The sequence below is a fragment of the Vibrio cincinnatiensis genome, from assembly GCF_022113815.1.
Taxonomy (GTDB): domain Bacteria; phylum Pseudomonadota; class Gammaproteobacteria; order Enterobacterales; family Vibrionaceae; genus Vibrio; species Vibrio cincinnatiensis_A.
In genome coordinates this window covers 115,343-173,013 of sequence record NZ_SGOM01000007.1, presented here as the reverse complement: position 1 = coordinate 173,013, position 57,671 = coordinate 115,343, and the positions used below count along the sequence as shown (strand labels likewise).

The 57,671-nt window shown below is 43.7% G+C and carries 45 protein-coding genes and 2 tRNA genes (2 of these 47 running past the window's edge); 21 read left to right on the top strand and 26 right to left on the bottom strand.

What is annotated here, in order from left to right:
- The 5 genes from prfC to ubiT all read right to left on the bottom strand — a co-directional run.
- Positions 1-1,401 carry the 5' portion of a peptide chain release factor 3 gene (gene prfC, locus EXA13_RS10825; protein ID WP_238133191.1) on the bottom strand. 189 nt of this gene lie to the left of the window's left edge, so the window shows 1,401 of its 1,590 coding nt (coding positions 1-1,401); it begins with the start codon at positions 1,399-1,401; the stop codon falls past the left edge of the window.
- A gap of 162 nt (positions 1,402-1,563) precedes the next feature.
- The gene (gene rimI / locus EXA13_RS10820) at positions 1,564-2,013 is read right to left on the bottom strand and encodes a ribosomal protein S18-alanine N-acetyltransferase (RefSeq protein WP_238133190.1); all 450 of its coding nucleotides are present in this window, start codon (positions 2,011-2,013) and stop codon (positions 1,564-1,566) included.
- Positions 2,014-2,017: 4 nt separating this feature from the next.
- Entirely contained in the window at positions 2,018-2,419 is a 402-nt protein-coding gene (locus EXA13_RS10815; protein ID WP_238133189.1) for a DNA polymerase III subunit psi, read from the bottom strand.
- 70 nt (positions 2,420-2,489) lie between these two features.
- Positions 2,490-2,996, bottom strand: coding sequence for a GNAT family N-acetyltransferase (locus EXA13_RS10810; protein ID WP_238133188.1), 507 nt, complete (start codon positions 2,994-2,996; stop codon positions 2,490-2,492).
- Positions 2,980-3,507 (bottom strand): ubiquinone anaerobic biosynthesis accessory factor UbiT, encoded by a 528-nt coding sequence (gene ubiT, locus EXA13_RS10805; protein ID WP_238133187.1) that lies wholly within the window; start codon positions 3,505-3,507, stop codon positions 2,980-2,982. Before ubiT ends, EXA13_RS10810 begins: the two co-directional genes overlap by 17 nt.
- A 260-nt stretch (positions 3,508-3,767) precedes the next feature.
- Between ubiT and EXA13_RS10800 the strand changes: the two genes are divergently transcribed.
- From EXA13_RS10800 to EXA13_RS10790, 3 genes are all read left to right on the top strand, one after another.
- Entirely contained in the window at positions 3,768-5,816 is a 2,049-nt protein-coding gene (locus EXA13_RS10800; RefSeq protein ID WP_238133186.1) for a putative bifunctional diguanylate cyclase/phosphodiesterase, read from the top strand.
- A 163-nt stretch (positions 5,817-5,979) separates the two neighbouring features.
- Positions 5,980-6,993, top strand: coding sequence for a ubiquinone anaerobic biosynthesis protein UbiU (gene ubiU / locus EXA13_RS10795; protein ID WP_238133185.1), 1,014 nt, complete (start codon positions 5,980-5,982; stop codon positions 6,991-6,993).
- Between the two features lie 17 nt (positions 6,994-7,010).
- Positions 7,011-7,889 carry a U32 family peptidase gene (locus EXA13_RS10790; protein ID WP_238133184.1) on the top strand — a complete coding sequence of 293 codons (879 nt, stop codon included), beginning with the start codon at positions 7,011-7,013 and terminating at the stop codon, positions 7,887-7,889.
- A gap of 42 nt (positions 7,890-7,931) precedes the next feature.
- On the opposite strand, the gene nlpI is transcribed toward EXA13_RS10790, so the two are convergent.
- The 15 genes from nlpI to rlmE all read right to left on the bottom strand — a co-directional run bounded on the left by nlpI (position 7,932) and on the right by rlmE (position 23,920).
- Positions 7,932-8,837, bottom strand: a complete 906-nt coding sequence (gene nlpI / locus EXA13_RS10785) for a lipoprotein NlpI (protein ID WP_346346948.1) — start codon at positions 8,835-8,837, stop codon at positions 7,932-7,934.
- Between the two features lie 120 nt (positions 8,838-8,957).
- Positions 8,958-11,096, bottom strand: coding sequence for a polyribonucleotide nucleotidyltransferase (pnp, locus tag EXA13_RS10780; RefSeq protein WP_238133183.1), 2,139 nt, complete (start codon positions 11,094-11,096; stop codon positions 8,958-8,960).
- Positions 11,097-11,378: 282 nt separating this feature from the next.
- The gene (rpsO, locus tag EXA13_RS10775; protein ID WP_099610636.1) at positions 11,379-11,648 is read right to left on the bottom strand and encodes a 30S ribosomal protein S15; all 270 of its coding nucleotides are present in this window, start codon (positions 11,646-11,648) and stop codon (positions 11,379-11,381) included.
- A 115-nt stretch (positions 11,649-11,763) separates the two neighbouring features.
- Complete coding sequence (truB, locus tag EXA13_RS10770; RefSeq protein ID WP_238124165.1) at positions 11,764-12,714, bottom strand: tRNA pseudouridine(55) synthase TruB; 951 nt, start codon at positions 12,712-12,714, stop codon at positions 11,764-11,766.
- Positions 12,714-13,109 (bottom strand): 30S ribosome-binding factor RbfA, encoded by a 396-nt coding sequence (rbfA, locus tag EXA13_RS10765; protein WP_078926095.1) that lies wholly within the window; start codon positions 13,107-13,109, stop codon positions 12,714-12,716. Before rbfA ends, truB begins: the two co-directional genes overlap by 1 nt.
- Positions 13,110-13,204: 95 nt before the next feature.
- On the bottom strand, positions 13,205-15,904 hold the full coding sequence (gene infB / locus EXA13_RS10760; RefSeq protein ID WP_238133182.1) for a translation initiation factor IF-2: 2,700 nt from the start codon (positions 15,902-15,904) through the stop codon (positions 13,205-13,207).
- Positions 15,905-15,928: 24 nt separating this feature from the next.
- Positions 15,929-17,416, bottom strand: a complete 1,488-nt coding sequence (gene nusA, locus EXA13_RS10755; RefSeq protein ID WP_238133181.1) for a transcription termination factor NusA — start codon at positions 17,414-17,416, stop codon at positions 15,929-15,931.
- Positions 17,417-17,450: 34 nt separating this feature from the next.
- Positions 17,451-17,906, bottom strand: coding sequence for a ribosome maturation factor RimP (rimP, locus tag EXA13_RS10750; RefSeq protein ID WP_238133180.1), 456 nt, complete (start codon positions 17,904-17,906; stop codon positions 17,451-17,453).
- Between the two features lie 205 nt (positions 17,907-18,111).
- Positions 18,112-18,188 (bottom strand) — tRNA-Met (locus EXA13_RS10745).
- A 57-nt stretch (positions 18,189-18,245) separates the two neighbouring features.
- Positions 18,246-18,329 (bottom strand) — tRNA-Leu (locus tag EXA13_RS10740).
- A gap of 27 nt (positions 18,330-18,356) precedes the next feature.
- On the bottom strand, positions 18,357-18,692 hold the full coding sequence (gene secG / locus EXA13_RS10735) for a preprotein translocase subunit SecG (protein WP_238133179.1): 336 nt from the start codon (positions 18,690-18,692) through the stop codon (positions 18,357-18,359).
- Between the two features lie 237 nt (positions 18,693-18,929).
- On the bottom strand, positions 18,930-20,270 hold the full coding sequence (glmM, locus tag EXA13_RS10730; protein ID WP_238133178.1) for a phosphoglucosamine mutase: 1,341 nt from the start codon (positions 20,268-20,270) through the stop codon (positions 18,930-18,932).
- Positions 20,271-20,279: 9 nt separating this feature from the next.
- On the bottom strand, positions 20,280-21,122 hold the full coding sequence (folP, locus tag EXA13_RS10725; RefSeq protein WP_238133177.1) for a dihydropteroate synthase: 843 nt from the start codon (positions 21,120-21,122) through the stop codon (positions 20,280-20,282).
- A 105-nt stretch (positions 21,123-21,227) separates the two neighbouring features.
- The gene (ftsH, locus tag EXA13_RS10720) at positions 21,228-23,138 is read right to left on the bottom strand and encodes an ATP-dependent zinc metalloprotease FtsH (RefSeq protein WP_430794487.1); all 1,911 of its coding nucleotides are present in this window, start codon (positions 23,136-23,138) and stop codon (positions 21,228-21,230) included.
- A gap of 152 nt (positions 23,139-23,290) precedes the next feature.
- Positions 23,291-23,920, bottom strand: a complete 630-nt coding sequence (rlmE, locus tag EXA13_RS10715) for a 23S rRNA (uridine(2552)-2'-O)-methyltransferase RlmE (protein ID WP_238133175.1) — start codon at positions 23,918-23,920, stop codon at positions 23,291-23,293.
- 119 nt (positions 23,921-24,039) lie between these two features.
- Between rlmE and yhbY the strand changes: the two genes are divergently transcribed.
- Complete coding sequence (yhbY, locus tag EXA13_RS10710) at positions 24,040-24,336, top strand: ribosome assembly RNA-binding protein YhbY (protein ID WP_078926153.1); 297 nt, start codon at positions 24,040-24,042, stop codon at positions 24,334-24,336.
- Between the two features lie 76 nt (positions 24,337-24,412).
- Here yhbY and greA read toward each other — a convergent pair whose 3' ends face one another.
- Positions 24,413-24,886 (bottom strand): transcription elongation factor GreA, encoded by a 474-nt coding sequence (gene greA, locus EXA13_RS10705; protein WP_238133174.1) that lies wholly within the window; start codon positions 24,884-24,886, stop codon positions 24,413-24,415.
- A gap of 548 nt (positions 24,887-25,434) precedes the next feature.
- Here greA and EXA13_RS10700 point away from each other — a divergent pair.
- A complete protein-coding gene (locus tag EXA13_RS10700) occupies positions 25,435-26,451 on the top strand; it encodes a porin (protein WP_238133173.1) in 1,017 nt (338 codons plus the stop codon).
- 102 nt (positions 26,452-26,553) lie between these two features.
- Positions 26,554-27,972 (top strand): serine-type D-Ala-D-Ala carboxypeptidase, encoded by a 1,419-nt coding sequence (dacB, locus tag EXA13_RS10695; RefSeq protein WP_238133172.1) that lies wholly within the window; start codon positions 26,554-26,556, stop codon positions 27,970-27,972.
- A gap of 53 nt (positions 27,973-28,025) precedes the next feature.
- Here dacB and tyrS read toward each other — a convergent pair whose 3' ends face one another.
- Positions 28,026-29,213 (bottom strand): tyrosine--tRNA ligase, encoded by a 1,188-nt coding sequence (tyrS, locus tag EXA13_RS10690; RefSeq protein WP_238133171.1) that lies wholly within the window; start codon positions 29,211-29,213, stop codon positions 28,026-28,028.
- Between the two features lie 129 nt (positions 29,214-29,342).
- Here tyrS and EXA13_RS10685 point away from each other — a divergent pair, with 129 nt between their 5' ends.
- Positions 29,343-30,635 carry a peptidoglycan DD-metalloendopeptidase family protein gene (locus tag EXA13_RS10685; RefSeq protein WP_238133170.1) on the top strand — a complete coding sequence of 431 codons (1,293 nt, stop codon included), beginning with the start codon at positions 29,343-29,345 and terminating at the stop codon, positions 30,633-30,635.
- A gap of 73 nt (positions 30,636-30,708) precedes the next feature.
- Here EXA13_RS10685 and erpA read toward each other — a convergent pair whose 3' ends face one another.
- Complete coding sequence (gene erpA / locus EXA13_RS10680; protein WP_238133232.1) at positions 30,709-31,050, bottom strand: iron-sulfur cluster insertion protein ErpA; 342 nt, start codon at positions 31,048-31,050, stop codon at positions 30,709-30,711.
- Between the two features lie 359 nt (positions 31,051-31,409).
- Between erpA and hemL the strand changes: the two genes are divergently transcribed.
- The 14 genes from hemL (at position 31,410) to EXA13_RS10610 (ending at position 53,947) form a co-directional block, all read left to right on the top strand.
- Positions 31,410-32,702 carry a glutamate-1-semialdehyde 2,1-aminomutase gene (gene hemL, locus EXA13_RS10675; protein WP_238133169.1) on the top strand — a complete coding sequence of 431 codons (1,293 nt, stop codon included), beginning with the start codon at positions 31,410-31,412 and terminating at the stop codon, positions 32,700-32,702.
- Between the two features lie 310 nt (positions 32,703-33,012).
- Positions 33,013-34,098: an AI-2E family transporter gene (locus EXA13_RS10670; RefSeq protein WP_238133168.1), complete on the top strand. Its 1,086-nt coding sequence runs from the start codon at positions 33,013-33,015 to the stop codon at positions 34,096-34,098.
- A 65-nt stretch (positions 34,099-34,163) separates the two neighbouring features.
- Positions 34,164-35,189 (top strand): 16S rRNA (guanine(1207)-N(2))-methyltransferase RsmC, encoded by a 1,026-nt coding sequence (gene rsmC, locus EXA13_RS10665; RefSeq protein ID WP_238133167.1) that lies wholly within the window; start codon positions 34,164-34,166, stop codon positions 35,187-35,189.
- Positions 35,190-35,387: 198 nt separating this feature from the next.
- The gene (locus EXA13_RS10660; protein ID WP_275949663.1) at positions 35,388-38,777 is read left to right on the top strand and encodes a response regulator; all 3,390 of its coding nucleotides are present in this window, start codon (positions 35,388-35,390) and stop codon (positions 38,775-38,777) included.
- A 762-nt stretch (positions 38,778-39,539) separates the two neighbouring features.
- Positions 39,540-41,210, top strand: a complete 1,671-nt coding sequence (locus EXA13_RS10655; protein ID WP_238133166.1) for an ABC transporter substrate-binding protein — start codon at positions 39,540-39,542, stop codon at positions 41,208-41,210.
- Positions 41,211-41,370: 160 nt separating this feature from the next.
- Entirely contained in the window at positions 41,371-42,357 is a 987-nt protein-coding gene (locus EXA13_RS10650; RefSeq protein ID WP_238133165.1) for an ABC transporter permease, read from the top strand.
- Positions 42,358-42,359: 2 nt separating this feature from the next.
- Positions 42,360-43,385: an ABC transporter permease gene (locus EXA13_RS10645; protein ID WP_238133164.1), complete on the top strand. Its 1,026-nt coding sequence runs from the start codon at positions 42,360-42,362 to the stop codon at positions 43,383-43,385.
- 2 nt (positions 43,386-43,387) lie between these two features.
- Entirely contained in the window at positions 43,388-44,371 is a 984-nt protein-coding gene (locus tag EXA13_RS10640) for an ABC transporter ATP-binding protein (protein WP_238133163.1), read from the top strand.
- 39 nt (positions 44,372-44,410) lie between these two features.
- Positions 44,411-45,406 carry an ABC transporter ATP-binding protein gene (locus EXA13_RS10635; RefSeq protein ID WP_154115296.1) on the top strand — a complete coding sequence of 332 codons (996 nt, stop codon included), beginning with the start codon at positions 44,411-44,413 and terminating at the stop codon, positions 45,404-45,406.
- A 63-nt stretch (positions 45,407-45,469) separates the two neighbouring features.
- Positions 45,470-47,197 (top strand): glycoside hydrolase family 9 protein, encoded by a 1,728-nt coding sequence (locus EXA13_RS10630; RefSeq protein WP_238133162.1) that lies wholly within the window; start codon positions 45,470-45,472, stop codon positions 47,195-47,197.
- A complete protein-coding gene (locus tag EXA13_RS10625) occupies positions 47,194-48,075 on the top strand; it encodes an N-acetylglucosamine kinase (protein ID WP_238133161.1) in 882 nt (293 codons plus the stop codon). Before EXA13_RS10630 ends, EXA13_RS10625 begins: the two co-directional genes overlap by 4 nt.
- Before the next feature lie 3 nt (positions 48,076-48,078).
- Positions 48,079-49,995, top strand: a complete 1,917-nt coding sequence (locus EXA13_RS10620) for a beta-N-acetylhexosaminidase (RefSeq protein WP_238133160.1) — start codon at positions 48,079-48,081, stop codon at positions 49,993-49,995.
- Between the two features lie 86 nt (positions 49,996-50,081).
- A complete protein-coding gene (locus tag EXA13_RS10615) occupies positions 50,082-52,484 on the top strand; it encodes a GH36-type glycosyl hydrolase domain-containing protein (RefSeq protein ID WP_238133159.1) in 2,403 nt (800 codons plus the stop codon).
- A gap of 47 nt (positions 52,485-52,531) precedes the next feature.
- On the top strand, positions 52,532-53,947 hold the full coding sequence (locus EXA13_RS10610; protein WP_238133158.1) for a phosphoglucomutase/phosphomannomutase family protein: 1,416 nt from the start codon (positions 52,532-52,534) through the stop codon (positions 53,945-53,947).
- 62 nt (positions 53,948-54,009) lie between these two features.
- On the opposite strand, the gene EXA13_RS10605 is transcribed toward EXA13_RS10610, so the two are convergent.
- The 3 genes from EXA13_RS10605 to EXA13_RS10595 all read right to left on the bottom strand — a co-directional run.
- Positions 54,010-55,038, bottom strand: coding sequence for an ABC transporter ATP-binding protein (locus EXA13_RS10605; protein WP_238133157.1), 1,029 nt, complete (start codon positions 55,036-55,038; stop codon positions 54,010-54,012).
- Positions 55,038-56,663: an ABC transporter permease gene (locus tag EXA13_RS10600; protein ID WP_238133156.1), complete on the bottom strand. Its 1,626-nt coding sequence runs from the start codon at positions 56,661-56,663 to the stop codon at positions 55,038-55,040. Before EXA13_RS10600 ends, EXA13_RS10605 begins: the two co-directional genes overlap by 1 nt.
- A gap of 97 nt (positions 56,664-56,760) precedes the next feature.
- On the bottom strand, positions 56,761-57,671 hold the 3' portion of the coding sequence (locus EXA13_RS10595) for a Fe(3+) ABC transporter substrate-binding protein (RefSeq protein ID WP_238133155.1). 103 nt of this gene lie beyond the right edge of the window; only the last 911 of its 1,014 coding nucleotides appear in the window; the start codon falls outside the window, past its right edge; its stop codon occupies positions 56,761-56,763.

The following is a 57,671-nucleotide window of genomic DNA, read 5'->3' as shown; positions in this document are numbered from 1 at the left end:
ATTCACCCCTTCATAAATCGCTTCAACGTTATATTCCGATTTCAAACGAGCCACTACAACATCAAACTGTAAGACACCGACCGCGCCTACAATCAAATCATTATTTTGCAGTGGACGAAAAACCTGTACCGCTCCTTCTTCAGAAAGTTGTACCAAGCCTTTGAGCAGTTGTTTCTGCTTAAGTGGATCTTTTAAGCGAATACGACGGAATAACTCAGGAGCGAAATTAGGAATCCCCGAAAATTTCAAAGCCTCACCTTGAGTAAAGGTATCACCAATTTGAATAGTTCCGTGGTTATGTAACCCGATAATATCACCCGCAAAAGCTTCCTCTGCACGTGAACGGTCCCCCGCCATAAAGGTTACCGCATCAGAAATACTAACTTGTTTGCCTAAGCGAACGTGATTCATCTTCATGCCTTGCTTATATGTGCCAGACACCACTCGCATAAAGGCAATGCGGTCACGGTGTTTCGGGTCCATATTGGCCTGAATTTTAAACACAAAGCCTGAGAATTTATCTTCTGTCGCTTCCACAACACGCTCATTGGCTTGGCGAGGTAGAGGAGAAGGTGCCCACTCGGTTAAACCATCGAGCATATGATCCACACCAAAGTTCCCCAATGCCGTACCAAAGAAAACCGGTGTTAAGTCACCACTCAAAAAAAGCTCTCGATCAAACTCGTTCGATGCACCAACGACCAATTCCAATTCATCACGCAATTGTTGAGCTAATTCTTTACCCACTTGGCTATCTAGCTCTGGGTTATTAAGCCCAGCGACAATGCGTATTTCTTGAATGGTATGGCCTTGACCGGTGCTATAGAGGATCGTTTCATCTCGGTGAATATGATACACACCTTTAAACTCTTTACCGCAGCCGATTGGCCAAGTCACTGGAGCACAGGCGATATTTAGCTCATTCTCAACCTCGTCCAACAGTTCCATTGGATCACGAATATCGCGGTCAAGCTTGTTCATAAAGGTAATGATCGGCGTATCACGCAAGCGAGTCACTTCCATGAGTTTTCGTGTCCGATCCTCAACCCCTTTTGCCGCATCAATGACCATCAAACATGAGTCAACCGCCGTCAAAGTACGATAAGTATCTTCCGAGAAATCTTCGTGTCCAGGAGTATCAAGTAAGTTCACCAATGCATCACGGTAAGGAAACTGCATCACCGAGGTGGTCACGGAGATTCCCCGCTCTTTTTCCATTTCCATCCAGTCTGATTTTGCATGTTGCGCAGAACCACGGCCTTTCACCGTTCCCGCTTTTTGAATCGCATTTCCAAACAACAACACTTTTTCGGTAATGGTGGTTTTACCCGCATCTGGGTGCGAGATAATGGCAAAAGTTCGACGCTTAGACACTTCGCCAATAAAAGGAGTATTAGACATGCAAGAAATCTTCTTTTTTGGGGTAACTAGCATCGGGTCACCAATACTAGTCTTTTGGTTCAAATTACCGGATATTCTCGCTGATCTTAACGATGGGAGCAACTAAACACATCGAGTTTTAACGGCTGATTATCCAATAGATAAATGGATGGGAGGAATCCATTAAGCAAAGAAAAAGTAACTCATGATAATGGCATCTTCTTTTCCTTGCGCCGTCGGATAATAATTAAATCGTCGATCGATTTCATTAAACCCCAATTGCTGATACAGATGAAAGGCTCGCTGATTACTTTCTCTCACTTCTAGCCAAGCACTTTCAGCTTTCTCTTGCTCGCATTGCGCCAAAAAGTGTTGAGCCAGCTGCTTCCCGTATCCTTTCCCTTGTTCATTCGGCGAAATCGCAATATTAAGCAAGGTGACTTCTCCAACAATATTTTGCGCATAGTAATAGCCCACTAACCGGTCGTTAACCATCATGACCTGATGGCAAGCTCCTCGGCTAGTGACATCATCAATCATGTTTTTCGACCAAGGATGAGAATGCGCGTGTTGTTCAATATGCCAAACAGCTGGCAAATGCACCGCAGAAAGAGGGAAAAACTGGATAGTCATAGGATTATTGTGATCCATAAGAGCAAATTTGCTGCCAGAGATCTCGACGATAGTGTGTATCGTTTTTGATCGCGCTTAATAACGGAGTTTGAAGTAAGTTCGCTTGAGTATGGATAGACACCTCACAGCCCGCATACCAAATCCACGCCAAAGAGGAGAGATCCAACTGCGCGACTTGCTCAGGGGCAACGTGCTTGGCTTGATCTAAAGTCACATTAAAGGACTTTAGTACTTTCTCTAACCACGAAATCTCTTGCTCTGAAGGGAAAGTGGGGGTGATCAATAATAAACGGCACGCAGGATCAAGCGGTATTAATTGAGATTGATATCCCGCTAATCGCTGCGGATGAATCAACTGCCAACTTTGAATACCCATTGCTTGTAAATACTGCTGTTGATCAACCATGATGCTCTACTTCACTCAAGTGTGGGCGCATGCTAACAAATATTATCAAGTCAGCTCAAGAAACTTGTGCTTACATGATTTGAGAAAACTCATCGCAATACTCGATAAGCCCTTGGCGATCCTTAAATGCGTCATCCCATAGTGCGACGACCTGAAACGCGAACTCGGCTTCAGGCCATGGGCAGTGAAATCCATGTTGTTTGGCCACGCTAAAACCGAAGCGTTGATAGTAGTCAGGATCCCCCAGAACCACGCAAGCAGGATACCCCAGCTCTCCCAGAGAGGTTAATCCCTCATTGACCAATTGAGCCCCAATACCTTGACTCCGATATTTAGCTTCAACCGCTAAAGGGGCTAAACCTTGCCAATTAAGATCATCTCCCTCTAAAGTTACTGGACTAAATAAAGCGTAACCGACCACATCACCGTCATCATTACAAGCCACCAGCGACAGTGTTCGGCGGCCATTCTCTCGTAACGCCATCACTAAATGCGCTTCTTGCTCAGTATCAAATACCGATTTTAGTAAACGATCAACGGCCAAAATATCCGCAGGAGCCTCAGTTCGAATAAGCATTTTCGACCTCATTATGTGTGTTCGGCATTTGCATGCCTTTATGCACAAAATCAGCCAATTGTTGAAGTAAAATTTGTAAAGCTTGAGGTAATTGTTGTAAATCCACACTATCCATCAAATTTTTGACTTCTAACCCTAACTCCGTGTCACCTTCAATGGATAAACGGCGTTGGAAAAATAGTGTATCGGGATCTTCTTTACGTCCAGCAATTAAGATTAAATCATTAAGGTTGCCACTGAAGCTAACATCTTCTTGTTGCGGTACATCGGCAACCAACAAACGATCTTGCTGATAACTGATGTACCAATGTAAATCGAGATCGCGGATTTCCACTTTTAGCCATTTATCGTTCAAAAACTCAAAGTCACCGTCAACCAGAGCTTCATGGAATACCATTTTTAGCCCATCAAGTAAGACTTTTTTTTGTACAGACTTCGGCAATAAATGGATTGGAGATCGCAAAATTGATGCTGCATTTTGAACGAGTTGAGTTCGAATCTTGTTTATCACGCGTGTTATCCGTTACCTTAGAATCATAGCGCGTTATCATAATAGATCGGCCGCGTCGCGTACCTGTTATGCATCAAAGAAAGGGAATTTTCTAGATGTCTACCATGACACCTATCGCGATTAAGCTTGGCGAAGCATTATTAACCAGAGGTTTTTTATGACACTTTCCAACCTCTTGAATCAAAGTTATAGTTGATAAAAATTAGACGAGTTAATCACGTTGTGAATAATATAGATTTTATAGGGTTGGTCGCCTCTTAATGCCCACTCAACATTTACCCTATTGGTTTAGTAAAATAACGGCACATAGCCCTGTTTGGATCGCTATTTTTGATCGCCAATATCGATATGTATTAGTGAATGAACGCTATGCTGAACTCAGTGGTCTGACTACCTTTGAAATGGTAGGAATGGATGACAAACACATTTTTAGTGAAGAACTGTACCAGCAGCTTAAACCTTATTATGAACGCGCTTTTCAGGGGGAAATCGTAGAAGCCGAGCTCGAAGTTAACTGGCTTGGGCTGGCCACTCAACTGCATATTTCACTTTCACCCATTTTTCATGAAAAGCACCCCGACTACATTATTTTTCAAGCCGTTGATGAATCTGAAAAACATACACTGCAATCTGCGTTAGAAGAAGCAGAACAAAAATTTTGCGCCCTTAGCCAATTGCTCCCACACGGGGTACTGCTGGTTGAAGATGACTACATATTGTCGGCTAATTCATCAGCAGCCCAGTTATTAGGGTATAGCGGAAACCAAAACTTACTCGGTGAATCACTTTCTCAGCTCTTTATCGATGAACTGACTCAGCAACCCTTTGAATTCCCTGTTACCGATAGGTTAATCCAAGACTCCCTGTTTTGTTTAACGGGTCCACGTTGTGGCATAGCCCGCCGAATTCAACTCAGTGCCACCCCAACGACGCTGTTTCGCCTACCAGCACACATTGTACTGCTACAAGATGCTACGCAAACATTGAGCAGTCACTCGGCGAACACCCACAACCATACTCATATTGACCAACTGACCGGAGTTAATAACCGTTTAGGATTCACCCAACGTCTCGACCATTTTATTGATAACCAAATTCCACTGGTGATGCTCTATCTAGATATTGATAACTTTAAAAATATCAATGATTCATTAGGACACCACATTGGAGATAAGGTGATTAAAGAAGTCTCAACACGCCTGAAACGCTTACTGCCCCCTCAAGCCGTATTAGGCCATTTAGGCGGTGATGAATTTGGCCTAATCATTCCAGAGCCAGAACACGCCCAAATTGGAGAAAAGTTAGCCGATCGCATTATCACACTCATTAATCAGCCTTTTGATCTTCACCATTTTAGTAAACGTCTGGCTTGCTCCATCGGTTGTGTGCAATTTCCAGGAGATGGCAATAACGCAAGAGTCTTGTTGCAAAATGCAGATACGGCCATGTATGAAGCAAAAGATCGCGGTCGTAATCGCTGGATCACCTTCAATAATCAGATGAACAAAGAAGCACGAATGCGCTTATGGCTAGAAATTGAACTACAAAAAGCCCTGCAACAAAACGGCCTTGAAGTATGGTATCAACCAAAAGTTAATGCGCGTGATTTCAGTATCAATGGAGCAGAAGCTCTTGTTCGCTGGAAACACCCAATTGAAGGTTACATCAGCCCTGGTGCATTTATTCCTGTGGCTGAAAAAGCCGGATTAATTGAACATTTAGGACGGGTTGTCATACGGGAAGTTTTTGTCACCGTCAAACGCTGGCAGCAACAAAATATTTTACCCGGAAAAGTCGCGATTAATATTTCTCCAGAACAGTTTGGTAATGCACAATTAATCCAACATCTTGAGAAATTACTTCAAAAAACAGGAGTTGACCCAAGCTGCATTACGTTTGAACTCACCGAAAGTGCGGTAATGAGTGACAGTACACATACGCTGCAAATGTTAAATGCTATCAAAAAACTAGGCTTTTCCCTGTCTATTGATGACTTTGGCACCGGCTATTCATCATTGGCTTATTTAGCCCGTTTTCCCATTGATGAGTTAAAGATAGATCGCACCTTTATTACAGATATTGATACCCTCCCCAAACAAGTGACCGTGATTGAAAGCATCATAAAATTAGGTAAATCACTCAACCTCAGCGTGGTTGCTGAAGGGGTAGAAACTCAGCAACAAGCAACGCTGCTCTCTCATCTTCACTGCCATACCATTCAAGGATTTCATTTTTACCGCCCTCAACCTAAACATGAAGTTGAAGAACTTTTTGCTCAACATCGACGCACACCTCTGAGTATTGAATAGCGAGCAATCAAGGATAAAGTGACAGACTAAATTCGAGGCTTCGCACAATAAGCCTTTATAGGTAAATGGCCATTGAATGAGTGAAACCTGCCTTATATCAAGGAGATTACACACGACAATTTCTAAAATACAAAAACTTTTCCTTTAAAAACAGTAATGAGCAATGGAACTACTCTGCCCCGCAGGTAATTTACCTGCCCTGAAAACCGCCATCGATTGTGGCGCAGACGCGGTTTACATCGGTTTTAAAGATGACACCAATGCCCGTCACTTTGCGGGTTTAAACTTTACAGGTAAGAAACTAGAAAAAGCGATCGACTATGTGCATGATCGAAACAAAAAGCTGCATGTTGCATTAAACACATTTGCTCACCCTGATGGTTTCCAACGTTGGACACAAGCGGTGGATCAGGCAGCAGCTTTGGGGGTAGATGCTCTCATTATTGCCGATATTGCTATTCTTGATTATGCCGCAAAGCACTATCCAAACCTTGAATTACACCTCTCAGTACAAGCTTCAGCAACCAATGTTAAAGCCATTGAATTTTATCTGAAAAATTTTAACGTGAAGCGCGTTGTCTTGCCTCGTGTTCTGTCTATTCATCAAGTCAAACAGCTCTCACGCAATATTCCACAAGGCGTTGAATTAGAAGTCTTTGCTTTTGGTAGTTTATGCATTATGTCGGAAGGTCGCTGCTACCTCTCTTCCTATATGACAGGGGAATCGCCCAATACGGTCGGTGCTTGCTCTCCCGCTAAATATGTACGTTGGCAAGAGACAGAACAAGGGTTGGAATCTCGCCTAAATGATGTATTGATTGATCGCTATGCGTATGGTGAAAATGCAGGTTACCCCACACTATGTAAAGGCCGCTTTATCGCGGAACTTGAGGGTGAACAAAAACGCTACCATGCGTTGGAAGAACCAACGAGCTTAAATACGTTATCGATGCTGCCTGAGCTGTTTGCTGCCAATGTCGCATCAGTAAAAATAGAAGGACGCCAACGCAGCCCTGCCTATGTTGAGCAAGTAACCCGAACATGGCGAGCGGCGATCGATAACTACCTTGCCAATCCAGAACAATATCAAGTGAAACCCGCCTGGAATGCCAGCCTCGCTAATGTCTCTGAAGGTACTCAAACCACTCTCGGCGCTTACCATCGTAAATGGCAATAATAAACAGGGAGAAAACCATGAAATACGCGTTAGGCCCTCTACTGTACTTTTGGCCCAAAAACGAGGTAGAAGAATTTTATCAGCAAGCCTGTGAAAGCTCAGCTGACATTATTTATTTAGGGGAAACCGTCTGCTCTAAACGTCGAGAGCTCAAAGCCGCGGATTGGTTTGACTTAGCAAAACAGCTTACCGCACAAGGTAAGGAAGTTGTGCTTTCAACCATGGCTTTGTTAGAAGCTCCGAGCGAAATTAATGTAATGAAAAAGTACATTGATAATGGTGAGTTTACACTGGAAGCGAACGATGTTTCTGCGATTCAAATGGCGCATGAACAAAGGCTTCCTTTTGTCGTTGGGCCTGCCGTCAATTGTTACAATGCACAAACCCTCAAGCTTTTTCTCCAACAAGGAATGATACGCTGGTGTATGCCAGTTGAGCTTTCTCGCCAATGGCTCATCAACGTATTTGAACAGTGTGAGGCATTAAATATTAAAGAGAAATTTGCGATAGAAGTGTTTGCTCACGGCTATTTACCTCTGGCTTATTCTGCTCGCTGCTTTACGGCTCGCGCTGAAAACAAAGCCAAAGATGAATGCGAAACCTGCTGCATTCGTTACCCCACAGGAATCCAAGTACAGAGCCAAGAAGGGCAATCCGTCTTTAATTTGAATGGTATTCAGACCCAATCAGGCTACTGTTATAACTTAGTGAATGATTTACCCAGCATGGAAGGATTGGTTGACGTAGTTCGTTTAAGCCCTCTCGGCGTTGAAACCTTTGATCATCTTCAGCGTTTTAAAGCCAATGAACGAGGCAAACAGCCGCAGCCTCTTAGCAACCATCAATGCAACGGTTACTGGCATCAAATTGAGGGGTTAGCCTTAGTCAATGGTTAAAAACAAAGGCGGCATCTGTAACCTATGATACCGCCTTTATTTTTATAAGGTTTTGTTTTGCGCCTTTGCTAATTGAGCTTCACGCAAATTTTGATAAATACGCCCAAGCTCAAGGAAAGAATAACGATGCTCGACATACTCATAGACATTAAAAGAGAGCGCAAGTTTATAGAGTGAGATCGCATGCGCATAATTTCCCTGCAATTGATAACGCTTACCTAGATAAAAATAGGTTTCCGTCAACTGCTGAGCCAATACCGTATTATCTCGGGTATTATTGAGCAAGATTTTAAACAATTGTTCTTCTGATACTTGATCAAGCATCAATCCAACCATCACCCACCCCCACTGCTCATCATGCTGTTGGTAGCGCGCAACCAACTCTTCTTTTGCTTGTTCTGGGTTGAGTTCACTATGAATAATATAAAACCACAGCGCTCGAAATGGATCATCAGGATCTTGTTGATAATGTTTGCTAATTTCATCAAAGGCAAGTTCGGCACGCTCTCCATAATAAAGCGCAATAGCACGATTGCGTACCGCATATTCATTACTCGGATCCAATTCCAAAGTAGAGTCAAACGCCTCATAAGCGGCATCAAATTCTCCAGCTTCGGTATAGTACACCCCAAGTAAGTTAAAAATATCAGGTTGAGCGGGATTGAGCGATAGTGATTGAGTAAAGTCTAGACGAGCAAGATCACGTAATCCCACACTGTCATAGCTATTACCTCGTTCAAAAAACATTTTTGCCCGAACCTCATCACTCAAATCCGTACGCTGTAATAATTGAGTTAAACGAGCAATTTGTACTTCTTGTTGTACACTGGCCTGTAACGGAATCGCCATCGGTGGATAAACCCACTGAGCTTGTTGAGATCCAGTAGAGACACATCCAGCAAGTAGCAAGAATGCCGCACTGACGAGAGCGGTTTGAAACCATTTCACAAATCCATACTCCTGTTATTTCGCATGGTTAATTAAAAAAGGGAGCGAATCACGCTCCCTTTATATCATGCTTTATCACCAAAAAGCGAAAACTGTTCTTTGGTAACAATGACTCAGCAATTATTCCGCAGTAGGTGCTGCATTTTCTTGTTGAGCCGCTTCTTCCGCTGGTTTCTCTACCGCTTCTTTCATGCTCAGACGAACACGGCCTTGACGGTCGATTTCCAGTACTTTCACTTGTACTTCTTGGCCTTCAGAAAGAACATCAGATACTTTTTCGATGCGCTTATCGGCAATTTGTGAAATATGGACTAAACCATCTTTACCTGGAAGTACCGTCACGAAAGCACCGAAATCAGCAAGACGAGCGACTTTACCTGTGTAGATTTTACCCACTTCAACTTCTGCGGTAATTTGTTCAATACGGCGAATGGCTTCTTTCGCTTGATCACCATCAGTTGCTGCAATCTTAATGGTACCGTCGTCTTCGATTTCAATGGTTGTACCCGTTTCTTCGGTCAGCATGCGGATAACCGCACCGCCTTTACCGATCACGTCTTTGATCTTTTCAGCGCTGATCTTCATCGTGTGAATACGAGGTGCAAATTCAGAGATATCATCACGAGCACCAGCAATCGCTTGATCCATCACAGAAAGAATATGCAAACGAGCCCCTTTCGCTTGGTTAAGCGCAATTTGCATGATCTCTTTGGTGATACCTTCAATCTTGATATCCATTTGCAGTGCAGTCACACCATTAGAGGTACCTGCAACTTTAAAGTCCATATCACCCAGGTGATCTTCATCACCTAGAATGTCAGAAAGTACGACAAAATCTTGCTCTTCTTTCACTAAGCCCATGGCAATACCTGCAACAGAGGCTTTAATTGGCACACCCGCATCCATCAGCGCAAGTGATGAACCACAAACCGAAGCCATGGAAGAAGAACCGTTTGACTCTGTAATTTCAGATACAACACGCACTGTGTATGGGAATTCATCAACCGATGGCATTACCGCCGCAATGCCACGCTTCGCTAAACGACCATGGCCAATTTCACGACGCTTCGGAGAACCAACAAATCCAGTTTCACCGACACAGTATGGAGGGAAGTTATAATGCAATAAGAAATGATCTTTCTTCTCACCGGTGAGTTCATCAATGATTTGAGCATCACGCTGAGTACCTAGCGTTGCAGTAACCAATGCCTGTGTTTCACCACGAGTAAAGAGTGCGCTACCGTGGGTACGAGGTAAAACCCCAGTACGCACATCCAGTGCACGAATCATGTCTTTTTCACGGCCATCGATACGTTTTTCACCGGCAATAATACGGCCACGTACCACTTTTTTCTCAAGAGAGCTCAGCATCTTCTTGATGTCCATAACATCAAGCGTGTCATCTTCTGCTAATAACGTATCAATCACATCAGACTTGATCTGACCCACTTGCTCATAACGCGCCATTTTTTCAGTAATTTGGTAAGCCTCAGTGAAACGAGCCTCAGCCAATAGCGCAATTTTTTCTTTCAGTGCGGTATTTTCTTCCGGAGCTTGCCATTCCCACGCTGGCGTTGCTACTTCAGCTGCAAACTCATTAATGGCATTAATCACCACTTGTTGTTGATCATGACCATAAACAACGGCAGCAAGCATTTCTTCTTCAGTCAGAATATCCGCTTCTGATTCCACCATCAGAACCGCACCTTCAGTACCAGCAACAACAAGATCAAGACGAGATTTATCTAGTTCTTTTGGACTTGGGTTTAACACCAATTGACCATCGATATGACCCACACGAGCAGAACCGATAGGGCCATTAAATGGAATACCAGAAATAGCCAAAGCGGCCGAAGTACCAATCATCGTAATGATATCAGGCTGAACATTCGGGTTAACAGAAACAACCGTGGCAATCACTTGAACTTCATTAGTAAAAGCATCTGGGAATAGCGGGCGAATTGGGCGGTCAATCAGACGAGCAATTAAAGTTTCGCTTTCAGAAGGGCGGCCTTCACGCTTAAAGAACCCTCCAGGGATTTTACCTGCTGCGTAAGTCCGCTCTTGGTAGTTCACGGTTAGTGGGAAAAAGTCTTGACCTTGTACCGCTTCTTTTTTACCTACAACGGAAACAAACACCGCGGTGTCATCCATTGTCGCCATCACAGCGGCGGTGGCCTGGCGTGCCATTACGCCAGTTTCTAAAGTAACGGTATGATTTCCATATTGGAATGTTTTTACTACTGGTTTTTCGAACATTGAGTTTTCCTTTTCTAGGGGGAACCTAGATAAATTAATCCACACTCAAAGCATTACCAATCGCGACTAGTAAAAAGAGATTCTATAACCCAAATCACTTTTTAATAGCCGCGACCTGCTGGCCGACTGGGGTGACTGTAATGCAGTGAGAGATAACAAAGCCAACACTGAATGTTGGACGGCGTGTAGTATAAACTACTTGAGTGGGGATATGCCAAATTTAGATAACAAAAAAGGGGCTAATGCCCCTTTTTTAAACAAACTGTACTATGCAGCCACTGATTAGCGACGTAGGCCTAGACGTTTGATTAGGTCTTGGTAGCGTCCTAGATCTTTACCTTTTAGGTAATCTAGAAGTTTACGACGGCTTGAAACCATGCGTAGCAGACCACGGCGGCTATGGTGATCGCCTTTGTGTTCTTTAAAGTGATCTTGTAAATGGTTGATAGAAGCAGTCAGTAGTGCTACTTGTACTTCTGGTGAACCAGTATCGCCTTCGCTACGTGCATATTCAGCAACGATTGCTGCTTTAGTTTCTGCATTCAGAGACATAATTCTCTCCTAAAGAGTTAAGTTAATCGTTGTGTCAGCCAATCTCTGATTCAGCCGACACGAGAAGCGCGAATTATAGTGAATAAAACCTATTCATACAAGCGCAAATATTGGCTTAGTGATTTTCAGCCTGAGGATAAACCACCAAACGTTTTGGTGCGATTTTCCCATCCGCATCAATGTGAGCAACACCGAGAAAACGTTTTTCGTCTCCCCCCGTCATTCGTACCATTCCTTCGCTTGGAGCACCAAATACTTGAACGGCCTGACCATGTTGCACCATATCCACCAATTCAGGAATCAGGTTTACTTCCGGTAAACTTTGTACTGCGGTATCCATTGGCAACAACAGTGCATCAAGTGATAAGTAGGGATCCCTTCCTTCTTGTTGAGCTTGTTCAACCAGTTGGCTAAGCTGTTCTAGTGTCACCATACTCTGCGCAGGGTAGTTCGCCACACCGATACGACGTAGCATCGTCACGTGCGCACCACACTCGAGCATTTCACCCAAATCATCAACAATGGTTCGGATATAAGTCCCTTTAGAACAATGTACTTCCAATTCCACTTCATCGCCTTCAAAACGGTGCAAAATAATCTCATAAACCTGTATTTTACGCGCTTCGCGTGGAACTTCGATACCTTGACGCGCATATTCGTAAAGCGGTCGACCTTGATATTTAAGCGCTGAAAACATCGAAGGCACTTGCTCCGTTTCACCGCGAAAACACTCAACCTTAGCCAGTAAGGTTTCTCTATCAACTTGAACCGGACGCGTTTCAACGACGTCACCATCCGAGTCTGAAGTATTAGTCCGCTCTCCCAATTTAGCAATAACGCGATAACGTTTATCCGAATCAAGCAAAAACTGAGAAAACTTGGTCGCTTCACCAAGACAGATAGGCAACATCCCCGTTGCCAAAGGATCCAACGCGCCGGTATGACCCGCTTTTTCGGCAAAATAAAGTCGTTTCACCTTTTGCAAAATATCGTTTGAAGAAATGCCTGTCGCTTTATCCAGTAGTAATACGCCGTTTATTGGACGACCTTTACGACGACGTGCCATTACTCTTCGTCCTCTCGACCTGCATCTTGTTGGCGACGTTTATCTTGGTTGACCACTTCCGTCACTAAGTTAGACATCCGCATCCCTTCCACCAACGTATTATCGTAATGGAAACGAATCTCAGGAGTCAGACGTAAACGGATACGTTTGCCCAACATCATTCGAATGTGCACTTCATGTTCACGTAATGCTTTTAGACACGATTCAGGTGTCTGCTCACCCACACACAAAAAAGTGACGAACACTTTGGCATAGGCTAAATCACGAGAGACTTCAACATCCGAAATGGTAACCATACCTAACCGTGAGTCACGGACTTCACGCTGTAGGATCATGGCTAATTCTTTTTGTAACTGCTGAGCCACACGTTGAGTTCGGCTAAATTCTTTTGGCATATTTTTCTCACTAGTAGAAAGAATGGGGGGATGGTTTCCCAGCCCCCCATGGTGTATTCAACAACCTAACATTACCGTTAATGCAATTTTAGTTGCTAGTCGATGGTACGCTGGATTTCAACCGTTTCGAAGACTTCGATCTGGTCACCCACGCGTACGTCGTTATAATTCTTAACGCCGATACCACATTCGTAACCATTCTTCACTTCAGCAACGTCATCTTTAAATCGACGTAATGATTCAAGCTCACCTTCGTAAATAACAACGTTATCACGTAGTACGCGAATCGGGCTATGACGTTTAATCACGCCTTCTGTCACCATACAGCCAGCGATAGCGCCCAGTTTTGGCGATTTAAACACATCACGAACTTCAGCAAGACCAATGATTTCTTGTTTAAATTCAGGAGCAAGCATACCGCTCATCGCTTGTTTCACTTCATCAATCAATTGATAAATGATTGAGTAGTAACGTAAGTCGATGTTTTCAGCTTCGATCGTACGGCGAGCCGAAGCATCAGCACGAACGTTAAAGCCAACAACGATAGCATTGGAAGCTGCAGCCAGAACCACATCAGTTTCAGTAATCCCACCCACACCAGAACCAACGATGTTAACTTTCACTTCATCTGTTGACAGTTTTCTGAGTGAATCGGCAATCGCTTCCACTGAACCTTGTACGTCAGCTTTCAGTACTACGTTCAATTCAGCTACATCACCCGCAGCCATATTTGAGAACATGTTCTCAAGTTTAGATTTCTGCTGACGAGCCAGTTTCACTTCGCGGAATTTACCTTGACGATAGTTGGCCACTTCACGGGCTTTACGCTCATCACGAACAACTGTCGCTTCATCACCGGCAGAAGGTACGCCAGATAGACCAAGAATTTCAACAGGGATAGATGGTCCTGCATGGTCAACTTCATTACCGACTTCATCACGCATCGCACGAACACGGCCATACTCTTGACCGCACAGTACGATGTCACCTTTGTTTAAAGTACCAGACTGAACCAGTACCGTTGCCACAGGGCCACGGCCTTTATCTAGGCGAGACTCAATAACCACACCGGATGCCATGCCATCTTTAACCGCGGTCAGTTCTAGCACTTCAGCTTGTAGCAAGATTGCTTCTAATAAGCCATCAATATTCGTCCCTTGTTTCGCTGAAATGTGGACGAACATGTTCTCACCGCCCCACTCTTCAGGAATGATATCGTACTGAGCAAGCTCATTTTTCACGTTATCTGGGTTAGCCGCTTCTTTGTCAATCTTGTTCACAGCAACAATCAGAGGAACACCCGCCGCTTTCGCGTGTTGAATAGCTTCAACCGTTTGAGGCATAACCCCATCATCCGCAGCAACCACTAAGACAACGATATCTGTCGCTTGAGCACCACGAGCACGCATTGACGTAAATGCAGCGTGTCCAGGAGTATCCAAGAAGGTAATCATACCGCTTGGTGTTTCTACGTGGTAAGCACCAATGTGCTGAGTAATACCACCGGCTTCAGCATCAGCAACGTGAGTACGACGAATATAGTCCAGTGTTGACGTTTTACCGTGGTCAACGTGGCCCATGATAGTCACAACTGGAGCACGAGAGACTTCTTCAAACTTATTGTCACGATCAGACAGAATCGCTTCTTCTAGCTCGTTTTCTTTACGAAGAATGACTTTGTGACCCATCTCTTCCGCAACTAACTGAGCGGTTTCTTGGTCTATCACTTGGTTAATGGTCGCCATCGCGCCCATCTTCATCATCACTTTGATGACTTCCGTTGACTTCACAGACATCTTATTGGCTAATTCAGAAACCACGATCGTTTCACCAATAACAACATCGGATTTCGCAACAACTGCACTCTTATCAAAGCCATGTTGCATAGAGGTAGGTTTGTTGATGCGACCTTTACGGCCAGCTTTACCACCGCGAGGACGAGAATTACGCTCTTGTTTATCATCACGAGAAGACATTTTCGTCTTTTTCGCTTTCGCTGCACGACGAGCACCTTCTTCACGACGGTCTGCTTCATCTTCCGCTTCACGAGCATAATGTGAAGTGGTTAGATGGTAATCTGTATCTTCTTGCATAGCACCTGTTTTCTCTTCTTCAGCAGACCAACGCTCTTTATTTTTTTCGGCCAATTCGCGCGCTATTTCAAGCTGACGCTGACTTTCCTCTTCAGCCTTACGCTTCGCCTCTTCTTCCTGGCGACGTTTCAATTCCTCGGCCTCTTTTCGCGCTGCTTCTTGCTTTAATTTATCTTGTGCAGAACGCTCACGTTTCGCCTTCTGCTCTGGCGTATCACGTTTTGCATTTTCTTGTGCTTCACGTTTCGCCTTCTCTTGTGCTTCACGCTGGGCTTTTTCTTGCGCTTCGCGTGCTGCTTTCTCTTCAGCTTCACGTTTCAACGCTTCTTCTGCCTCACGTTTTGCATTTTCTTCCGCTTCACGCTTCGCTGCTTCTTCGGCTTCACGTTTCGCTTCATCTTCGATTGCACTGCGCTTAACATACGTCCGTTTTTTGCGCACTTCAACCTGAACATTCTTACTTTTACCGCCACCCGCATTTACACTCAGTGTACTACGGGTTTTACGCTGGAGTGTTAAGCGAGTCGGTTCAGAACCATCACCATGTTCTTTACGTAAATGAGCAAGAAGCTTTTGCTTCTCATCTTCAGTCACGCTATCTGAACTCGCTTTTGTCATACCAGCATCAGCAAGTTGTTCTAATAAGCGGTCAACTGGCGTACCAATTTCTTCACTCAGTGCTCTAACTGTAAGTTGTGTCATGCCGCTTCCTCCCCTTGCTGAAACTTATGCGTCTTCGCCAAACCAACAAATGTTGCGAGCCGCCATAATCAATTCGCCCGCACGTTCTTCGGTTAGGCCTTCAATACCTTCGAGATCGTCGATGCCTTGGTCTGCGAGATCTTCCAGTGTTGCCACTCCCTTCGCTGCCAATTTGAATGCCATTTCACGCTCTAAACCTTGCAGAGATAATAGATCATCTGCAGGCTCAAGCCCTTCAAATGATTCTTCTTGGGCTAGAGCGATGGTGGTTAAAGCATCTTTTGCACGAGTTCGTAATTCTTCGATGAGATCTTCATCTAATCCATCAATTTCCAGTAACTCGTTAACTGGGACGTAAGCTATCTCTTCTAACGTAGAGAAGCCTTCTTCTACTAACATTTCAGCAAAATCTTGCTCAATATCGAGATACTTCATGAAGTTTTCGATTGAAGCCATAGACTCTTCTTGATGTTTTTTCTGTAAATCTGCAACCGTCATTACGTTCAGTTCCCAACCTGTTAGCTGAGAAGCAAGACGTACGTTCTGCCCGTTACGACCAATCGCTTGAGCAAGGTTATCGGCTTCAACCGCAATATCCATAGCATGGGCATCTTCGTCAACAATGATCGATGCAACATCCGCCGGTGCCATTGCGTTGATAACAAATTGAGCAGGGTTATCATCCCAAAGCACAATATCAATACGCTCACCGCCCAGTTCACCAGATACAGCTTGAACGCGAGCGCCACGCATACCGACACAAGCACCAACTGGGTCGATACGTTTGTCGTTTGTTTTCACCGCAATTTTCGCACGCGAACCGGGATCACGCGCCGCACCTTTCAGTTCAATAAGCTCTTCGCCAATCTCAGGCACTTCCACGCGGAAGAGTTCTGCCAGCATTTCAGGCTTAGAACGAGTGATAAATAGTTGGAAACCACGCGCTTCAGGGGCAACTTTGTAAAGTAACCCACGAACACGGTCACCCGAACGGAAGTTCTCACGTGGTAGTTGGTCTTCACGCAAAATGACCGCTTCCGCATTATTACCTAAATCAAGGATAACGGTGTCACGATTAACTTTTTTTACTACTCCCGTCACCAGTTCACCTTCATTATCGATGAACTGCTCTACGATTTGTGCGCGTTCTGCTTCACGAACTTTCTGTACGATAACTTGTTTCGCCGTTTGAGTTGTGATCCGGTCAAAGGTTACAGACTCAATTTGATCTTCAATGTAGTCGCCCAATTTTACCGTTTCATCATCATAACTTGCCGCATCAAAAGAGATTTCTTTTGTTGGGTTTTCAACTTCGTCAACCACTAACCAACGGCGAAAAGTTTCAAATTCACCCGTTTTACGGTCGATAGCAACACGAACATCAATTTCAATTTCATGTTTTTTCTTGGTTGATGTCGCCAGCGCAACTTCTAACGCTTCAAAAATACGCTCACGAGGGACCGCTTTCTCATTCGAAACCGCCTCAACAACCGCTAAAATTTCTTTACTCATGTTATAGCCTCTTAAGCTCTTTTCTCTAGCAGAACTAAAATTTAGGGATAAGGTTAGCTTTGGCAATGTTGCTGAGAGCGAAATGCTCTTCTTGACCATCAACCATTATATGGATTGTTTCACCTTCTGTAGCGTGAATTTGTCCTTTCCATTTACGACGGTTGCCCACCGCCATTTTTAAAACAATGCTGACCTCGTGACCAATAAACTGCTCATAATGTGCTGCTTTAAAGAGTGGTCTTTCTAAGCCAGGGGATGAAACTTCAAGGTTATAAGCAACCGTAATTGGATCTTCAACATCCAATACAGCACTCACTTGATGACTCACTTCTGCACAGTCATCGACGGTAATGCCGTTTTCATGATCAATGTAGATACGTAATGTTGAATGCTCACCAGCACGTACGAACTCTAATCCAACTAGCTCATAACCTGATGCCACAACTGGAGCTTCAAGCATTTCAGTAAGTTGTCTTTCTAAACCTGTCATTTAAACCACTCCAGAAACAAAAAAAGGGCATAGAGCCCAATTTAAATTCCAAGCAAGCACCTGAATTTACGTAATGAAATTCAGATAACAAAAAACCCCGATAGTCGGGTTTTTTTGTTGCTGGACCCAGATAAATTGAGAATTCCTTCTCAATTGCAGTGAGGTTGACACTGCCAAACTTGCATCCATAGCGACGATAGCTAAATGGTTGCGGGGGCCGGATTTGAACCGACGACCTTCGGGTTATGAGCCCGACGAGCTACCAAGCTGCTCCACCCCGCGTCCGACTTGTAAGCAATTATACGCTTTACAAGGTATGATTTACAAGTTTGTAAATAATGGTGCCGAGAGAGGGACTCGAACCCTCACACCTAAGGCGCTAGCACCTCATGCTAGTGTGTCTACCAATTTCACCATCTCGGCATAACCTGAACTTACCTTAACGATAAGTTATTGAGGAATTTCATCACCAGATTTGGCAGGAACTTCACTCACTGTATCATTAGCTTGCTCAACAACCTGACCTTGCAATGGGTCAACCCATTGAGATTCAGTCTTGTGAGTAGACATATTGCCTAACACTAAGCTAATAACAAAAAATACTGTTGCAAAAATTGCAGTCATTCGGGTTAGGAAACTACCTGAGCCGCTCGCGCCAAACACTGTGTTTGAAGCACCAGCACCGAAAGAGGCTCCCATATCTGCGCCTTTACCTTGCTGAATCAATACGAGGCCAATTATACCAACCGCTGCCAACAGGTAAATCACAAGTAGAACGCTAAACATGACTTCCACCTATGTTCCAAATTGTTGAGCCAGCGCCGTTCAATCATTCGACTTAAACAAGGCTAGCGACCTCCTCACTGAAGGCGGACGCAATACTAACGAATGCGAGTTTCGCTGACAAGAGGTATTTATTAAAAAATCCTTTTTTATCAATCAAACGGTCAAAAAAGGCTCAAAGTTTCCTTAAAAGAGAAAAATCCCCCATCACGGTCAATCTGTTGATGGGGTAAATTTATATTAACAGTTCGCTTTTACTGCTTCTGCAATATGTAGTGCAGAAGATTGTACCAATTCAGCGTCCTCGCCTTCCACCATCACGCGGATAAGGGGTTCAGTTCCAGATTTACGCAGTAAGACCCGCCCCTTGTCCCCGAGTTGAGACTCAACGTCTTTTACCGCATTAAGCACGGCACCAGATTCAAGTGGATTACTATCTCCGTTAAAACGTACATTTTCAAGAACTTGAGGATACAGTGTCATGCCTTGTGCCAAGTCATGTAATGACATGTCACTGCCAACCACAGAAGCAAGAACTTGTAAGGCTGCCACAATGGCATCCCCTGTTGTCACTTTATCTAGTAAAATGACATGGCCTGAATTCTCTGCGCCGATTTTCCACCCTTTTTCCAGTAGTTTTTCCATTACATAGCGATCGCCAACTGCGGCGCGCAAAAAAGGAATCCCTAATTGTTTGAGGCCATTTTCCATGCCAAGGTTAGTCATTAAGGTACCAACAACCCCACCTTTTAACTCTCCTCGCCGCAATGCATCTCGTGCAATGATATAAGCAATTTGGTCACCATCAATTTTATAGCCTAAATGATCAACCATGATGATTCGGTCACCATCACCATCAAAAGCAAGCCCAAGGTCGGCTTGTTCTTCTACCACCCGTTTTTGTAAAGCTCGAATATCGGTAGCGCCCACTTGATCATTGATATTTAGACCATTCGGTTCCGTCCCCATGGGAATGACATCCGCACCTAATTCTTTAAATACGTTCGGGGCGATGTGGTAAGTGGCACCATGTGCGCAATCCACCACGATTTTTAAGCCAGCAAGGCTTAATTCGGATGGGAAGGTGCTTTTACAAAATTCAATATAGCGTCCAGCTGCATCAACTAAACGCGTCGCTTTACCTAACTCGGCTGATTCCACGCATTCAAGTGGTTTATCCAATTCAGCCTCAATGGCCAGCTCCAATTCATCGGGTAACTTCGTCCCCGCTGAAGAGAAAAACTTAATGCCATTATCATAATAAGGGTTATGTGAAGCAGAAATAACGATTCCCGCTTCTGCACGAAAAGTCTGGGTTAAATAAGCAACCGCAGGAGTAGGCATTGGCCCAGTAAAAATCGCTTTTAAACCTGCCGCAGCGAGCCCTGCTTCTAGCGCTGACTCAAGCATATAGCCAGAAATTCGCGTATCTTTACCGATAATAACTTTTTTTGTGCCCTGTTGTGCTAGCACACGCCCCGCCGCCCAGCCAAGCTTTAATACAAAATCTGGAGTAATTGGATATTGTCCAACCTTACCTCGCACCCCGTCAGTACCAAAATAACGTCGTGTCTCAGACATGATAATTCCTTATTGTTTTTGTTTATTTTTATTCACCATTTGCAATATTGCCATGGCTTCTATCGTCTGCTCAACATCATGGACCCGCAGAATTTGAGCTCCTTTTGTTGCCGCAATCGTTGCGCAAGTCACACTAGCGACCATGCACTCCGCGGGAGTTTTATCAAGCAATTTAAAAATCATAGATTTGCGTGACATTCCGGCAAGAATGGGTAAACCAAAATGGTGAAATTTTTCTAAATTCGCCAGCAAATGATAGTTGTGTTCGAGAGATTTACCAAAACCAAAACCGGGATCAAGAATAATATTTTGTTGCTTGATGCCGGCTTGTACGCAGGCCTCAATACGCTCAGACAGAAAGTCATCCACCTCTTTGAGTACATCATCATAGCGAGGAGAGTTCTGCATCGTACGAGGCTCTCCTTTCATATGCATAATACAGACAGGGAGATTAGCTTGTGCAGCAACCTGCAATGCTCCGGGTTCCTGCAATGCTCGCACATCATTGATAAGATCAGCGCCAGCTTCCACCGCTTGGCGCATGACTTCTGGTTTACTGGTATCAATAGAAATCCAAACATTTGGATAGTTGGCCCGAATAATTTTAATCAGTGGGATCACCCGTTCCAATTCTTCAGTAAGAGAAACATCTGGTGCTCCAGGTCGAGTCGATTCACCACCGATATCAATAATATCGACCCCTGCAGCAATCATTTGTTCAGCCCGCGCAAAGGCATCATTTAAATATGAGTAGCACCCACCATCTGAAAAAGAATCTGGGGTGGTATTTAATATCCCCATGATCTGAGGACGATGTAAAGAAAGCTGTTTAGTGTCAGTTCGAATGTCCATAATTCCCTGAATATCTACAGTCACAACAATAGGTAATATAAGAAGTAAATTTAGGCTTGAAACAGAAAACCCCGAACAAGTCGGGGTTTGATTAGCACAATGATTTTATTCTGCGTCTTTTTTCTCTGAAGAGGTGGACTCATTCTCAACCTGTTCTTCTGACACTGAATCTACCGGTTGTTTTTCTACATCGGGTTTATCATCATCAGAGGGTTCGGGTTGAGTAGGTTTGCTTTGATCCCCCCACCCTGCAGGTTCACGAATCACGGACTTACGCTCCATAAGATCGTCAATTTGACCAGCATCAATCGTTTCATATTTCATTAATGCATCTTTCATCGCATGCATAATATCCATGTTATCCAGCAAGATTTGACGAGTTCGCTCATAGTTACGATCAATAATCTTACGAATTTCATCATCAATCAGCTTCGCTGTGTCATCAGACATATGCTTCGTTTGCGTTACGCTTCGACCAAGAAATACTTCACCTTCATCTTCGGCATACAGCATAGGACCTAACTTCTCAGAGAAGCCCCACTGAGTAACCATTTTCCGCGCAATTTCAGTCGCTCGTTCAATATCATTTGACGCACCTGTTGATACTTTTTCAGGTCCGTAAATCAGCTCTTCAGCCAGACGGCCACCATATAGGCTGGAAATCATGGACTCAAGATGTTGCTTAGACATACTCACCCGGTCTTGTTCTGGTAAGTACATCGTTACCCCTAACGCTCGACCACGAGGGATGATTGAAACTTTATACACGGGATCATGCTCAGGAACCAAGCGACCAACAATCGCGTGCCCTGCTTCATGATAAGCAGTCGAGGCTTTTGTCTCTTCAGACATAACCATTGAGCGACGTTCTGCACCCATCATGATTTTGTCTTTCGCCAGTTCAAACTCAACCATAGAAACGTTGCGTTTATTGCCACGAGCAGCAAACAGCGCAGCCTCGTTAACTAAGTTAGCTAAGTCAGCACCAGAAAACCCAGGTGTACCACGAGCAATCAGTGAAGGTTCAACATCCCCTGCAAGCGGTACTTTACGCATATGAACTTTAAGAATTTGTTCACGACCACGAACATCCGGCAAGCCTACCACCACTTGGCGGTCAAAACGCCCTGGACGAAGTAATGCAGGGTCAAGCACATCAGGACGGTTGGTTGCTGCAATCACAATGACGCCTTCATTCCCTTCAAAACCATCCATCTCAACCAACATTTGGTTCAGCGTCTGTTCTCGCTCATCATGCCCACCACCGACACCAGCGCCGCGTTGGCGACCAACCGCATCGATTTCATCGATAAAGATGATACAAGGTGAGGCTTTTTTGGCTTGCTCGAACATGTCACGGACACGAGATGCACCAACACCAACGAACATTTCCACAAAGTCTGAACCTGAGATAGTGAAAAATGGCACCTTAGCTTCACCAGCAATCGCTTTGGCTAATAAGGTTTTACCTGTACCCGGAGGGCCGACCATAAGTACGCCAGTGGGAATTTTCCCTCCCAGCTTTTGAAAACGACTGGGATCACGCAAATAATCCACCAATTCTTTGACATCTTCTTTAGCTTCATCGCAGCCAGCAACATCACCGAAATTGGTTTTAATCTGTTCTTCACTCATCATGCGGGCTTTGCTTTTCCCAAAGGACATCGCCCCTTTACCACCGCCACCTTGCATCTGACGCATGAAAAATATCCATACCCCAATAAGCAAAATCATAGGGAACCAAGAGATAAAAATCGTTCCGAGTAAACTTTGTTCTTCTGGTGGTGTGCCTTGTACTTTGACATTCTGATTAATCAGATCATCAAGTACTTTCTCATCATAGACCGGCATGTAAGTAACAAAGCGATTATTACTACCACGGCGGGTAAAAGTAATTTCGCTGTTTTTGAATTGAGCTTCTTGAATTTGGCCTTGGCCAACTTCCTGTACAAATGTGGTGTAATCGACGGTTCTTCCATTACTGTCACCAGGGCCAAAGCTCTGGAAAACAGACATCAGCACAACGGCGATCACCAGCCACAGTATTAAATTTTTTGCCATATCACTCAAGGTGTAAGCCTCGCGATAACTAGTTGTAATTAAAGGTAGGGTACTACAGTTTTTTCACCGTAGCTATAGTGTAAACATTCTCGTTTCAGGCCAAATAGTTAGCCTTTGTAACCAGTCGCAACAATGTAAACTTCACGAGAGCGCGCTCTTGATGAGTCTGGTTTGCGAATTTTGACCGCCTTAAATAGGTGACGTACCTCTTGTACGTACTGATCAAATCCTTCACCTTGAAACACTTTGACTACAAAACTACCATCTGGAGCAAGAACTTGTCGACACATATCTAAAGCTAATTCGACCAAATACATAGCTCGCGGCTGATCCACCGATAAATTTCCAGCCATATTAGGGGCCATATCAGACATGACCACATCCACCATATCGGGTTGAATTCGCTCTAACAAGGCTTCTAGCACGCTTTCTTCACGGAAATCACCTTGTAAAAAAGCAACGCCCGCAATGGAGTCCATCGGCAAAATATCACAAGCAATCACTTGGCCTTGCTCACCAACGATTCCCGCTGCATATTGTGACCACCCACCAGGAGCAGCCCCTAAATCAACAACGGTCATCCCAGACTTAAGTAATTTGTCTTTATTTTGAATTTCTTCTAATTTAAAGATAGCTCGTGAACGATAACCTTTTTTCTTCGCTTCATTCACATACTTATCGTCAAAATGTTCTTTCAACCAGCGGCCAGAGCTCGCTGAATGCTTCTGTTTACTCATTCGATTCCTAACTAAAGCCGTCTCTATCAGAGAAAGTCGGGTAGAAAATATAGTCTTCCTGGATAGATGGCGTTAAAATGGTGGTTTTCAACCCTATAGTAAATAAATTTGGTCGCGTAATGAACCTAAGCAACAAACAAAAGCAGCACTTAAAAGGCTTGGCACACCATTTAAATCCGGTTGTGCTAATGGGCGCCAATGGCCTCACTGAAGCTGTTTTGGCGGAAATCGAAATTGCGCTTAACCACCATGAACTGATTAAGGTGAAGGTGGTATCAGAAGACCGTGATACGAAACAATTGATTGTTGATGCAATTGTTCGTGAAACGGGTGCAGAAAAAGTCCAACTTATTGGTAAAGTTGTGGTCCTTTATCGCCCATCTGAGCAGCGTAAAATCGAATTACCACGCAAATAATCTGCTAGTGTTAGATTACAAAAAGGTCGCTTGTTGCGACCTTTTTATTTAATCATCCATTACACTTTTTGATGAATTATAGGTATTCAACCCGATCAATCTCAAACAATTTTTCACCGCCTGGAGTACTGATCGAAACTTCATCCCCTTCACTTTTACCGATTAGACCACGTGCAATTGGGGAACTGACTGAAATTCGTCCAGATTTAATTTCAGCTTCATCATCACCCACAATTTGGTAACGCTTTTCTTCCTCAGTATCCACATCGATCAAGGTCACGGTTGAACCAAAAATGACTTTACCCGTATTTTCCATCTTAGCGACATCAATAACTTGAGCCACTGAGAGCTTATATTCAATATCACGAATTTGAGCTTCACAAATGCCTTGCTCTTCTCGTGCAGCATGATATTCCGCATTTTCTTTTAAATCCCCCAACTCACGCGCTTCCGCGATCGCTTGAGAAATTTGAGGGCGCAATTTCAATAACCGCTCGAGTTCGTCACGCAGCAATTTTTCACCACGGACGGTCATAGGAACTTTTTCCATAATTACCTCTATGCCAAAGTTATCTTTGGACAATACAAAACCACCCAACCCAATATAGGCTAGGTAGTGATTGATGAATGCATTGTCTACTAGTGTAAACAAACATGGTGATGAAATCATCCAAATTCAAGTATTGCGATCAGAATTTGAGATTCATTATGAACTTATTGATTTTGCGTGATCTTGTGCACACTTAGATTGTAGGAAAAATAGCCTAATAAAGTAAAAAAAACTAAATAATTCATTTTTTTTACTGATCAGATCAGTGTTAAAAAAACCAGAAAAATCGTTTAAAATCAAATTCTTGATATTTTTTTTATCACAATAAAACAGTGTTCATAAGCGATATTTATATCATTTTACTAACTCACCGGGGAACTTTGCAGTTACAAATGAAACCACGAAAATGAATGCTTCGCTTGCAAATACATCATTTCGACAAAGCAAACAGATGCATTTTACTATTCGTAACTCAAGTACCACGGTTTCCCCTGGTGGCTACTTGCAGACAATAATGATTTATGGACAGTAAATTAGGATTTAATAAGATGAACAAAACTCTGATCGCTTTAGCAGTTTCAGCTGCAGCAGTGGCAGCTGGCGCAAATGCTGGTGAAATTTATAATCAAGATGGTACTTCGCTTGCTCTTGGCGGCCGTGCAGAAGCACGTCTATCTCTAAAAGATGGTAAAGCTGAGGATAAAACTCGCGTACGTATTAACGTACTGGGTAAAACTCAAATCAACGATAGCCTATATGGTGTTGGTTTCTATGAAGGTGAGTTTACGACTTCTGATGAAGGTCAAGATGTAGACTCAGACAGTAGTGATTTAACCAACCGTTATGCCTATGCGGGAATTGGTGGTGACTTTGGTGAAGTGACTTACGGTAAAAATGATGGTGCACTAGGCGTTATCACTGATTTTACCGATATCATGGCTTACCACGGTAACTCAGCAGCAGATAAATTAACCGTTGCAGACCGTGCAGACAATATGGTTTCTTACTCTGGTCAATTTGATGACTTAGCAGTCAAAGCCAGCTACCGTTTTGCTGACCGTCAAGATAAAGACGCTCAAGGTAATAAGACAGATACGTTCTACGATAACAACGAAGATGGCTACTCATTATCAGCTATCTATGCATTTGCTGACACAGGCTTTAAAGTCGGTGCTGGTTATGCCGATCAAGATGAAGCCAATGAATATATGCTAGCGGCTTCTTATGCGGTGTCTGATTTCTACTTTGCTGGTGTCTTTACTGACGGTGAAAAAGCAAAACATGACGCAGACTATACTGGCTATGAATTTGCAGCAGCGTACACACTAAACCAAACTGTGTTTACTCTGACTTACAATAACGCTGAAACGAATAAAGAAACCTCTGCTGATAACCTAGCGGTTGATGCAACTTACTTCTTTAAACCAAACTTCCGCGCTTATGTCTCTTATAACTTTAATATGATTGATAAAGACGACAAGATTGGTGTAATCGGTGGAACCGGTACAGCAACTAAAGCACAAGCTGAAGACGAACTAGCACTAGGCCTACGTTACGACTTCTAATTCGCTTATTTGTGAATGATATGCTCTCAAACGCCTGCAACTCGCAGGCGTTTTATTCTCTGGTATACTCTCTTTATTATTTGCTTCACAACTGATGGGTGTATGCGTTTTTTTCTCTCTTTGAGTTTTTTTTGGCTCTCAACTCTTAACCTCTCTTATGCTCATACCGCGCCAAACCCAAGTGGTTTATCATGGTTACCCAGTGGGATTCGTAGTGGATTAGTGATTCAAACACTGACTGAAGCAAAACCAGCCTTCCAACACAAAACCGGGGACTATTTTCCCCCAGCCAGTACCTTAAAAGTGATTACCGCCCTCGCCAGTCAGCTTGAGCTGGGTGAGCAGTTTTCCTTTGAAACGCAACTACGTAGCAATAATCAAGATGCAGCTTTAATTTTTTCCGGTGATCCCACCTTAACCACTGAACATATCAAAACCTTATTACTTCGCTATAAACAACAAAATGGTACGCGAATTCGTGGCGACCTTTGGTTAAATAACCAGCATTTTACGGGGTATCCACGCGCCGTTGGCTGGCCTTGGGATAGCCTTGGTGTTTGCTATAGCGCCCCAGTGAGTGCGATTAATTTAGATGGTAACTGCGTTCAAGCCTCTATTTATACACAAAATGATGGAGCAACCCGTGTCTATGTCCCGCCACACTACTCTATTGATGTGGAAAGTGATGCACGCAGTGTGACTCAAGCGCAGAAGCAAGCTCAACATTGTGATTTAGAGTTAATAGCAAGTCATGATAACCACTACCAGCTCTCGGGCTGCCTCGCTCAGCGTAGCCAGCCTCTTCCACTTAAATTTGCTATACAAAACACCGAATTGTATGCACAACGCGTAATAAGGCAGTTGATCAACCAATTAGAAATGACGTTAGATGGAGAAATAAAAGTAGGAGCCCCCGACAGTCAGCAGTGGAATAAAATAGCCACTCATCATTCTGAACGCTTACCTCAACTGCTCACAACGATGCTGCAAGATTCGGATAACCTGATTGCTGATGCGCTGTTCAAGACATTAGGTCAGAAATTTTTTCTGCAACCCGGTAGCTTCAATAATGGTAGCGAAGCGCTCAAACAAATTATTTTTGCCCGCACTGGTATTGATCTCAATGATGCTCAAATTGTTGATGGTTCCGGATTATCAAGAAATAACCGTATACGCCTAGAATCAATGCGACAAATTCTTTACTACCTTTGGCAGCATGATAGCGAATTAAACTTAATTCGGTCGCTGGCAACGGCTGGAGAGAACGGTACGCTACGCTATCGACGTAGTATGCGAAATGAAAATATCCGTGGGCGATTAAAAGCCAAAAGTGGCTCACTGTATGGGACTCATAATATGGTTGGCTTTTCTCTCGATAACACGGGTCAGCCTCAAGCGCTTTTTGTCCAATTTATTACCGACTATTTTCCAGCCCAATCCGATCCTAAAAAACCGATCGAAGCTCCCATCACTCGATTTGAGCAACAGTTCTACCAAATGATTTTAAATATTCATGACTGAGGCTGATAAACAAAAAGCGCATTCATGCGCTTTTTGTTGCTATCAATCACATATTATTCGAGAGTAACCCGAGCAAACTTGCGTTTACCGACTTGGTAGACATAAGTGCCCGCTTCAGGTACCCATTTTGCATCTTCAAGTTTTTCACCATCTTGCTTAGCCGCACCTTGTTTTACCATGCGCATCGCATCAGACGTTGAAGCGACTAATCCCGCATCTTTCAATAAGTTGGCAATAGCAATGCCCTGTGCAAAAGTAAACTCTGGCATTTCATCAGGCAGTGCGCCTTTTTGAAAGCGATTAATGAATTCCTGCTCAGCCGCATCCGCATCTGCATCCGTGTGGAAACGAGCAATGATTTCTTTCGCTAATAAAATTTTGATGTCTCTAGGGTTTTTACCCTGCGCTACATCAACTTTAAACTGTTCAAGTTCAGCTAATGGACGGAAAGAAAGCAATTCATAGTAACTCCACATCAAATCATCTGAAATAGACATGATCTTCCCAAACATTTCGCTCGGCGAATCACTGATACCGATATAATTATTGGCTGATTTAGACATTTTTTTCTCACCATCTAAACCGACCAATAAAGGCATCATCAGAACAACTTGAGGCTTCTGTCCATTGGCTTTTTGTAATTCACGTCCCATCAGCAAGTTAAATTTCTGATCGGTTCCACCCAACTCGACATCGGTTTCCATCGCCACTGAATCATAGCCTTGTAATAAAGGATACATGAACTCATGAATCGCTATCGGCTGGCCACCAGCATAGCGCTTTTTAAAGTCGTCACGCTCCAACATTCGGGCAACAGTTTGATTCGCAGCTAAACGGATCATGCCTTCTGCACCCAATTCAGACAGCCATTCAGAGTTAAACTGAATCTTCGTTTTCGCCGGATCCAAAATTTTGAACACTTGCTGTTTATACGTTTCTGCATTACGCAGTACATCTTCTCGCGTCAAAGGAGGGCGAGTGGTATTTTTTCCCGTTGGATCACCGACCATACCGGTAAAATCACCAATCAAGAAAGTAACATCATGGCCTAAATCTTGGAAAGTGCGTAACTTGTTAAGAATCACAGTATGGCCTAAATGAATATCTGGCGCTGTTGGATCCGCTCCTAACTTGATACGTAGAGGACGACCTTCTTTTAGTTTTGCCACTAATTCTTCTTCTGGAATTAGCTCTTCAACACCACGCTTAATCTCAGCTAAAGCAGCTTCAATACTCGCCATTCTTGTTCACTCCCACAGATTTGGCAAAAATTTAATAGTTCGACATCTTACTTGAATAGCGATGACTTTTGAAACCAGTTAGACTAACCAACTGGCGATTTTATTATTAATTATTGAACGAACACGAGTATGCTAGCAATTTTTGCTCGTCTTCCCTGGGTTCATCGGGCATTTATTGCCTTTTTTAGCGCACTGATTGTGATTGCACTATTTTTTCTCCCAGATCCGGAAGCATTGAGAACACAACCCGAACGTCTGCAAGTCGGTCAACATTATCCTTTAACGATTAACCGTGAAGCTTTATCTCCTGGTCGCACCATTTTGCCATCAGCTTTACTACGTTGGGAAACTTATCATGTGAATGCTGGAGAAAGTGCCGCTATACTTTTTCAGCGCATTGGTTTGTCCTCCCGTCTTTTATATGAGCTAACCTCTAGCAATCAGACGATCAACCAGCAACTTAGCCGATTACTCCCCGGTGATGAGTTACAATTTGGTTTTGATGAAAACAATCAATTAATTCAACTTAAACGTCGAATTAGTGCCTATGAAACGTTTGATATCACGCGTACAGCATCGGGTTTTTCATCCAAAATCGATAAAAAAGAAGTGTTTTATCAGTACAACTATGCACAAGCTGAAATTCACTCAAACTTCTGGAATGCGGGAAATGCAGCAGGGCTAACGGCTAACCAAATTATGGAGTTAGCGGGTATTTTTGGTTGGGATATCGATTTTGCTTTAGATATTCGAGCTGGGGATACGTTTCAATTATTGTTTCAAGAAAAGGTGGTTGAGGGGGAAGTGATTGGACGCGGTAACATTATCGCTGCCACATTTACTAACCAAGGAACGACATTTACTGCAATTTTAGATGATCACACGGGTCAATATTTTGATGAGAATGGACGAGCAATGAAAAAAGCTTTTCTACGTTCTCCTCTTGATTTTCGTCGAGTCTCTTCTAATTTTAATCCTCGTCGTCTTCATCCGGTGACCGGACAATTAAAAGCCCACCGAGGGACCGATTATGTTGCTCCAGTAGGAACCCCTATTTGGGCAGCCGGCGATGGTGTGGTCGAAAAGTCGAGTTATAACCAATTTAACGGTAACTATGTATTTATTCGTCACAGCAATACTTACCTCACCAAATACCTGCATTTAACTCGCCGAACGGTCAAAACAGGGCAAAGAGTTAAACAAGGGCAAGTGATTGGTACATTAGGGGGAACAGGGCGGGTAACGGGCCCTCATTTACACTATGAGTTTTTGGTTCATGGCGTTCATAAAGACGCTCGAACCGTTGATTTGCCTCAAGCAAAGTCATTAACAGGGAAAAGCCGAGAAACCTTTATTGCCAATGCAAAAATTCGTTTAAATACACTTTCTCGTTATAGCCAACTGCTGTACGCCACCCCCTAGTACGCAATATGAAAAAAGCCCTTGTAAAAACATCAAGGGCTTTGGAATTAGTGAACTTGAAAAATACAGAAGATTACACGCTAAAAGATGCACCACAACCGCAAGTTGTGGTTGCATTCGGGTTGTTAACAAAAAAGCGTGAACCTTCCAAACCCTCGGTATAATCAACCACACCACCAATTAAGTACTGTAGACTCATCGGGTCAACTACGAGTGTAACCCCACTATTTTCTATGGTGGTATCGCCTTCATTGACATTTTCATCAAAGGTAAAGCCATACTGGAAGCCACTACAACCACCTCCGGTAATGTAAACACGTAACTTTAGCTCTGGATTTTCTTCTTCGGCAATTAAAGCGCGCACACGTGTTGCTGCGGCATCCGAGAAGGATAATGGGATATTGACTTCGCTCACAACGACCTCTCTCATTCGTGTCATACTCATCTGCGATCTATGAGCATCATTATTTTTCTGTTAGCAAGATTATCCAATACCTGACTTATTCGTTCAAGTATTAGCCGCAACTCTAATGAAATCATCCGTTGCTCCCAGTATACGAAGGTTAACCGATAAGTTTTATCTTTATTTGACTCAATATATCTTCCCACTTTTTATCTCATGTCTACAGAAGTATAAAAAGCACGATTCTCGTCACCATTGACCTTTAGGTTCAGTATCGAGTCTCAGAAATAAGGGAAATGATTTCACCTATCGCTTCATCAGCGTACAATGCACAGCGCAATAGGTCGAGCAATCATAAAGAGGAAGTATCAATGACCAAATCAGAAGATCTTTATCAAAAGGCACAAACAAAAATTCCGGGAGGGGTCAACTCCCCCGTTCGAGCATTCAGCGGTGTCGGAGGCTCCCCAATTTTTATTGACCGTGCCGATGGAGCTCTGATTTTTGATGCCGATGGAAAAGCCTACATTGATTATGTCGGTTCATGGGGGCCAATGATTCTTGGCCATAATCATGCAGTGATCAGAGAAGCGGTGATCGATGCGGCGCAGCGAGGCTTAAGTTTTGGCGCGCCAACGGAAATGGAAATTGCCATGGCCGAGCTCGTTTCTGAGCTGGTTCCATCAATGGAACAACTACGGATGGTTAACTCTGGCACTGAAGCCACGATGAGTGCTATTCGCCTCGCTCGTGGTTATACCGGCCGAGATAAAATCATCAAATTTGAAGGTTGCTACCACGGACATGCAGACAGTTTATTGGTTAAAGCAGGATCAGGCGCACTGACCCTAGGGCAACCGAGTTCGCCAGGCGTTCCCGCTGATTTTGCTAAATACACCTTAACGGCACGTTTTAATGATTTAGATTCCGTCCGTAAGCTGTTTGCGGCCAATCCAGGAGAAATCGCCTGTATTATCGTAGAGCCTGTTGCTGGTAATATGAACTGTATTCCACCGGTTGCGGGGTTCCATGAAGGGCTACGTGAGATTTGTGATCAAGAAGGAGCTCTGCTGATTTTTGATGAAGTCATGACAGGCTTTCGAGTCGCACTCGGTGGTGCACAGGCCCACTACAATATAAAACCTGATCTGACAACGTTAGGTAAAGTCATTGGCGGTGGAATGCCGGTTGGTGCCTTTGGTGGCCGCAAAGAAGTGATGCAATACATTGCACCAACAGGTCCAGTTTACCAAGCAGGAACCTTATCGGGTAACCCTATCGCAATGGCTGCCGGGCATGCTTGCCTCTCACTGTTGAAAGAAGAAGGCAATGAAAAACGCTTAGCTTCAAAAACCAAACAATTGGCACAAGGGTTTAAAACATTAGCAGATAAACATGGCATTCCTTTGATTGTGAACCAAGTTGGTGGCATGTTTGGCTTCTTCTTTACCGAGCAACCCCAAGTCACGTGCTATGAAGACGTTGCCAAATGTGATGTGGAACGTTTCAAACGGTTCTTCCATTTGATGCTGGGCTACGGTGTCTATCTAGCCCCTTCTGCATTTGAAGCCAGCTTTACCTCTTTAGCGCACGGTAGCAAAGAAATTGAAGCGACATTAGAAGCCGCTGATCGTAGCTTTGCTCAACTTGCTCAAGAAAATTAAACTTTAAATACGAAAAAGGCTGCATTGCAGCCTTTTTTCAGCATCATTATTACTGCCAATACATCAGTACTAAGACCACCAGAATACCCAGAACAATCATCAACCACGGTAGCCGTTGAAAGAAAGATTTTTTGGATTCGCAGCAAGACTCTTTATCACAACATCCCATTTTTTATCTCCCCATTGCCCGTTTTCTCAATTACGGTCATTATATACCCACAGAAGTCAAAGCGGCAGATTGTTCTATATTTTAACATCAGCCCATATTCACGAGTCGAACCATGAATCATCGAAGAAAGGGAACCTCATTGTGCCAGATAAATTAAAGTTCAACTCAAATCATTGGGTATTAATTGCGGCACTTATTGTTGCCGCATTGAGTTGTTATTTATTACTCAAACCCTATATCAACTCCATCGTCATGGCCTTTATTATTTCTCTACTGATGTTTCCCATTCACGAAAAACTGGAAACAAAACTACCATCTCATAAAAATATCGTTGCATTGCTTTCATGCATTATTCTGGTCTTTATTATTGTGCTCCCTTTATTGCTGGTCTTTACTGCCATTATTCAGCAAGGTTCAAAGTTTTCTCAAAACCTGTATCAATGGGTAACTGAGGGGGGAATTCAAACGGTATTATCGTATCCGTGGGTAACAAAGGGGTTAGCACTCGCCAATGATTACCTTCCCTTTCATGAAATAACACCACAACAGATAGCGCAAAGAACCGCACAATTAGCCACGACATTAGGAAGCGATCTCGTCTCGATCAGTGCCAAAATTTTAGGCGATGCCACCAGCTTTTTGGTCAATTTCTTCTTGATGCTGTTTGTCTTATTTTTCCTCCTGCGTGATCACGATAAAATCATTCTCGCAATCCGCCACATTGTGCCATTATCGCGTAGCCAAGAAGACCGATTGCTTAATGAAATCGAACAAGTTTCTAAATCCGCGGTGATGGGCTCCTTTCTAACCGCGATTGCACAAGGAGTTGCCGGTGGATTAGGCATGTGGCTTGCAGGTTTTCCCGGCCTGTTCTGGGGCACAATGATGGGATTTGCTTCTTTTATCCCTGTCGTAGGTACGGCTCTTATTTGGGTTCCAGCTACACTTTACCTCTTTATTATGGGCGATATCAGTTGGATGATTTTCTTATTGATCTGGAGCATCGCCGTTGTGGGCTCTATCGACAATTTATTGCGCCCTTTACTGATGCAAGGGAGTGCAGGAATGAATACCTTGATGATATTTTTCTCATTACTGGGTGGGCTGCAGCTATTTGGGTTAATCGGCTTAATCTATGGGCCTTTAATCTTTGCTATTACGATGGTGTTGTTTAATCTCTACGAAGAAGAGTTCCAACCTTTTTTAAATCACCAAGACAATAGCTAAACTCCTTCAAGCTTAGGGGCAATTATGCGAAAATCCTTGCCCCTGAGTTTGTTCTTGAGTTTGTTATGTCTCACTACACCGCCCCAAGTCAAATTGCTGAACGTCAACTGGCTTATTTTGCTGGAAAAAAAGTACTCATTGCTGGAGAAGTGGAAGATCTCTTTCCTTTACAACTAGCGCAGCACTGCCAGTCTGTTTCTGTTTTTACCACTCACTATGGTTATTACCGCCAATTACAACAATCATCCGCTGTACAAAGCTATTTTGGGGCCGAATTAACTGAAGATGTGGAAGCTGACCTACTGGTTCTTTATTGGCCAAAAGCCAAGCTAGAAGCTCAATACCTGTTAGCGATGTTACTGGCAAAGCTTCCATCGCCTTGTGAAGTGATCGTGATTGGTGAAAACCGCTCTGGGGTTAAAACCATTGAAAAAATGTTCACCCCCTATGGTTCTATCAAAAAATATGATTCCGCAAGACGCTGCTCATTTTATTGGGGGCAATGTCATCATTCGCCAAATTCTTTTGATTTAGAAGACTGGTTTAAATCTTACTCAGTTCACTATCAGCAACATACCTTAACTATTCGCAGTTTACCGGGAGTTTTTAGCCATGGTGAATTTGATTTGGGTAGTCAGTTACTGCTTGATACCCTACCTTCATTGCAAGGAAAAGTGCTTGATTTTGGCTGTGGTGCAGGAGTGATTGGCAGTGTCATGGCAATGCTCAACCCACATATTGAACTCGAAATGTGCGATATTAGTGCCCTTGCTATTCGCTCTAGCCAAGCGACTTTAGCCGCGAATGGATTATGCGGGCGAGTATTTGCTTCAGATATTTATTCAGATACCGCGACAAATTACGATTTTATGGTTAGCAACCCTCCCTTTCATTCCGGCTTAGAAACCAGTTATCAGGTTACTGAGACACTGTTGCAATCCGCTCCGGATTACCTCACAAGATCAGGACAACTCTTTTTGGTCGCTAATAGTTTTCTCAAATATCCTCCCATTATAGAACAAGCCTTTGGTAATTGTGAGACGCTAAATAAGACCAATAAATTTTCAATTTATCACGCAATCAACTCATAAACATTGCGCTATTTTGCCGATTTTAACGGCAAAATAGCCAATTAGTGATGAAAACTGCGCTCACGACCACGCTTTAAGTGCAACTTACTTGTCAAAGTAAAAAAACTCGTTAATTTCGTTACTTTCTCTATTCCTTTGTTCAATTTTCTCACTAAGGCTTTGTTCATCGTGGGTATCATTACAAGTAACGCTTTATCTATGTTCAAGTTTAATCGAAAACAGAAATTCAAACGTCTGCAAAATACGCTGATGTTGGCATTTTTAGTGCTTAGCCTAACCCCTCTCACCGTGACGGCGCTGTTTTTCCTTCATTCTCACAGTAAAGACTTACAGGAACAAAGCACCTCCCACCTGCTATCCGTGCGCGATACTAAACAGCAGCAAGTGATTGACTACCTAAGCGCCAAAGAGTCTGAAGTAATGGGATTTGTTCGTTCAGAATTGGCCTATGCGAGCGGAGGGCGATTCTATGGCTTAGTCAATGCCTTTCAACGATTAGGTGATGACATAGAACAAGCTCGCCAACATGCCCAGCAACGTTATATTCCCGGCTCAGGAGATCAAATTAAAACCTCAGTGCTTCCTAAATCCAGTAGCTATGTGGGCAGTGAGCGCTATCGTCTATTGCATAAACGCTATCATTCCGCTTACCTTGAGCTTTTAAAACGCTCCGACTTTGATGATATTTTACTGGTCGATCTTAACGGTAATGTGGTGTATTCCATCTACAAATACGATAACTATGGCACCAACTTGCAGACAGGGCGCTATAAAGACTCAAACTTAGGTACTACATTTCAACATTTAGAGAAGATCGTCACCGAAAACCGGAAGATCAATGAAGATTATACCCCGGTCGTGTTATCCGATTTTATAGAAGAAAATGGGGATCAATATGCATGGATGGGTGCACCCATTATTCAGCAAGGCTATTTACATAGTTATGCCATGTTTAGGCTACCCAACAATGGGATAACCAAACTCATTTCAGAAAATAACAATAACTCATCCAAACGTACATTACTGGTTGGGCAAGATCACCAATCTCGAATTTTAGCCCATAATCAAGCAGATATAGCGACCAGTGCTGATGTGATCAATTTAGCTCTCAATGGTGGGCGAGCCGTTGGAACCTATAAAAATACCTTAGGTGAGAAACACATCGCAGCTTACGCCCCCATAAAAATCAAAGAATTAGATTGGGCTATTGTTGTCGAAGTTCCAGAGAAGGAAGCGTTCGCCCGTGTTCGTCAACTAGAGAAACTGTTTATTTTTGCTATGCTCACCGCGATCATCTTAGTCGTGATTGCGTCACACTATTTATCTAATTTCATCACCGCACCGCTATTAAAGCTAACTTGGGCTGCGGAACGAGTCTCTGCTGGAGATTTAGATAAAGCCATCATCAATACCGAACGACGTGATGAAATTGGTCGACTTGCGGTGAGCTTTGAACGCATGCAACGTTCAATTCGAGAAAAAATTCAGCTCATCAAGTCACAGAATATCGAGTTAGAAAAAAACATTCAGGTGATTCGTAAACAAAATGATGAATTACAATTATCTAATAAACTTAAAGATGAATTTCTTGCCACAACTTCACATGAATTGCGCACCCCGTTACATGGCATGATAGGCATCGCGGAAGCATTAATTTCTGGGGCGAATGGTCCAATTAATGCTGCGCACAAATATCAACTCGATATCATCATCAGCAGTGGACAACGTTTAGCCAACCTTGTCGATGATCTTCTGGATTATCATAAAATGCGTTATGGCCATTTAGATATGGATAATCGAGCCGTCAATCTCGCCTGTGCCACTCGATTGGTATTAGAACTTTCTAGCCATCTATTGGGTAAAAAACAGATTCGCATCATTAACCAAATAGCGGAAAACCCTGTTTGGGTATCTGCCGACGCCCAACGTCTTGAACAGGTCTTATATAACCTGATTGGCAATGCGATTAAGTATACCTCGGAAGGAAAAATCGTCATTTCAGCCACCCAGTTGGACGATCACGTTCGAGTACAAGTCGTGGATACTGGACAAGGTATTCCTGCTGAACAGTTGGAGCATATTTTTGAACCACTCATCCAAGCTGGACATGATAGTAGCCGTTACCGTCAAGGTGCAGGTTTAGGGTTATCCATTAGCCGTCAGTTGATTGAACTGATGGATGGCTCTTTATATGTCAGCAGTCAGCCGATGGTTGGTACAACATTTAGCTTCACACTCCCTATCGCAACACAAGAGCAGATAGAGCATGCCCAACGGACTCAGATGGCACACTTCCAGATTCCCGAATTCACTGAGTTAGAAAGAAATGAAGAACATCATCTACCAGAGAATCCAGAGGGCCCACTCCTATTAGTGGCCGATGATGAACCGGTCAATTTACGAGTACTCGATAGTTTTTTACGTTTGGAAGGGTATCGAGTAAAAACGGTATTAGAAGGCAATGATGTCTTATCTGCTGTGGAAGAAGAAAAGCCCGAGTTATTACTGCTCGATATCATGATGCCAGGAATGAGTGGCTATCAAGTATGTGAGCAACTGCGCCAAAATTACGATCACGCTCAACTGCCAATTATTATGCTAACCGCTTTAAATCAAAATGATGATAGGCTCAAAGGCTTTGAAGCCGGAGCCAATGACTATCTATCAAAACCCTTTAATAAACAAGAATTAGCGGCTCGTATTCAGGCCCATTTAACCGCAAGCCAAGCAGAAAAACGTCGTATAGAAAATACCCAACTACAAAAAGAACTCAAACAACGTGCGATGGTTGAGGCGAGCTTGCTTGAAACTCAAGGCCGGTTATTAGAGCAGTTAGACTCGGCTCCAGAAGCCATTTTATGCTTACGTGATGATCACAAAATTCGCTTTGCTAATGAAGCGGCGGCTCGGCTATTTAAACGTAGCCAAGAGCAGCTCAAACGCTCAGATGCCGAAGAATTGATCGCCCCAAAATATTTGCTAGTCGAGCAAGAACATTACTGCGGTAACATTGATATTTATGTCGATGATATCAGGCAACATATTTCAGCAGATATTCTTCGACTGCCTGAAGGTTCTGGTTTTAAAGCTATGTATATCTTTAACGTCGGCGGCAATATAAATGCCGCTAGAATCCATAACTTAGAAACGGCGGTAGAAGCTTTATCTAGCTATGCTTTTGAAGGCGATAAAGACAAACTTCAACAGTTAAAAGAACTGGGAGGAGAATTTACTCGTATTGCTGAAAAAGTGGCAGGAGAAAACCAATCAAAACAGGAATTAATGCGTTCAGTACTGGTCGAAGCGATGAGTAGTGCACTGGATTACTGGGAAAAGGCAACGGGACAAAGCAAATTTACCTTTGCTGAACAAAGTGGCTTGTGGCGCGTCTATTTAGACCGTAGTACGCTACAAACCCGTACTTTAGACAAATACCTACGGATTGAAACACTACCTAAAACTCCTCGCTGGCGGACAGTATTAAACTCGCTAGATTATATTCTTGAACACTGTAAAGAGCAGTGTCCAGAAAGAACCTATATTGAAGTACAACGCGATAAGCTTCAGAAGCTACTAACTAGTGATTAATCAATAGACTTCTTTTATTTATTAAGCCCGTTAAAACGGGCTTTTTTGTGCATGTCTAATTCCAATTGACCATTAAAAAGATAGGCCTCCAGTCCTTTCACGTTACCGCTGCTTATCACTCTTTAGAGTCCGAACACCTCATTGTTCCAACTTTACCATGCACAGTATTTGCCTAATACCCTTGTTGATTTACACTCCAAAAAAACCATAGCATCAAGTTATTTAACCTAGTTTCGAAATGACGCAATATCGTCATTTTGCCGAAAGATATGGCAATAAAATCGCACACTATCCATTTATCGCTAAGGTTTGCGATGACAATCACAACAATTTGCCAGATTTAATTTTCGAATAGAATTTTCTAAACTATCGGGCAGTGAGCAAGATCTCAATAATATCCAAATGAATAAAACCCCATTTAAATAAATAAAAATTACGATAGTAAACACTTACAAACACGTTCTAAAAATAAGAAAATCGTGATCGCTCTCACTGTTCGTTTTTTAGTCAAATTAGAGCTAAACAAACAAATTTTAACGATAATGACGAGCTTAACCATTGTTTTAACGTTTTTAACGAGAATTGAAATTGATAAATTTTCCTACAAGGTGTTTCCTTACTCCTGCCAAAGGCCTACAGGCCACTCATTTCATCCTGCTCCTCCGGCATGATGAGCATAATGAGGTAGGTCGTTGCGAGTGTTAATCCAATGATGACATTCATATCCATTTGTGAAATGAAAGCAAATAGTAAGGAACAGCTATGCTTGCCAATATTAAAAAAACAGCACTAGCCGCAGCAGTGATTGCCGCTGCCAGCAGTGTTTCCGCTCCAGCGTTTGCACGCAGTGAGCTGACCATCGTGCCAGATTTCTATCCTACAATGGTGCGTAACTTTAACCCCTACCTAGCGACAAACCTACGTACCACAACTGATTTTATCTATGAACCTTTAGTTGTTTTTAATGAAATGCATGGCAATACGCCAGTAATGCGTTTGGCAGAAAACTTCAAAATGTCAGATGACTTAATGAGCGTCACTTTCGATATTCGTAAAGGCGTAAAATGGTCTGACGGCAAAGGCTTCAGTGCGAATGATGTTGTTTACTCATTTGGCCTACTCAAAGAGAAACCTGAACTTGATCAGCGTGGTATCAATAAATGGGTGACCAGCATTGAAAAGATCAATGACTATAAAGTACGTTTCCGTTTAAGCGAAGCCAACTCTAACGTACCGTATGAAATTGCTCAGGTACCCATCGTTGCAGAGCACATTTGGAAAAAGGTTAAAGATCCAGCAACCTTTACCAACGAAAACCCTGTAGGGACAGGACCATTTACTGAAATCGATACCTTTACCCCACAACTTTACATCCAGTGCCGTAACCCAAATTATTGGGATGCTGCAAACTTGGAAGTAGATTGTCTGCGCGTACCACAAATCGCCAACAACGACCAATTACTGGGCAAGATTGTTAACTCAGAATTAGACTGGACATCTTCTTTTGTTCCAGACATTGATCGTACTTATGCCGCTGCAAGTCCAAAACACCATTATTGGTATCCAGCAGCGGGTACACAATCTTTCATGGTGAACTTTAAAAACCCAGATCCTGCGAAAAAAGAAGCACTAACTAACGTAGATTTCCGTCGTGCCTTCTCTATGGCATTGGATCGTCAAACCATCATTGATATCGCATTCTACGGCGGTGGCACTGTCAATGACTTCGCATCAGGCCTAGGTTATGCGTTCCAATCATGGTCAGATGAAGCAGTTCATAATAAATACAAAGGATTCAATACCTATAACGTTGATGGTTCAAAAGCATTGCTGGCCAAAGCGGGCTTTAAAGACATCAATGGTGATGGCTATGTAGAAACTCCATCAGGGAAATCTTTTGAACTATTGATTCAATCACCAAACGGTTGGACAGATTTCAACAACACCGTTCAACTAGCGGTTGAACAATTGCAAGAAGTGGGCATTAAAGCTCGAGCTCGTACTCCTGAATTTGCTGTATATAACCAAGCAATGCTAGAAGGTGACTACGATGTAGCTTACACCAACTATTTCCACGGTGCAGACCCTTACACGTATTGGAACAGTGCTTATAACTCAGCATTACAAAAAGGTGATGGAATGCCTCGTTTTGCAATGCACTACTTCACCAACAGCAAACTGGATAGTCTACTTGATAGCTTCTACAAAACTGCTGATAAAAATGAGCAGCTAGAAATTGCTCATGGTATTCAGAAGATCATTGCAGAAAACCAAGTCACTATTCCTGTGCTTTCTGGTGCTTGGATGTATCAATATAACACCACTCGCTTTACGGGATGGTGGAACGAAGAAAATCCTAAGGGCCGTCCAAGTATTTGGGCTGGCATCCCAGAGCGTCTACTTCACGTACTGGATTTAAAACCAGTTAAGTAAACGTTCATTTCGGCGGCGTACCTGTTACGCCGCTATTTAAAATCCCCTCGCTTATCCATTGTAAGTATGGCGCATGTCGTCAGGGGATTTCTCGCTCTTAATTTCGCAAGGAGCGACCTGAATGAAAGATCAGGAAAACTGGGTGAGTAAGGTGTGAGTTATGGGTTATTTTTTAAGACGTTTGTCATTCTATTTTGCCGCGTTGCTGGTTGCAGCAACACTAAATTTTATTATACCGCGAGCAATGCCAGGTGATCCGGTCACCATGATGTTCGCACATGCTACAACACAAGTAACGCCTGAACGAATTGAAGCCATGCGTCAATTGCTTGGATTCGTTGATGGGCCAATCTTGATGCAGTATTTTACTTATATGAAGAGCATCCTTAGTTGGGAGCTGGGTACTTCAATCAAATTTTATCCGCTAAGTGTTAATGAACTATTAGCCGGTGCCTTTGGCTGGTCGCTCTTTTTAGCGGGCACCGCCGTTATTATCTCTTTTTCAATTGGCTCCATTCTGGGTATTTTTGCCGCGTGGAAACGGGGTAGCTACTACGATACGTTTGTTACACCTGGCATGTTAGTCATTCAGGCTGTACCACAAGTCGTTATTGCTATGCTAGCCATGTTTACTTTTGCGATCGGCTTGAGATGGTTTCCAACTGGGTATGCTTATACCCCTGGAACGCTGCCTGACTGGACAAGCTGGGAGTTTATTAAAAATGTCGGCTACCATGCGGTTCTCCCTCTTCTCTGTGCCTCAATTGTGCAAATTGGTGGTTTCTTAGTCAACATGCGCAACAATATGATCAACCTACTTGCAGAAGACTATATCACCATGGCGAAAGGGAAAGGGTTGAGCGAAAACCGTGTGGTATTCAACTACGCCGCGCGCAACGCGTTGCTACCCAGTGTCACTGCGCTATCGATGTCTTTAGGTATGGCAATTGGTGGACAATTGATCATCGAAATTATCTTCAACTATCCCGGACTTGGCACCGTACTGTTTAACGCCATCACCGCACGTGATTACCAAGTACTGCAAGGTCAGTTAATCATTATGACGCTCTTTATGCTGTTCTTTAACCTACTAGCCGACATGCTCTATGTTGTGCTCGATCCTCGCTTACGTAAGGGAGGCAAATAATTATGAAAGCACTATGGAAACTACTTCGCGGCAACCGAATGGCGATGCTTGGCGTGACAATTCTCAGCCTATTTCTATTAATGGCGGTATTTGCTCCTCTTATCACACAACATGCACCGGATAAACGTACGGGGACCCCCCATGAATATCCGAGTTTTATTGTGAAAGCGGCCAAAGCTAGCCCTGATGGATGGGTAGCTGAAAATCTAGCCAATGATCGTCGTAAATTGGCGATGTCGAAAAAAGAAAACCACGCTTTAGGAACAACCCGAATGGGACGTGATGTTTGGGCTCAAGTGGCTTACGGTGCGCGAGTTTCTCTTGCTGTTGGCTTTGGTGCCGGGATGACGGTCTGCTTTCTTGCTACGGTCATCGGCGTCTCTGCTGGCTACTTTGGTGGTAAGATTGATGACTTTTTAACCGCCGCGATGAACATCATGCTGGTTATTCCCCAATATCCTCTGCTGTTTGTCGTTGCAGCCTTCATTGGACAGGCTGGGCCATTAACCATCGCTCTGATTATCGGCTGTACCTCCTGGGCTTGGGGTGCACGGGTTGTTCGAGCCCAAACCATGGCTCTCAGAGAAAAAGAGTTTGTAAAAGCCGCTGAAGTGCTTGGGGAATCCTCTTGGCGAATTATCTTTGTTGAAATTTTACCCAATCTCATTTCCATTGTCGGGGCCAGTTTCATTGGTTCGGTTATGTACGCCATCATGATGGAAGCGACAATCTCCTTCCTTGGTTTAGGTGATCCTAACACCATTAGCTGGGGCATCATGTTGTATAACGTACAAACCTCATCTTCCATGTTGATTGGTGCTTGGTGGGAACTGTTAGCCCCCTGTATATCCTTGACCTTATTGGTAACAGGTTTAGCCCTGCTTAACTTTGCTGTCGATGAAATTGCCAACCCGCAATTACGTTCTCACAAAGGAATGAAGCGCTGGAAAAAACTGGCTAAGCAAGACAAACGTCAGCGTAAACCAGTACTAGAACCTCAACCAGCCATTTGGAGCGGAGATAAATAATCATGACTGAACCACTAATCTCAATCCGTAACCTTTGCGTTGACTACATTACGGATGCCGGCGATGTCCGAGCTTGTAACAATGTCAGCTTTGATATTGCCCCCGGCGAAGTATTTGGCCTAGCAGGCGAATCCGGTTGTGGTAAATCCACTGTTGCTTTCTCGTTGATGCGCCTGCATAAGCCGCCCGCATTTATCACCGGAGGCGAGGTCATTTTCAACGGTGAAAACATCCTGAAATACAGTGATGACCGTATGCAATCTTTCCGCTGGAATGAAATGTCCATGGTATTCCAAAGTGCAATGAACGCACTTAACCCGGTTCTCACCATGGAAGAACAATTCTGTGATGTGATTATGCGTCATACATCGATGACTCGCGCACAAGCCAAACGTCGAGCAGAAGGGCTACTCGAAATTGTCGATATTCACCCAAGCCGATTAAATGACTACCCACATCAATTTTCTGGTGGTATGCGTCAGCGTCTGGTTATTGCGATAGCTTTAGCATTAAACCCCAAAATGATCATCATGGATGAACCAACAACCGCACTCGATGTGGTCGTTCAACGGGAAATATTGCAAAAGATCTATGCCTTAAAAGAAGAGTTTGGATTTTCTATTTTATTCATCACACATGACTTGTCTTTGATGGTCGAGTTTTCAGATCGCATTGGCATCATGTATTCAGGTGAGCTGATAGAAGTCGCACCATCCAAGCAAATTTTGGAAAGCCCTTTCCACCCTTATACCAAAGGGTTGGGTAGTTCTTTCCCTCCATTAACAGGGCCCAAAACGAAACTGACAGGAATTCCTGGCAACCCATTGAACTTGCTTGAAATACCGAAAGGTTGTCGCTTTCAGGCCCGTTGTGATCGCGTCCACGAAGCCTGCACCAAAGTGCCCACAGAGTTACGCCAGATCGAGCCGAATCGGTTCTCAAATTGCCATCTTTATGGCGAACCGATAACCCAAGTAAAACTATAGGCTGCGACACAGGCAATAACCGTATTTCTGGAGACAATTATGAGTAAAGCATTAGGTGAGCTGTTAGTGGAAGGGAAAAACTTAGTCAAAGATTTCCCGATCAACAGTAATGCTCTGAAACAACCCATGATGCGTGCCATTAACGACGTATCATTCAAAATGTACAAAAGCCGTGGTCTATCCGTCGTAGGAGAATCTGGCTCGGGTAAATCAACCACCGCAAAAATGATTGCCAAAATGTATGCCCCAACCTCAGGTACGATTGAATATAAAGGGAAGGATATTTTAGGCATAAAATCCCGTAAAGAGCTGATGCACTACCGAGAAGGTGTACAAATGGTCTGGCAAGATCCTTTTGGATCACTCAACCCTACGCATACCATTTTTCACCATATTGCTCGGCCGTTACTGATCCATAAAAAAGTAACACCGGGTAATAAGAAAGAACTGCAAGAACGTGTTTATGACCTACTTGAACAAGTTGGACTGATTCCTCCCAAAGAAACAGCCGAAAAATACCCGCACCAACTTTCAGGTGGACAACGACAACGGGTCAACTTAGCGCGAAATATCGCCGTAGGTGCAGAAGTCGTACTTGCAGATGAACCCACCTCAATGCTGGATGTATCTATTCGTGCTGGGGTACTCAACTTGATGGAAGAGATGAAGTTTGAAAAACAGATGTCTCTACTTTACATCACTCATGATATTGCAACGGCACGCTATATCGCAGAAGACCTTGCCGTGATGTATGTCGGACATATGGTTGAATGGGGAGATACTGATGAGATCATTCACGATCCGCAGCATCCTTATACTCAGCTTCTTGTTTCTGCCGTTCCCGATCCGAAAAAATCGATCCATGAAAAGCTGAAAGGTAATAAAGGGGAAATTCCACTCTGGACCCCCGATTCACTTGGCTGTCCATTTGCCGGGCGCTGCTTACATGCTAGCGATAAATGTCGAGAAGCATTGCCATCGGTCACCCAATTGTCGGACAACCACTTTGTTCGCTGTTATCTATACGAAAACTAACAAGATAATACTTTGCGCTCAGTTGATTGAGCGCACTTTTTGTGTGAAGTGCGGAGAAGTTAAATGCAATTGCTCACCAACCATATTGGCTATGAAACTTTTGGTCCCAAACAAGCCATATTACTGACCTATAGCTCTGGTTTATATACTGAAGAAGCGAGGTTGGTGTGTGCTCATAGTTACCAAACTGTCGCTCATATTGCTATCAAATATGGTGGGCGAGTCGATAATTGGCATCAAGGCCATTTTCATCAGCTCGACTTTTCTCACATCACTCAGGAAGGGAGGTTTTATCTCTGTGTTGATAACACTCAGTCCCCTTGCTTTGTTATTCAGCAAGGGTTACTGATGCAATCTACCTTTTCAGATTTACTGCACTATTTTAAATCACAACGATGCTCTGGCATTTTTGATAAGCAAGACAAGCACGTACCGCTTCTAGGCACTCAAACCACTGCCGATGTGCATGGAGGCTGGTACGATGCTTCTGGTGACGTAAGTAAATACTTAAGCCACCTTTCTTACGCTAACTATTTGAACCCACAACAAACACCAATGGTGGTCTGGAACATGCTCAAAGGGTTAGCGCTTTTAAAGCATCACTCGGGTTTTGCTGCATTTTCTCGCACTCGTCTCATGGAAGAAGCGTTGTTTGGTGCTGATTTTCTCGTTCGAATGCAAAACGCCGAGGGTTTTTTTTACATGACCGTCTTTGATCAATGGAGCAAAGAGATTAAGCAACGGGAGATCTGTGCCTATTCAACTCAACAAGGGCATAAATCGGCACAATATCAAGCAGGATTTCGTCAAGGCGGTGGCATGGCGATCGCCGCTTTAGCGGCTGCAGCAAGGCTAGAGATCAGCGGGGATTACTCTAGTCAAGACTACCTTGCTGCGGCAGAACGGGGATATCACCATTTAAAAACCCATAACCTCTCTTACTTAGATGATGGGCAAGAAAATATCATTGATGAATATTGTGCCTTACTGGCCTGTTGCGAGCTTTATCGTACGACGAAACAAGAACAATACCAGTTAGAAGCACGAGACTGGGCTCAACGCCTGTCGGCCCGACAACGCAGTGATGAACAACAAACGTATTTTTGGTCTGCCAACCACAATGGATCACGTCCTTACTATCATGGCACTGAAGCTGGATTGCCTGTGATTGCTTTGTGTGAATATCTGGCTATCGAAACGAGTGCAAACCATAAAAAAAACATTCAGCAAGTGGTTGAACGGGCTTGCCAATTTGAACTGGCTATCACTCAGCAAGTTCATAATCCTTTTGGTTATCCACGGCAGTATGTTTGTGATACTCAAGGGAATAAACGCTCCGCTTTTTTTATCGCTCACGACAACGAAAGCGGTTATTGGTGGCAGGGAGAAAATGCTCGCTTAGCCTCTCTCGCTGCCATGGCTTACCTTGCCCAACCTTATTTAAGTGACGTAAACACTCAATCCTCACTACTTGGTTTAGCCAATGATGCATTGAATTGGATTTTAGGACTTAACCCTTACGACATGTGTATGCTCGATGGGCATGGTCGAAATAACCCAGACTATTTGCCCCATTTAGGATTTTTTAACGCCAAAGGGGGGATCTGCAATGGCATCACTGCTGGCTTTGAAGATGAAACCGATATCGCCTTTAACCCCGTCGATCAAAAAGAAGACATGCTGCAAAACTGGCGCTGGGGTGAACAATGGCTCCCTCACGCGGCATGGTATCTATTAGCGATCACTTGTCAATTTGTCCACTTTTTACCCGAACAAGGAAGCGGTCAATGATGATTTACTATGTAGGCATCGATGGGGGAGGAACTTCATGTCGAGCCAGAATTCGAGACCAAAACGGAACACTCATCGGTGAAGGAAAGAGTGGAAGTGCCAATATCTTGCTCGGCGTTGAATCATCAATGCAGTCGATCATCGCGGCCATTAACCAAGCAGCTCAACAAGGTGGATTAAATAAGCAACACTTTTCTCACATGCATCTTGGGTTAGCACTTGCTGGTGCTGAACATCAAACAAGCTGGATTAAATTTATGCAGCAGCCTCATCCATTCGCCTCTATAACTCTCAATACCGATGCCTACGGGGCTTGTTTAGGTGCCCATAACGGTGAAGAGGGTGCAATTATGATCGCAGGCACCGGATCTTGTGGCTTATTCATTCACCAAGGTCAACAACATGTTGTGGGCGGAAGGGAGTTCCCTATTTCCGATCAAGGGAGCGGAGCCGCAATGGGGCTACATCTTATTCAACAATTAGTCTTAATTTATGATGGCATTCGCCCGGCAACGGCGCTGAGTGACGCCATCTTCGCTCATTTTTCTGATGATATCGATCGCGTTGTTTCTTGGTCTAAAAACGCACTTCCCCGAGATTATGGCCAATTCTGCCCACAAGTTTTTTTATTTGCAGAGCAAGGTGATTCACTCGCCATTGAGCTTCTCAAAAAAACGGCTCGTGATATGGAAATGTTTATCTTTGCGCTTCGAGCCAAAGGGGCCACACAGTTTTGTTTAATGGGCAGCATTGCTGAACGCATCGTCGATTGGCTCTCTCCCCCCGTTCAACAATGGATTGTCCCAGCCCAATTTGATGCGATTGAAGGCGCATTAATGTTTGCTGGCAAACCTGAACACAACTTGTATAAAGGATAGGATATGAACTATCGAATAGACTTAGCGGTACTCTCAGAACAGCCTTCTCATTGCCGTTTTGGTCTAACATTACATAACCTAAGTGATCAAGATCTACATGATTGGAGCTTGCATTTTTCGATTGAGCGTTACATTGAAGTTGATACAGTAACTCAGGGTCAATTACAGCAAGTTGGTAGTTTTTGTTCCCTCATTCCAGCGCAAGAAATACTGGCTGCCAATCGGCATTTTTACTGCGAATTCAGTGTAAAAACAGCGCCTTTCCATTTTTACAGTGATGGCCTTAAAGAAGCCTTTATCCAACTAAATGGAGCGCATCCTGTTACTCGCCACTCCGTCATCGTTACCCCTATTGCTCTGGCCTCCCCCTACCGAGAGCGCAGTGAACTCCCACCAGTAGAAGCCGCTAAATTATGTTTAATCCCATACCCAAATCAGATAAAGCAACATCAAGGAGTATTCCAGCTCACGCCTGAGCATTCGATGGATATACAAACCCCTCAGGCAGACGCTGCCGCTTGTTGGTTAGCGGAAGAACTCAAGCACTTACACCATTTTACGTTGATGGGCGACAAGGCGATCGGTATTACCTATCGGTTAAACCCTATTCTTAATGAAGGTTGCTACCATCTCAACATTAACCAAGAGAGCATTCGAGTCGATGCCAGTAGCCAGCAAGGGTTTATTCACGCCAGTGCCAGCTTGTTACAACTCGCTAATTCCGATCAACAAGGGTTAACTTTTCCGCAAGTCAGTATCGAGGATCATCCCCGCTTCTCATACCGAGGAATGATGCTCGATTGTGCTCGCCATTTTTATAGTATTGAGGAAGTAAAGCGGCTCATAAACCAATTAGCCCACTATAAGTTTAATACCTTTCACTGGCATCTAACCGATGATGAAGGATGGCGAATTGAGATTAAATCTCTCCCACAACTGACCGATATTGGCGCATGGCGCGGAATGGATCTGCCTCTCGAACCCCAGTACAGCAAACTAACAGAAGTGCATGGTGGTTTTTATACTCAGCAGGAGATAAAACACGTTATTGAATATGCTGAAAAACGTGGCATTACCATTATCCCTGAAATTGACATACCCGGTCATAGCCGTGCAGCCGTTAAATCGTTACCCAATTGGCTCATCGATCCAGAAGATAGCTCCACTTATCGTAGCATCCAGTACTACACCGATAATGTTCTCTCTCCGGCACTATCGGGGACTTATCGATTTATTGATTTAGTACTAGAAGAAGTTGCAGCCCTTTTTCCAAGCCATTTTATTCATATCGGAGCCGATGAAGTACCCCATGGTGTTTGGAGCGGTAGCCCAAAATGTCAGGCCTTAATGGCAGAACATGGCTATCAGGATGCAAAAGAATTACAAGGCCATCTACTGCGCTACGCCGAAAAAAAACTCAAGTCGCTAGGCAAACGGATGGTGGGCTGGGAAGAAGCTCAACACGGCAATAAAGTCAGTAAAGATACGGTTATCTATTCTTGGCTTTCCGAGCAAGCCGCTTTGCTGTGTGCTAAACAAGGGTTTGATGTCATTTTACAACCTGGTCAATTCACCTATCTCGATATTGTGCAAGATTATGCTCCCGAAGAACCCGGCACTGATTGGGCTGGTGTTATCCCCCTCGAACGAGCTTACCGTTATGAACCGTTGGCCGAGTTAGCTGACGGCGACCCTTTACGAAAACGCATTTTAGGCATTCAGTGTGCCTTATGGAGTGAACGAGTCAATCACACATCACGTATGGACTACATGATCTACCCTCGCCTCACCGCCTTAGCGGAAGCTGGGTGGACGGAAAAACCGCAACGCCACTGGCTCAATTATCTTGCTCGCCTTAAAGGACATTTACCTTTCTTGGACAAGCAAGATATTCATTACCGAGCACCGTGGAAAGCATAAAACTAAACCGAGAGCACCGCCTCTCACGTTTTCTCTAGCATCGATATGAGCGATACCCCGTATCGCTGTTTTAAAAGGAAATTACCATGAAATACGGCTATTTCGATAATGAACATCGTGAATATGTCATCACTCGCCCTGATGTGCCCGCCCCTTGGACTAACTATTTAGGGACGGAAAAATTTTGCAGTGTGATCTCTCATAATGCTGGAGGTTACTCTTTTTACCACTCTCCTGAATACAACCGCATTACCAAGTTTCGTCCAAACTTTACGCAAGATCGCCCTGGTCATTATGTCTATTTACGCGATGATCAAACCGGAGATTACTGGTCAATCTCATGGCAACCGGTCGCCAAAAGCCTAGACCAAGCAAAATATGAAGTTCGCCATGGCCTGTCTTATTCTAAGTTTCAATGTGAATACAACGGCATCACTGCCAGCAAAACCTTATTTGTACCAAAAGGGGAAGATGCCGAACTTTGGGATGTAGTGATCGAAAACACTTCCGATCAAGTGCGAACGATCAGTGCTTTCAACTATGTAGAGTTCTCTTTTAGCCATATTGTGTCTGATAACCAAAACCATCAAATGTCACTGTATTCAGCAGGAACTGAGTATGCCGATGGTGTGATTGAGTACGATCTCTACTACAACACCGATGACTTCTTAGGTTTTTACTATTTAACGGCGACCTTTGATCCGGATAGTTATGATGGTCAACGTGATGCTTTCCTTGGTATGTATCGAGATGAAGCAAACCCAATTGCGCTTGAACAAGGCCATTGCTCTAATAGCGCACAAACCTGTTACAACCATTGTGGCGCCTTGCATAAGCAATTTGTTCTACAACCGGGAGAGACAGTCCGTTTTGCCGTGATTCTTGGCGTCGGTAAAGGTAATGGCGAAAAACTGCGTAAAAAATATCAAGACTTAAATCAAGTGGATAACGCCTTTGCTGGTATCAAAGCTCACTGGGATGAACGTTGCGCTAAATTCCAAGTGAAATCGCCGAATGAAGGGTTAGATGCCATGATCAACACGTGGACGCTTTATCAAGCAGAAACTTGCGTGGTTTGGTCTCGTTTTGCCTCCTTTATTGAGGTAGGAGGACGTACTGGACTTGGCTACCGAGATACAGCGCAAGATGCGATTTCCGTGCCTCACACTAACCCGATGATGACTCGCAAACGTCTGGTGGATCTGTTACGTGGGCAAGTCAAAGCCGGTTACGGTCTGCACCTGTTTGATCCTGATTGGTTTGATCCAGAAAAAGCAGATGTCAAACCCTCCAAGTCACCGACGGTAGTTCCTACTCCTTCTGACGAAGATAAAATTCACGGTATTAAAGACACATGTTCAGACGATCACTTATGGATCGTTCCTACCATTATTAACTATGTTAAAGAAACCGGAGAACTGGATTTTATTGACCTCGTCATTCCTTACGCGGATGGTGGGGAAGCCAGTGTGTATCAACACATGATGGCCGCCCTGGATTTCTCGGCTGAATATGTGGGTCAAACGGGGATTTGTAAAGGTTTACGTGCTGACTGGAATGACTGCTTGAACCTAGGCGGTGGTGAATCTGCGATGGTTTCTTTCTTACACTACTGGGCATTAGAAGCATTTTTAGAACTCGCAAACTATCGAGGCGATAACGTAGCCATAGAAAAATACCAAGCAATGGCAGATAAGGTACGCCAAGCCTGTGAAACTCATTTATGGGATGAACAAGGGGAATGGTATATCCGTGGTTTAACCAAAGATGGGGATAAAATTGGCACTTTCGAACAGCAAGAAGGAAAAGTGCATTTAGAATCCAACACCCTCGCCGTATTATCTGGCGCGGTTTCCACAGAGCGTGGTCAAAAAGCGATGGATGCCGTTTATCAATATCTCTTCTCAAAATACGGCTTACACCTCAATGCTCCTTCCTTTGCTACTCCCAATGATGACATCGGTTTTGTTACCCGTGTCTATCAAGGCGTGAAAGAAAATGGCGCGATCTTCTCGCATCCTAACCCATGGGCATGGGTTGCAGAGGCCAAACTTGGCCGAGGAGATCGAGCGATGGAGTTTTATGATGCTCTCAACCCTTATAACCAAAATGACATAATAGAAACTCGAGTCGCAGAACCTTATTCCTATGTGCAATTTATTATGGGACGCGATCATCAAGATCATGGCAGAGCCAACCACCCTTGGTTAACCGGAACATCTGGTTGGGCTTACTATGCGACCACCAACTACTTACTCGGTGTGCGCTGTGGCTTTGATACATTAACCATTGATCCTTGTATTCCAACTTCATGGCCAGGATTTGAAATCACGCGCCAATGGCGTGGAGCGACTTATCTGATCAAGGTGGAAAACCCACAAAAAGTCAGTAAGGGTGTGAAAACACTCATCCTCAATGATCAGGTAGTCGATGACATCCCCACGCAACCAGCAGGCAGTATCAACCACGTTACAGCCATTATGGGTTAAACAATTCTGGGCGTAGTAATGCTGCGCCCATACAAGGAGTACAACAAATGATTCAATTTGGTACCGGTGGCTGGCGAGCCTTTATTGGTGAAGAATTCACTAAAGACAACGTTCGTTTGGTTGCTCAAGCACTGGCCAATATTATCAACGCAGAGCAAGTTGCTCAGTCGGGATTTGTGATTGGCTATGACCGTCGTTTTCTGTCCGACAAAGCAGGGCGCTGGTTTGCAGAAGTGTTAGCCGGAAACGGTATTGTCGTCAGTTTTATTAATAAATTTGTCCCCACACCCGTGGTTATGTTCAAAGCAAAAGAGATGGATTGTGCTTATTCGGCCTGCATTACCGCTTCACATAACCCTGCTGATTACAATGGTATTAAAGTCTTTATTCGCGGCGGGCGAGATGCCGATGAGATCATCACACAAAAAATTGAACAGCAAATATCAACCTTAAGTAGTAACGATGTTCGTTCTATAGACTTCGAATATGCGGTTAGCCAGCAACAAGTCATGATCATTAACCCCATGAACGAATTTGTCGATTCAATCATTAATGCCATTGATATTGAAGCGATCAAAAAAGCAAATTTGCGCGTATTGATCGATCCTATGTTTGGCGTTGCGAAAAATGCGCTACAAACGGTTTTGATCAATGGGCGTTGCGATGTTGATGTGATCAATGATGGTAAAAACCCTGATTTTGGTGGACTCATGCCTTCACCCAGTGCTGCCACCCTTTATCGCTTACAACATCTGGTCAAAAATGAAGGCTACGATATTGGGATCGGCACCGATGGTGATGCCGATAGGCTAGGGATCATTGATGAGAAAGGCCATTTTATTCACCCAAATGAAGTACTGATCCTGCTCTATTATTATTTATTAGAGTATAAAGGCTGGAAAGGTTCAGTGGTGCGCAATATTGCAACCACCCACCTGCTGGATAAAATTGCCGCCGACCATGGTGAACAATGCTTTGAGGTTCCCGTTGGCTTTAAACATATTTCTTCACAGATGGAAGCCGATGATTCTTTGATTGGTGGAGAAAGCTCAGGAGGCTTAACCATCCGAGGCCATATCAAAGGGAAAGATGGCGTCTTTGCCTCAAGTTTATTGGTGGAAATGCTCAGTGTGACAGGTAAAAAACTCTCAGAATTGCTGGATGAAATTTACCAACGTTACGGGTATGCCTATACCGCAGAAGGTGACTGCACTTTTAAAGCTGCTGAAAAAGAGGCCCTTCATCACAAAATCTATGTGGATAAACAGCTCCCTGATTTTGCGTATGAGATAGAAAAGGTCAGCTACGCCGATGGTGCAAAAGTATACTTTAAAAATGGCGGTTGGGTGATCGCCCGCTTCTCAGGTACCGAGCCGCTATTGAGAATTTTTGCTGAAATGGAAGACAAGGCGACAGCCGAGCAAGTTTTAAACCAAATGAAAGCCTTTCTCTCTTTATCATAAAAGACCATCAACGTCTTTGTCACACCATTAGCCCAGCGCCATTGCTGGGCTAATTCATCGAGTTAAAAAGCCAAAATGCCCTGTTCATCAATCGTAACTGAAACTGGCTGACCAATCGAAACACTACTCGTTGCGGTTGCAAGCAGTTTCGTTCCTTGCGCATCAATAACATAACGGCAGTGATCTCCCATAAACTGTTGTTCAATCACCACTACCGAGCTGAAAGGATCAGGTTGGATATGAACATGTTGCGGACGTAGCAGTAAATCACATGGATGACTTTTTTCCATTGCCCCCTGTGCAAATGCTTTTAATACCCCGAAATGAGTTTGGTAATGTTCAGCATCTATACACTGAGCTGGTAAATAACTACCACCACCTAAAAAGTCTGCAACAAATCGACTTGCCGGACGATAATACAGTTCAGAGGCCGTACCATACTGCTCTATTACCCCGCGATTCATCACTGCCATTTTATCAGCAAAAGCAAAAGCTTCTTCTCGACTATGAGTCACAAAAATAGCCGTCACGCCCTGTGCTTTAAATAATTTACGAATTTCAGCAATCAACTCATGCCGCACTTGAGTATCGATATTAGAAAAAGGCTCATCAAGCAGTAGCAGATCCGGCTTATAAGCCAATGACCGTGCAATGGCGACACGTTGCTGCTGCCCACCCGACAGTTGGTGAGGATAACGCTCTGCAAACGCCCCTAAATGGACTAACTCAAGCATTTCCTCGACTTTTCGCTGGGCCTTACCTCCTTTATCAGCACATAAACCAAATGCCACATTTTCGGCTACGGTTAAATGAGGAAATAGCGCATAGTCTTGAAAAATCATACCGATATTTCGCTGTTCGGGAGGTATCCAATGTTGGCCATTGTCGATAAGCCGACCATTTAAGCTCATTTCACCCGAACTCAAAGGTAATAAGCCAGCAATCGCTTTCAGTAACGTGGTTTTGCCACAGCCACTGGCTCCAAGCAAACAAATAATTTGCCCTTGTTCAACCTCAAGTGATAACGCTTCCAGTACCGTTTGAGCATCATACTGACAAGTAAGATTTTTAATCGATAATGCCGTATTCATTAGTGATTTTGCTCCAACGAACGATTAACAATAACTAAGGGAATCAACCCGACCAACACAAGTAGAATCGCAGGCATTGCTGCCATTTCCAATCGCTCATCTGAAGCATAGTTATATACATAGGTGGCTAGAGTTTCAAAATTGAACGGCCGCAGCAATAATGCCGCATTCAGTTCTTTCATCGACTCAATAAAGACCAATAACCCGGCAATCAACATGCCTCGCTTCACCAACGGAAAATGGACTCGCCAGAGCATTCTATTGGCGTTACATCCCATGGTTCTGGCCGCCATATCCAGCGATGGCGATACTTTATTTAAGCTGCTTTCGATACTCCCGATCGCCACAGCGGAAAACCGAACTACCATGGCAAAAATAATGGCAAACATTGAACCAGAAAAGATCAAACCGGGTCGTCCCAAATTCAACCACTTCGCCACATCATTAACCCAATGATCCATCATTAATACAGGCACCATTATTCCAATAGCGAGTACCGTTCCTGGTACGGCATAACCCAAAGAAGCCATACGCATACAGGCAACACTGTTTCTTTTAGCATGTAGGCGAACATTAAAGTTAACGACCAGAGCGACCACAACAGCTACCAGGGCGGCCAAAATAGAAACAGAAAGACTATTGAAAGAAAACTGGCGAAACTCTACTGTCCAACTTGCGGAAAAGTAGATTAAGGCGTAATTCAGTAACTGCAGTAACGGGAAAACAAAGGCGATCAGCACCAATCCCCAACACCAAGTTAACGCCAGCCATTTTTTCCATCCTGTTAAGGAATAGCGAAAATCTTCATGACTATTGAACTGGGTTTGAAATAACTTCTGTTTACGACGGCTGTATCGCTCACCGCTCAGCAATAACACAATAATAAGCAACATTAATGCTGAAATCTTAGCTGCTGCATTCAAGTTAGAATATCCCAGCCAAGTATCATAAACAGCTGTGGTTAAAGTATTAACCGCAAAGTAACTGACCGTACCAAAATCCCCCACCGTTTCCATCGCGACTAAAGAGAGACCGACAGCCATAGAAGGACGAGCTAAGGGCAAAGAAATGCGCCTAAAACTTTCCCATGGGCTGCATTTTAGCAAGCGAGCGCTTTGTAGCAGCGATACACTCTGCTCCATAAAAGCAGCACGGCAAAGTAAATAAAGGTAAGGGTATAAAACGAATGACAATACCATAACCGCACCAGCCACAGTGCGAATATCGGGAAACCAATAATCCCCGGCCCCCCACCCAGTTATCTCTCGCAGAAAAATCTGCACAGGGCCAGCAAAATCGAACCAATCGGTATAGATATACCCAATGAGGTAGCCCGGCATCGCTAACGGTAAAACCAACGCCCATTGTAAATATTTTTCACTGGGTAAACGACACATGGCCATGAACCAAGCACAAGGCACTCCCAATAAAAAAGAACACAGCATGACACCGAAGGTTAAGAGAAAGGTATTCCAGATATAGGTGGGCATCACCGTGGCCATGAGATGCACAAATAATGCATCACTTTCTCCAACAGCGGTATAAAATATCGCTAAAATTGGCAAAACCAGCAGCAGAGCAAAAACACCGCTACTGGTTTTCCACAGGTATTTTTTTTCATTCATCGCCAAAAACGACAAGGCTTGATGACATATCGAGAACCTTAAAAATATCTTGTGTCACTTTTAATAAAACAGAGAAATAGCACTCTGCCAATTTGATTTACAGATCAAACTTAACTTCATCCAGCAGCTTCACCGCAGCACTGTGATGTGATGCAATATCATCGAGTGAAATGGTATCCGCCTTAAAATCCCCCCATGAAGCAACTAGTGCAGAACGAGCCACACCCGGTTTCACCGGATACTCAAAGTTGACTTCAGCATACATCTGCTGGGCTTTATCTTCTGTCAAAAACTCCATTAACTTTAGCGCATTCTCTTTATTTGGCGCATATTTTGCCATTGCCATACCTGAAATATTGACATGTGTCCCAGTGGTCTGTTGATTCGGGAAATTAATGTAAACCGCATCCGCCCAAGCTTTTTGCTTCGCATCGTTTATCATCGCACCAAGATAGTAACTGTTCCCGAGGGAAACATCGCATAAACCTTCTTTAATGGCTTTCACTTGGCCCCGATCATTTCCTTGCGGTTTACGAGCGAGATTCGCTTTCACCCCTTCGAGCCACTGCTTCGTTTCCGCTTCACCATGATGAGCAATCATGGCTGAAACCAGTGACACGTTATAAGGATGCTTACCACTGCGTGTACAAATTTTCCCTTTGAATTCTGGTTTCGCTAAATCTTCATAGTGAAAAGCATCGCCTAACTTACCCACACGCTCCCGAGATGAATAAACGCTCCGAGTACGAGTCGTCAACGCAAACCATTCATTTTCTTTGTCTTGATATTGAGCTGGCACATTCGCTTCAATCACATCACTGGATACGGGTTGCAGTAAATTTTTATCGGTTAATTCAGCTAAGCGACTGATGTCGACCGTTAAGATGACATCAGCAGGACTGTATTCCCCTTCTTGAACCAATTTTTCAGCAATGCCGGTTTTCGCAAACATAACATTGACTTTAATCCCTGTTTCTTTCGTAAACTCATCAAACATCGGCTCGACCA

What these genes read in the sequence shown, in the direction of transcription:
- EXA13_RS10625 (WP_238133161.1), top strand. Translation starts at nt 47,194, where the DNA reads ATGATGATTTACTATGTAGGCATCGATGGGGGAGGAACTTCATGTCGA.
- ftsH (WP_430794487.1), bottom strand. Translation starts at nt 23,138, where the DNA reads ATGTCTGTTTTCCAGAGCTTTGGCCCTGGTGACAGTAATGGAAGAACC.
- rpsO (WP_099610636.1), bottom strand. Translation starts at nt 11,648, where the DNA reads ATGTCTCTGAATGCAGAAACTAAAGCAGCAATCGTTGCTGAATATGCA.
- rimI (WP_238133190.1), bottom strand. Translation starts at nt 2,013, where the DNA reads ATGACTATCCAGTTTTTCCCTCTTTCTGCGGTGCATTTGCCAGCTGTT.
- yhbY (WP_078926153.1), top strand. Translation starts at nt 24,040, where the DNA reads ATGAACCTAAGCAACAAACAAAAGCAGCACTTAAAAGGCTTGGCACAC.
- dacB (WP_238133172.1), top strand. Translation starts at nt 26,554, where the DNA reads ATGCGTTTTTTTCTCTCTTTGAGTTTTTTTTGGCTCTCAACTCTTAAC.
- EXA13_RS10645 (WP_238133164.1), top strand. Translation starts at nt 42,360, where the DNA reads ATGAAAGCACTATGGAAACTACTTCGCGGCAACCGAATGGCGATGCTT.
- hemL (WP_238133169.1), top strand. Translation starts at nt 31,410, where the DNA reads ATGACCAAATCAGAAGATCTTTATCAAAAGGCACAAACAAAAATTCCG.
- ubiU (WP_238133185.1), top strand. Translation starts at nt 5,980, where the DNA reads ATGGAACTACTCTGCCCCGCAGGTAATTTACCTGCCCTGAAAACCGCC.
- nusA (WP_238133181.1), bottom strand. Translation starts at nt 17,416, where the DNA reads ATGAGTAAAGAAATTTTAGCGGTTGTTGAGGCGGTTTCGAATGAGAAA.
- secG (WP_238133179.1), bottom strand. Translation starts at nt 18,692, where the DNA reads ATGTTTAGCGTTCTACTTGTGATTTACCTGTTGGCAGCGGTTGGTATA.
- infB (WP_238133182.1), bottom strand. Translation starts at nt 15,904, where the DNA reads ATGACACAACTTACAGTTAGAGCACTGAGTGAAGAAATTGGTACGCCA.
- EXA13_RS10610 (WP_238133158.1), top strand. Translation starts at nt 52,532, where the DNA reads ATGATTCAATTTGGTACCGGTGGCTGGCGAGCCTTTATTGGTGAAGAA.
- folP (WP_238133177.1), bottom strand. Translation starts at nt 21,122, where the DNA reads ATGGACATTCGAACTGACACTAAACAGCTTTCTTTACATCGTCCTCAG.
- glmM (WP_238133178.1), bottom strand. Translation starts at nt 20,270, where the DNA reads ATGTCTGAGACACGACGTTATTTTGGTACTGACGGGGTGCGAGGTAAG.
- rlmE (WP_238133175.1), bottom strand. Translation starts at nt 23,920, where the DNA reads ATGAGTAAACAGAAGCATTCAGCGAGCTCTGGCCGCTGGTTGAAAGAA.
- greA (WP_238133174.1), bottom strand. Translation starts at nt 24,886, where the DNA reads ATGGAAAAAGTTCCTATGACCGTCCGTGGTGAAAAATTGCTGCGTGAC.
- EXA13_RS10815 (WP_238133189.1), bottom strand. Translation starts at nt 2,419, where the DNA reads ATGGTTGATCAACAGCAGTATTTACAAGCAATGGGTATTCAAAGTTGG.
- EXA13_RS10660 (WP_275949663.1), top strand. Translation starts at nt 35,388, where the DNA reads ATGTTCAAGTTTAATCGAAAACAGAAATTCAAACGTCTGCAAAATACG.
- rbfA (WP_078926095.1), bottom strand. Translation starts at nt 13,109, where the DNA reads ATGCCAAAAGAATTTAGCCGAACTCAACGTGTGGCTCAGCAGTTACAA.
- rimP (WP_238133180.1), bottom strand. Translation starts at nt 17,906, where the DNA reads ATGACAGGTTTAGAAAGACAACTTACTGAAATGCTTGAAGCTCCAGTT.
- EXA13_RS10615 (WP_238133159.1), top strand. Translation starts at nt 50,082, where the DNA reads ATGAAATACGGCTATTTCGATAATGAACATCGTGAATATGTCATCACT.
- EXA13_RS10600 (WP_238133156.1), bottom strand. Translation starts at nt 56,663, where the DNA reads ATGAATGAAAAAAAATACCTGTGGAAAACCAGTAGCGGTGTTTTTGCT.
- EXA13_RS10790 (WP_238133184.1), top strand. Translation starts at nt 7,011, where the DNA reads ATGAAATACGCGTTAGGCCCTCTACTGTACTTTTGGCCCAAAAACGAG.
- EXA13_RS10650 (WP_238133165.1), top strand. Translation starts at nt 41,371, where the DNA reads ATGGGTTATTTTTTAAGACGTTTGTCATTCTATTTTGCCGCGTTGCTG.
- EXA13_RS10620 (WP_238133160.1), top strand. Translation starts at nt 48,079, where the DNA reads ATGAACTATCGAATAGACTTAGCGGTACTCTCAGAACAGCCTTCTCAT.
- EXA13_RS10630 (WP_238133162.1), top strand. Translation starts at nt 45,470, where the DNA reads ATGCAATTGCTCACCAACCATATTGGCTATGAAACTTTTGGTCCCAAA.
- EXA13_RS10810 (WP_238133188.1), bottom strand. Translation starts at nt 2,996, where the DNA reads ATGCTTATTCGAACTGAGGCTCCTGCGGATATTTTGGCCGTTGATCGT.
- EXA13_RS10605 (WP_238133157.1), bottom strand. Translation starts at nt 55,038, where the DNA reads ATGAATACGGCATTATCGATTAAAAATCTTACTTGTCAGTATGATGCT.
- rsmC (WP_238133167.1), top strand. Translation starts at nt 34,164, where the DNA reads ATGTCTCACTACACCGCCCCAAGTCAAATTGCTGAACGTCAACTGGCT.
- pnp (WP_238133183.1), bottom strand. Translation starts at nt 11,096, where the DNA reads ATGTTCGAAAAACCAGTAGTAAAAACATTCCAATATGGAAATCATACC.
- truB (WP_238124165.1), bottom strand. Translation starts at nt 12,714, where the DNA reads ATGGCACGTCGTCGTAAAGGTCGTCCAATAAACGGCGTATTACTACTG.
- EXA13_RS10685 (WP_238133170.1), top strand. Translation starts at nt 29,343, where the DNA reads ATGCTAGCAATTTTTGCTCGTCTTCCCTGGGTTCATCGGGCATTTATT.
- EXA13_RS10655 (WP_238133166.1), top strand. Translation starts at nt 39,540, where the DNA reads ATGCTTGCCAATATTAAAAAAACAGCACTAGCCGCAGCAGTGATTGCC.
- EXA13_RS10800 (WP_238133186.1), top strand. Translation starts at nt 3,768, where the DNA reads ATGCCCACTCAACATTTACCCTATTGGTTTAGTAAAATAACGGCACAT.
- EXA13_RS10700 (WP_238133173.1), top strand. Translation starts at nt 25,435, where the DNA reads ATGAACAAAACTCTGATCGCTTTAGCAGTTTCAGCTGCAGCAGTGGCA.
- tyrS (WP_238133171.1), bottom strand. Translation starts at nt 29,213, where the DNA reads ATGGCGAGTATTGAAGCTGCTTTAGCTGAGATTAAGCGTGGTGTTGAA.
- EXA13_RS10635 (WP_154115296.1), top strand. Translation starts at nt 44,411, where the DNA reads ATGAGTAAAGCATTAGGTGAGCTGTTAGTGGAAGGGAAAAACTTAGTC.
- EXA13_RS10640 (WP_238133163.1), top strand. Translation starts at nt 43,388, where the DNA reads ATGACTGAACCACTAATCTCAATCCGTAACCTTTGCGTTGACTACATT.